This is a genomic window from Nocardiopsis sp. LDBS1602 (assembly GCF_035818715.1).
GTDB lineage: Bacteria > Actinomycetota > Actinomycetes > Streptosporangiales > Streptosporangiaceae > Nocardiopsis > Nocardiopsis alba.
Map to the genome: position 1 here is coordinate 342,519 of NZ_JAYLVW010000004.1, position 54,838 is coordinate 397,356.

Here is a 54,838-nt window from a genome sequence, read left to right on the forward strand (position 1 = left end):
TCGAGCGACTGATCGCCCTCGACCTGGAGAGCTGGTCCCGGGTCGACGAGGACTCCGTCGCGCTGGTGCGAAGCCTGTCCGACGCCGGCGTCCCGCTGGGGTTGCTGTCGAACATCCCCACCGAACTCGCAGCCCGCTTCGAGGAACGGCACCGGCGCGTGCTGGACCTGTTCCCGGTGCTGGGGCTGTCGTGCCGGATCAGCCACGCCAAACCCGAGGCCGACGCCTTCCACTGGTGCCTGGAACGACTCGGAACCTCCCCGGAGGAGGTCCTGTTCGTGGACGACAACACCGCCAACGTCGCGGCCGCGCGCGAACTCGGTCTCCACGGACACGTGTTCACGTCCGTGCCCGAACTGCGTCGGGTCCTGAAGGAGGGCGGTCTCACCGCGGAGTGAGGACGGCGATCCCGTCGCGTCCGGTCTCCACCGGACGCGCGGGTCGATCCGCCGACTCAGGCGTCGAACTCGCGGAGGAGCTCGGCGACCTTCTCCGGCTGCTCGTGCAGGGCCAGGTGTCCGGCGCCCTCGATGGTGCGGACCTCGGCGTCGAGGAACCTCCGCGCCGGGCCGTGCAGCCGCGCCGGTGAGAAGAACCGGTCGTGGGAGCCGGTGGCCACCGTGATCGGGGTCGTGGACCAGGCCCGGAAGGCCTCCGCGTTGAGCGGGGTCGGGGTGGTGTTGGTCCGGCAGTGGCGGGCCACCAGGGTCAGCCACTCCCTCTCGGAGCTGTACTCCTCACAGGCGGTCTCGGACGGCCCACTGAGGAATTCGATCAGACGATTGCTGGTCTGCTCGTTGGGGTGGATCATCCACGGCAGGGTGGCGCGCATCGACTCCGAGCTGACACCGGCCGCGGTCAACCCGGCGGGGTTGAGCAGCAGCAACCCGGCGACCAGCGGGTTCGGGGTCGAGGCCAGTGCGATGGCCGCGCCCCGGGAATGCCCCAGGACGATGACCGGACGGTCGGTGATCATCGGCAGGAGTTCGTCGAGCCACGCACCGTAGGCCTCGGTCCGGGCACCGGCGGTGCGCTGACTACAGCTCAGCCCCGGCTGCCCCGGAAGGTCGACCAGGAGTACCGGCCGATCCGCGGCGAGCGCGCGGGCGGCGGGAACCGTGGTGGCGGCGTTGAGGTTGGTCCCCGACAGGACCAGAACCGGGGTACCGCTCCCGCCCGAGGCCCGGAAGGCCTGTGTGGGGCCCATACGGGTCTCCACGAGCGGTAGGGGGCCGAGTTCGGGCCACTGACTCAGGGCTTTGTGACACCAGGCGTGCACGGAGCGCTCGGAGTTCTCCGAGCGGTAGACACGCGCGGCGCGAAGAGGGACGACGGTCATGGATCTGGTTTCGCGTAGAGAGAGAAAGGTGTTCGCCGCCCTGACTTCTCGGCGCACCAAGAGAGGACTGTACGCCTCTGTTCGGCCCCTCGCCACTCAGGGGCGCGAACCCCGTCGTGGCGGTGTCGAACGGCCGCCTCCGAGAGCCGCCCACCCCTAGCGAAGTGTCCCGTGTTGGGAGCGTTCGCCCTGGTACGGGTGGGATTGTCCCGACCGAAAGCGGCCATGCGGTCGCACCGACGTCCAGTCAGGATACGACCGCTCCACGGCGGGCGGATCCGGACGATCGATAGGCCCGGTCATCGGATGAGAGGGGCGCCGCTCCGCCCCCTCCGAAGGGTCGAACGGGGCGGGGTCCCGCGCGCCGGAGGGCACGCGGGACCCCGCGAAGAAGTGAGGCGGAACACGCCCCGCCCGACTAGTTGAACTCGTCGGGGTCCGGGCCGATCCGGCCGTCGCCGTCCAGGGAGGCGACCCGCTCCATCTCCTCGGCGGAGAGCTCGAAGTCGAACACCTCGAAGTTCTCCCGGATCCGCGCGGGGGTCACGGACTTGGGGATCACCACGTTGCCCAGCTGGAGGTGCCAGCGCAGCACCACCTGGGCGGCCGACTTGCCGTGGGCGGCGCCGATCTCGACGAGGACCGGGTCCTCCAGCAGCCCCTTGCCCTGACCCAGCGGACTCCAGGCCTCGGTGAGCAGACCCTTCTCCGCGTTGAGGGCGCGCATCCGCCCCTGCGAGAAGTAGGGATGCAGCTCGATCTGGTTGATCGCCGGGGTCACCTCGGCCTCACCGAGCAGACGCTCGAGCGTGGTGGGGGTGAAGTTGGACACGCCGATGGCCTTGGCGCGGCCCTCGGCGAGGATCCGCTCCAGCGCCTTCCAGGTGTCGACGTAGGTGTCGTGGGCGGGCGTCGGCCAGTGGATCAGGTACAGGTCGACGTAGTCGGTGCCCAGACGCTTCAGGCTCGCGTCGAACGCCGCCAGGGCCTTGTCGTAGCCCTGGTCGTCGTTCCACAGCTTCGTGGTGAGGAAGATGTCCTCACGGGCCACGCCGGAGTCGGCGATGGCGCGGCCGGTGCCCTCCTCGTTGTTGTAGATCCGCGCGGTGTCGATGCTGCGGTAGCCGACCTCGATGGCGGTCTTGACCGAGGCGTAGGCCTCATCGTCGGGAACCTGCCAGACGCCGAAACCCAACTGGGGCATGGTGAGGCCGTTGTTCAGCGTGACGTACTGCAAGGGTGTCGTGCCTTTCGATGGGGATGGGGCGTGCGCCACGGCGAGGACCGCCGTGGCGCGATGGGGATGGTGGTGTGGTGGTTCAGGACAGACGCACGAGCATCTTCCCGGTGTTGGCCCCGCGCATCATGCCGAGGAACGCGTCGACCGCGTGGTCGATCCCGTCGACCACGGTCTCCTCCGCGTACAGACCGCCCTCGGCGAGCCAGCGGGCGGCCCGCTCGCGGTACTCGCCCGCGAGGTCCCCGTGGTCGCCGACCAGGAAGCCCTGGAGCCGGATCCTCTTGCCGACGAGCAGGGCGAGGTTGTCCGGCCCGGGGACGGGCTCGGTGGCGTTGTAGACGGAGATGGCCCCGCACAGGGCCGCCCGACCGTGGACGCGCATCGCCTGGACGGCGGCGCGCAGATGGTCGCCTCCGACATTGTCGAAGTAGACGTCGATCCCATCGGGGGCGGCCTCGGCGAGCTGCCCCTCCAGGTCTCCGTTCCGGTAGTCGATGGCCGCGTCGTAGCCGAAGTCCTCCAACAGGCGACGCCCCTTCTCGGGGCCGCCCGCGGAGCCGATCACCTTGGACGCGCCCAGCCGCTTCGCGATCTGTCCCGCGAGGCTGCCGACCGCCCCGGCGGCGCCGGAGACGAACACGACGTCGCCCTCCCGGAGGCCGGCGACGGCGGTGAGCCCGGCGTAGGCGGTCAGGCCCACCATGCCGAGCACGCCGAGATAGGCCTGGGCGGGCGCGACCTCGGTATCGACGACGGTGGCGTGGGCGCCGTCCACGAGCGCGTACTCGCGCCAACCCTGGAAGTGCAGCACCGTGGCGCCCACCGGCACCTCGGGGCTCTCGGAGGCGACGACGGTGCCGACCGCGCCGCCCTCCATGGCCTGATCGAGACGGAACGGCGGGACGTAGGACTTCACGTCGTTCATGCGACCGCGCATGTAGGGGTCGACCGACATCCAGTCGTTGCGGACCAGGACCTGGCCCGGACCGGGGTCGGCGACGGTCGTCTCCACCAGGGCGAAGTCCGCGGGGGTCGGTTCTCCGACGGGACGGGCGACGAGGTGGACTTCCTTGGAGACGGGCATGGTGTTCCCCCTGAGTGCGAGGTGGTGGGGCGTGCGGGCTCGGCCGCGCCCTCGAGCGTAGCCCCGGACCGCGAACGTTGACCAACGGGCGTCTCGGCCCGTTTCCCGAACCGTCCGGGGGCGTGTCCTCCCCCGATACCCGTCATGGGCCGTCCGCTCACCCGATGTTCCGATGTTCACATCGGAACCACGTGCCCCGTGCCCGCGTCCCACTCCGGTATCGATCCCCCGATCCCCTGGGAGAAGCGCATGCCGCCGTTCCGTCCGAGACGTTCCGACGCCCCGCCCCACGGGGTCCGGCCCCGGAACAAGTGGGTGAGCGGCCTGGTGGTCGCGGTCGCCGTGGGTCTTCTCCTGTTCTCCGGCCTCCGGCTGGTCGGGTTGGAGCGCGGTTTCCCGTTGGTGCCGTTGATGGCCTACGCGCCGCTGGTCCTCTTCACGATCCCCGTCCTCGTGGTGGCCTTCCTCCTGATGAGGCGGTTCGCGGCGGCCGGTGCGGCCATGGTCGCGTTCGCGCTGTTGGCGGTCCCCATCCTGCCCCGACTCATCGACGAGGGGCCGATCCCTCCCGAGGTTCCGGGTCCCGAGCTGAGGGTGCTCACCCTGAACACGCACTTCGGCTCGGTCGCCCCCGAGACCATCGTCGACCTGGCGCGCGAGCACGAGATGGACGTCCTCACCCTTCAGGAGGTCACCCCCGAGCTGTACGCGGGGCTGGAGGAGGCCGGCCTGGCCGAGGTGCTGCCGTACTCGATGGACCACTCCGCGCCGGCGGCGGCCGGCGGGACCGTGCACTCGGTGTATCCGCTCACCCCCGTGGGCGACCCGGGGCGCGAGATCGATTCCCTCTCCATGCCCCACGCGTCCCTGGAGGTCCCCGGCACCGCACGCCCGGTGGAGGTGGTGTCGGTCCATCCGATGTCGCCGCGCCGACCCTCCAGCATGGAGGCCTGGGAGTGGGGCCTGCTCATGCTCCCTCCCGCGGCGGAGGACGCGACGCGGATCCTCGCCGGCGACTTCAACGCCACCCTCGACCACGCGGCGATGCGCCACGTCGTGTTCGAGGGGTACGTCGACGCGGCCGACGTGACCGGGCAGGGGCTGACCGGGACCTGGCCGGTGGGCAAGCCGGTCCCCAAGGTGGCCCTCGACCACGTGCTGGTGGACCACCGGGCGGCCGTGGACGGTCTGGACCTCCTGGACGTGGAGGGCACCACCCACCGGGCCCTCGTCGCCGACCTGACCCTTCCCGGAGAGTAGCCCCGCCCGGCCTTGACCCTCACACCGATGGCAGGGGTTACCGTCGCCGCATGAGCGAGCCGACCCCGTCCACGAGCGGAACCCGTCTCCAGGTGGTCCTGCCCGACGAGTCCCCGGACATGCCCGTATCGACCCTGGTCGACCTGGGTGTACGGGCCGAGGAACTCGGAGCACGGGCCCTCTGGCTGCCCGATCACCTGCTTCCGCCCCGCCCCTACGGCCGGACCTTCGGCGGGGTGTACGAGCCCCTGGTGACCCTCGGGTACCTGGCCGCCCGTACACGGAGGGTGCGGCTGGGCACGTCGGTGCTGGTGCTGCCGATGCGGGACCCCTTCACCGTCGCCAAGCAGGTCGCCACCCTGGACCGGCTGTCCGGAGGCCGGTTCACGCTCGGGGTGGGCGTGGGCTGGTCGCGCGAGGAGTTCGCGGCGGTGGGGTCGGACTTCTCGACCCGGGGCGCCCGGACCGATGAGGCGTTGGCCCTGCTGCGGCACCTGTTCGAAGGTGAAGGGGCCTTCGATGGTCGGTTCCACTCCTATGGGCGAGGGGTGTTCGAACCACGCCCGAGCGGGCGGATCCGGGTGATGGTGGGCGGTGGCTCGGACGCCGCCCTGCGCCGGGCCGCCGCGTGGGCCGACGAGTGGCAGGGGCTCGACCCGGATCCGGAGGCGTTCGGGAAGGCGCGGAAACGGCTGCTCGCCGCCGCGGGACGTCCGATGGAGACCGGGGCGCGGATGGCCTGGAGCGGTGAGGAGGAGGGCCTGGAGGAGGCCGTGGCGCGTTTCCGCTCTCTCGTGGAGGTGGGAGCGGACGCGGTCGCGGTGTGGTTCGGCGACGCCGAGGGGTTCGGAGAGCGTATGGAGCGTTTCACCGGAGCCCTGCGCCGAGCCGAGGGGGCCTGAGGGGGCTCCCCGACCCCCGCGTAGATTCGGGACCATGCCCACCATCGAACGTGCTCGTGTCGAAGACGTCCCCTCGATCGTCGCCCTGTTGGCCGACGACCCGTTGGGGGCCGGACGGGAGACACCCGACGACCTCGATCCCTACCTGAGGGCGTTCGCCGTCATCGACGCCGACCCCCACCAACATCTGGTGGTGGCCCGCCGGGACGGCCGCGTGGTGGGAACCCTCCAGCTGACCGTGCTCCCGGGTCTCTCGCGTACGGCCACCACCCGTGCCCAGGTCGAGGCGGTCCGGGTGGGTCGCGACGAGCGCGGGCACGGCCTGGGGCGGGAGTTGCTGGAGTGGGCCGAACGGGAGGCGCGGGAGCGCGGTTGCGCGCTGCTCCAGCTGACCACCGACGCCTCCCGAGAGGACGCCCACCGCTTCTACGAGCGCCTGGGCTACGTGGGGAGCCACCTCGGTTTCAAGAAGCCCCTGACCTGAGCACCGTGCCGAGCGGGGTCAGGGGATGACGATGTTGAAGGTGGGGTCGGGCTCGTCCAGCAGCCCCATCAGACGGTCCACCAACCCCTCGTCCCCCGAGAACACCATGCCCTCGGTCCCCTTTCCCGCGAGCAGGCGCAGCAGCCGGAACTTGTTCAGGGTCACGGTCAGGTCCGGCTCGCCCCGGCGCGGCTTCTCCCTGCTGGTGAGAGCCCCGTTGGAGAGCGTGGTGCGGTGGATGGTGTCCAGGTCGGTGAACACCCAGTCGATCACGAAGTACTCGTTCCAGGCACGGGGGCCGTTGACGCGGATCGCGAGCGAGGCGAAGAGCTGATCCACCGACAGGGCCGAGGTCAACCCGGTGACCTGTGGTATCGACGCCCCCTGGCCTCCCTCTCTCAGCTCGGCGGCGCCTTGGAGGTAGAAGTTGCGCCAGGTGCCGTTCTCCGCCCCGAACCCCAGCCGCTCGTACACGTCGGCCAGGGCGAGACGGGCCTCCTCGTCGTCGGGGCGGGAGAAGACCGCGTGGTCCAACAGGGTCGCGGCGAAGCGCAGGTCGCCCCGGTCACGGTACTCGCCGGCCTTGCGGACCACCTCGGCCACGCCTCCCATGCACTCCACGTAGCGAACGGCCGCGGCCTCGGGAGGGTGCGGCCACAGGTGGGCGGGGTTGCCGTCGAACCAGCCCATGTAGCGCTGATAGATCGCCTTGACGTTGTGGTTGACCGAACCGTAGTAGCCCCGTGTGTGCCAGGACCGTTCCAGACCGGGCGGCATGCGGAGGGTTTCGGCGATCTCCGACCCCACCAGTCCCTGGTTCATCATCCGCACGGTCTGGTCGTGCAGATAGGCGTAGAGGTCGCGTTGCAGGCTCAGGAAGGAGACCAGGCGTTCGGTCCCCCAGGTGGGCCAGTGGTGCGAGGCGAACAGGACGTCGGAGTCGTACGCGAAGAGTTCGATGGACTCGTCGAGATAACCGGACCAGGCGCGGGCGTCGCGCACCAGGGCCCCGCGCAGGGTCAACAGGTTGTGCAGGTTGTGGGTGGCGTTCTCGGCCATGCACAGGGCCCGGTGTTCGGGGAAGTAGAAGTTCATCTCGGCCGGGGCCTCGGTGCCGGGCGTCATCTGGAAGACGATGCGCACCCCGTCGACGACCTCCTCCTGGCCGGTACGGGTGATGGCCCGGTTGGGCGCGATGAGGGTGACCGTGCCGGTGGAACCGGCCTGCCCCAGCCCCACGCCGATCTGGCCGCGCGGCCCGGGCGGGATGCGCGCGCCGGTGTGGAACAGGCCCCGGCGGGCCATGGCCGGTCCCACGTAGACGTTCTCGGAGACCGCGTTCTCCATGAAGTCCTTGGGGGCCAGGATGGGCACGTTGCCCTCGGTGACCCCGCCGACCCCGCCGAAGTGGTCGACGTGGGAGTGCGAGTAGATCACCCCGCTGACCGGACGGTCACCGCGTCGGGACCGGTAGAGATCCAGGCCGGCCCGGGCCGTCTCCGCCGAGATGAGCGGATCGATGACCAGGACTCCCTGGTCCCCCTCGACCAGGGTCATATTGGACAGGTCGAGGCCGCGCACCTGGTAGATGCCCTCGGTGACCTTGTACAGACCTTGCTTGGCGCACAGTCGGGACTGGCGCCACAGACTGGGGTTGGCGGTGTCCGGGCACTCCTCCTCCAGGAAGGCGTAGGCGCCGGTGTCCCACACCACCCGCCCCCGGTCGTCCTTGACGACCCCCGGCTCCAGACGGGCGACGAGGCCGCGATCGGCGTCGGCGAAGTCGTCGGTGACGGGGTCCGCGGGCTCGGAGCCGACGGGGTCGTCGGGGTCCGTGTACTCGTTTCCGTTACCGGTCATCACTTCTCCTCGTCGGGCCGAGGCCGAACGGCGGTGGCGGGTCCGGGCGCACGACCATGATCACGGAGGGGCGTTCAGTGGAGTGCAACGCCCGACCCAGTTGTCGGCCAAGGCGTTCGCGCCGAGGCGGGCGGGCGCCGCCGGCCCGAGTGGCTCGTGCCGGCGGCGTGGACGGACTCTCGGGGCCCGGACCCTCAGGAGCGGAGCGCTTCGACGAGCTCCTGTTCGGTGTCCCTGGACAGGTTGGTCTGGATGACGGTGGGGTCCAGCGGCCGGAAGGCCTCGACGACACGGTCGATGGTGGCGTCGGAGGAGAGCAGGAACACCGCGGCCCGGCCTTGTCGGAGCTCCGAGCCGATCTCCCTGATCATGTCGTCGTCGATGCCGATGTCGGTGAGCCTGCCCGCGACGGCTCCGGCGCCCGCGCCGACGGCCAGCCCCAGGAGCGGGTTGAGGAACAGCAGTCCGATGAGGGTGCCCCACAGGGCCCCGCCGGCGGCTCCGTATCCGGTCAGGTTCACCGTCTGATGGATCCGGGGGCGCCCCTTGTGGTCCTTGTAGGCGTAGGCCGCGTCCTCGAGTTGGAGGAGTTCCCGTCTGTTCAGGTCGGAGGCGATGTCGAGCGCCTGCTCGGCCGTGTCGCGATCGGCCACCCCGAGTACGATCAGTTGCGCCATGGGTGTGCGTTCCCCTGTCGTCGCCGGTCGTCGGCCCGTGGACCACGGACCCCGTCCGGAGAAGCCTTTCCGAGGACGGCTCTGGCCAACGTCACCGGCGGGGACGTATCACGCAAAACCTCACCGACCGTCGGTCGCTCCACGGTCGCGGCGGGCCAGGACCAGACGGGTGACGTAGGGCATCAGGACCCGACCGTCGGGGAAGTTCCGTTCCACGATGGCCTCGAGTTCGGAACGGACGCGCTCCTCACCGACCGCGCGTACGGCGGCCGCCACCCTGCTGGAGGACATCGCCATGCCGAGGTAGCCCTCGGGGGTGAGTTCCCTGACCCAGGACCGGGTGTGCTCGACCACCGACGTCAGCCCCGGGACCGCCGAGAACTCGCCGACCAGGTCGTAGGAGCGATAGTGGCGGTCGTAACCGGGGCTGTGGCGTTCGAGCAGACTCTCGTGGTCGTCGATGAACGGGGAGTCCAGGTCACGGTCGTTGGCGAGCGCCGCGAGACTCCCGCCCCTCTCCAGAAGGCGGGCGGCCTCGGCGTAGAAGGCGGGGCGGTCGAACCAGTGCAGGGCCTGCGCGGTCAGGACCAGGGAGGCCGAGGCGTCCGGAAGCGGGATCTCCTCGGCCCGGGCGTTCAGGTATTCGACCTCGCCGCCCTCGGCCGCGGCGGCGGCGCGCATGTCGTCCCCCGGTTCCACTCCGATCACCCTGGGACCGGTCCCGAAGAGGGAGCGAAGGGCGCGGGTGGAGATCCCGGTGCCGGATCCGACGTCGACCAGGAGCCGGACGCCGTCCGGCCCGACCCCGTCGAGCACGTGGTCGCGCAGCGTCGTCAGGATCTCGTCCGGGTAGCCCGGCCGGTGGGCCCGGTAGTTCTCGGCGAGGCCTGCGAAGGCCTGGGTCCGGTCGCTCATGCGCGCTCTCCTCAGGAGACGGGTCCACTGACCCGCATCCTACGGAGGGCCCCGCGGAATCGGAGGAATCGCCCTCTTCGAATTTCCTACTGATTCGGTTGACTTCAACCGTATCGGAACCCTACCGTCGAGACACTCCCCGCGAACGGGCCGCGACCGGACGCGTGAGGTGACCTCCGCGCACCCCCGCACGAACGGAGCACCACCGTGACCACCACGACCACGACCGTCCGTCGACTCACCGGGCGCGTCGGCGCCGAGATCACCGGTGTGGCGCTCGGCCCCGACCTGGACGGGGACACGCTCGCACGGGTCCGCGAGGCCCTCCTCGCCCACAAGGTGATCTTCTTCCGCGACCAGCACCACCTCACGGACGAGACCCAGGCCGGCTTCGCCTCCCTCCTCGGCCCCCTCACCACCCCGCACCCCACCACCGGAGCGACCTTCGGGCGAGAGCATCACGTCCTTCCCATCGACTCCGAGAAGGGCCGGGCCGACAGCTGGCACACCGACGTGACCTTCGTCGACCGCCCCCCTCAGGCGAGTGTGCTGCGAGCGGTCCACCTGCCCCCGCACGGCGGCGACACGGCCTGGGCCAACACGGTCACCGCCTACCGGGACCTGCCCGAACCGTTGAGGGTTCTCGCCGACGGGCTGCGCGCCGTCCACGGCAACGACTACGACTACGCCGCCGTCACCCCCGAACGGGCACCGACCGGCGACCTGAAGAGATACCGCGACGCGTTCGTCTCCACCGTGTACAAGACCGAGCACCCCGTGGTGCGCGTGCACCCCGAGACCGGGGAGCGGGCCCTGTTCCTCGGCCACTTCGCCCAGCGCTTCCCCGGCCTGAGCACCAAGGACTTCCAGTACCTGTTCGAACTGTTCCAGCAGCGGGTGACCCGACCGGAGAACACCGTGCGCTGGACCTGGCGCGAGGGCGACGTGGCCGTGTGGGACAACCGCGCCACCCAGCACTACGCGGTGGCCGACTACGGCGACCACCCTCGTCTCATGCACCGGATCACCGTCGCGGGCGACCTCCCCCGAGGGGTGGACGGAAGCACGAGCCGTTCCCTGGTCGGAGACTCCTCCGGATACACCCCCGACCTCTGATACCAGAGCCTCGCCTCGGCGGGCCGGCGCCCCGGCCCGCCGCCCTCCTTCGATCGACGGTCAGGCCGCGCGGTCCCTTCGGTACTCTGAGGGGCTGACCCCGCGGTGGGCCTTGAAGGCCGCGCTGAACGCGAACGCGCTTCCGTACCCCACCCGCGCGGCCACCGATTCGAGCCCCAGCGCGGGTTCGGCGACGAGCAGGTCGCAGGCCAGGGCCAGCCGCCAAGAGCGCAGATAGGTCATGGGAGGGTCACCGACCGCGCGTTGAAAGCGGGCGGACAGAGTGGTCCGCGAGACCGCGCACTCGGCGGCCAGCGCCTCCAGTCCCCAAGGGTGTTCGGGGCGTTCGTGCATCAGGTCCAGGGCCCGGGCCACGATCGGATCGTGTCGCGCGCCGAGCCGGTTCGGGCCGGTGTCCGGGTGCGTCTCGAGCCAGGCCCGGACCGCCATGATGAGCAGACAGTCGAGCAGCCGGTCGTTGAGCGCGCCCCGGGCGACCCGTTCTGTGGTCACCTCCCGGGACAGCAGGTCGACCAGGGACGGCTCGACGGCACCGGACGGCAGGAGGGTCAGCGGCGGCAGGGCGGCCAGGGCCAGACGGCCGACCTCTCCCGCGTCCTCGTAGACGCCGATCACCATCGAGTCCTCACCGTCGGGATCGTTCCCCCAGGTCCCGACACCGTGGCCCATCGTGAGGTGGACCTCCTCACCTCCGGCGGCCACACAGCGCTGCCCGGGCTCGATGGTGATGTCGGGGCGACGCCCGAGGCGGTCGGACACCACGTAGGGCTCCGGACCTCGGACGAGGACGACGTCGCCGCGCCCCGCCTCGATCCGTTCGGCGCCCGTGGCCAACCACAGACGCCCCGAGGTCACCACGATCAGGTCGAGGGCGGCTCCGGCACGGATATCGATGGCCCAGGGGGGACTCATGACGGCGCGCAGGGTGAAGGCGCCGCGGGCCCGGGGGCCGTCCAGCAGATGCACGAGAGGGTCCATGCACTCAGAGTAGATCCGGACTTTCTCTTATGGAATCCGGTTCATAGACCATGGATCGTACGAGTCTTCTCCGCTGTAGTGGAGACATGACAACGAACCACAGCACCGCACGCGTCCTCGTCACCGGCGGCACCGGCATGACCGGAGGCCGTGTCGCCCGCCTTCTGTCCGAGCGCGGCGTCGACCATCGGATCGCCTCCCGGTCCGGGCACGCCGAGACCGGCACCCCTCCCTTCGACTGGCACGCCCCCGACACCTGGGACGCCGTCCTGGAGGGGGTCGACGCCGTCTACCTCTGCTACTCGCCCGACCTGGCGCTTCCCGGGGCCGCCGAGACCGTGTCCGCGTTCGCCGCGCGCGCCGTCTCGCGCGGCGTACGACGGGCGGTCCTGCTGTCCGGCCGCGGGGAGCCCCTGGCCCGACGCGCCGAGGAGGAGGTACGCGCGGTCCTTCCCGAGCTGACCGTGGTGCGCTGTGCCTTCTTCGCCCAGAACCTCTCCGAGGGCTTCTTCCTGGGCTCGGTCCACTCCGGGGTCCTGGCCCTGCCCGTGGCGGACGTGCCCGAACCCTTCGTCGACCTGGACGACGTCGCCGAAGCCGCGGCGCGGGCCCTGACCGAGGAGGGGCACAGCGGACGACTGTACGAGATGACCGGACCACGGGCCCTGACCTTCACCGAGGCCGCCGAGGTCGTGGGTACGGCGGCGGGTCGCGAGGTGGTCTGTGTGAGCGTTCCCCCGGAGGCGTTCGTCGCCGGGGCCGTCGCCGAAGGGGTTCCGGAGGAGGCCGCGGCCGGCCTGGCCGCCCTGTTCGGGGAGGTCCTCGACGGGCGCAACACGGGGATCGCCGACGGTGTGGAGCGGGCCCTGGGACGCCCCGCCGGGAGCTTCGAGGCCTATGTCTCCCGCACGGTCGGCACCGGCGTCTGGTCGGCCCGGTGATCTCCGGGGCCCGGCCTCGCCCACCGGGCCCCGCCGCACCAAGGCGGGTCCGAGAGCCCGCAAAGAAAGCTTCGAGTGTCTGGCGTCACAATTCGACCAAGTGGTAGGTTCGTGGCCGGCCGCCGGCCGACACCGGCGGGGCCGCCACGCACGACCCGCGAGGAGTGCCGTGACCGATACCGAGAGCCCACGACACGAGCCCAAGGGCGAACGCACGCGGCGGCGGATCCTCGACTCCGCCACCGAACTCTTCTCCCGGTCCGGCTACCGGGCGGTCTCCCTCCGCGACATCGCCGCGCACGCGGGCCTCACCCATTCGGGGGTGCTCCACCACTTCCCGAACAAGGAGTCCACCCTCATCCATGTGCTGAGCCGACGCGACGAGATCGACGCCCCGCTCGTACTGGACCCGGACCTGGGCCCCGCCGAACTCATCGACAACCTCGTCCGGATCGTCGAACGCAACACCCGCACCCCCTGGCTGGTCTCGCTCTACGTCAACCTGTCGGCCGAGGCCACCGACCCCGCCCACCCGGCGCACACCTACTTCTACGGTCGCTACCGGATCCTGCGGGAACACCTCGTCCCGGCGTTCGCCTCCCTGCTCGAAGACCGCGCGGGCCCCTCCCCCGAGCTGGCCGCCCGCCAGTTCATCGCCCTCCAGGACGGGCTCCAGGTCCAGTGGCTCCTCGACCCCGGCGCCGTCGACATGCGTGCCGCGGTCGTCTCCTTCCTACGCACCCTCGGTATCACCCCGCCGAGAGCCCCGTCCACCGACGAAAGGCACGTATGAGCAGTGACGCCCCTCCCCCCGACCTGATCGCGAAGGCCTCCGTCACCTCCGGTTCCGGTGTCTGGCACACCACCCCGCTCCCGGGGGTCCTGCGCCGTCTGCACCTGACCGACGGACCGCACGGGATCCGACAGCAGACCGAGGAGGGAGACCATCTCGGCATCGCCGGCAGCGCGCCCGCCACCTGCTTCCCTCCGGCCGTCGCCCTCGGCTCCACCTGGAACCCCGAGCTGGTACGAAGGGTCGGCGCCGCCCTGGGCGCCGAGGCGAGCGCCATGGGCGTGGACGTGGTGCTGGGACCGGGCATGAACATCAAGCGCTCCCCCCTGTGCGGGCGCAACTTCGAGTACGTCTCCGAGGACCCGCACGTCACCGCGCGGATCGCCGCCGCCCTGGTGGAGGGGATCCAGTCCGAGGGCGTGGGCGCGTGCGTGAAGCACTTCGCCGCCAACAACCAGGAGACCGACCGCATGCGGTCCAGCTCCGACGTGGACGAGCGCACGCTGCGCGAGATCTACCTCTCGGCCTTCGAGGAGGTCGTGCGCACCACCGCTCCGGCGATGGTGATGTGCTCCTACAACCGCCTCAACGGGGTGTACACGAGCCAGGACCCGTGGCTGCTCACCACCGTGCTGCGCGAGGAGTGGGGCTTCGACGGGGTGGTCGTCTCGGACTGGGGCGCCGTGGTCGACCGGGTCGAGGCGGTGCGCGCAGGCCTCGATCTGGAGATGCCGCCGAGCGGGACCGACCGGCGGATCGTCGACGCCGTCGTCGAGGGGCGGCTGGAGGAATCGGTCCTGGACACCGTCGTGGAACGGCTGCGCGGGCTCCAGGAACGGGTGTCCTCCGACACCTCACGGCCCCCCGAACACGAGGCGCACCGGGAACTGGCCCGCGAGGCCGCCCGAGAGGCGCTGGTCCTGCTGAGGAACGAGAACGGGGCCCTCCCCCTGGAGCCGGGACTCTCGATCGCGGTCGTGGGCGAGTTCGCCCGCACCCCCCGTTATCAGGGCGGCGGCTCCTCCCACGTGGTGCCGACCCGGGTGACCGACGCCCTCGCCGCGTTCCGTGAGGCGTTGCCGGAGGGGGCGGCGCGGTTCGCTCCCGGGTTCACCCTGGACGGGACGGACGCCCCCGGTCTCGCCGACGAGGCGGTCGCCCTCGCGGAGGAGACCGACGTCGCCGTGCTGTTCCTGGGGCTCCCCGAATCCCTGGAGTCCGAGGGTTTCGACCGCACCGACATCGACCTGCCCGCCGAACAGCTCGCGCTGCTCGCCCGGGTGCGTCGGGTGAGCGAGCGGGTCGTGGTGGTCCTGGCCAACGGCGGTGTGGTGTCGGTGGCCGACTGGCGGGACGACGCCGACGCCGTCCTGGAGGGATGGCTGCCCGGGCAGGAGGGCGGCGCGGCCGTCGTGGACGTACTGACCGGGGCGGCGTCGCCGTCCGGACGGCTCACCGAGACCGTCCCGCTGCGCCTGTCCGACCACCCGTCCTACCTGAACTTCCCCGGAGAGCACGGACACGTGCGCTATGGCGAGGGGGTGTTCGTGGGCTACCGGTACTTCGACACCCTCGACCGACCGGTGGCCCACCCCTTCGGTCACGGGCTCACCTACACCACGTTCGCCTACTCCGACCTGGAGGTGACGGAGACCGGAGGGGACGCGTGGACGGTGGCGTTCACCGTCGCCAACACCGGTGGACGGGCCGGACAGGAGGTCGCCCAGATGTACGTCGGCCTGCCCCAGAGCCACCCGACCCGCCCGGTCCGGGAACTGCGCGGCTTCGCGAAGACGGCGTTGGAACCCGGCGAGAGCGCCCGGGTGGAACTGCCGCTGACCGGACGCGACCTGTCCACCTGGGACCCCGAGCACGGACGGTGGTCCCTGGCCGCGGGCACGTACACGGTGTCGGTGGGCGCCTCCTCGCGGGACATACGACTGACCGGTGAGGCGGTGACCTCCGGCGACCGGTTCGCGCCGGCGCTGACCCGACGTTCCACCCTGAAGGAGTGGAGCTCGCACCCGATCGGCGGCCCGGTCCTGGCCGAGATCCGCGCGGGCATGGAGGGGCTGGACGCGGTGCCCGAAGAACTGATGCGCATGGCCGACTCGCTGCCGATCGTCGCCCTGGCCACCTTCGGGGAGGGCGTGACCGAGGAGATGGTCGACCTGCTCGTCGCCGACGTGGAGACCCGACGACTGGCGGCGATCGAGCGCGGCGAGATCACCGGCTGAGCCCCGGGGCGGGTCCTCGGGCCCGCCCCTCTCCGCGCCCTTCGACGATCAGACGCGGACCAGCCGGGACAGGGAGTCGCGGTTCCGTTCGAGCTCGTCGATGCGCGCGTCGAGCGCGGCCACCTCCCGGCGGATGGTGGCGAGCAGGTCCGGGCACATCTCCAGGTCGATCGGCTCCTCCGAGCCCTCCCGTACACACGGCAGGACCGAGGCGATGGTGCGGGTGGTCAACCCCATGTCCAGCAGGGCCCGGATGCGCAGGACCACGCGCGGGGCGCGTTCCTCGTAGACCCGGTATCCGTTGAGCGAACGCGTGGACTCCAACAGCCCCTGTTCCTCGTAGTAGCGCAGAAGTCTGCGGCTGACGCCCGTACGCTCGGACAGCTCACCGATCCGCATGCCGTGGCCCACCTCACCTTGACCCTCACACCGGTGTGACGATCTAGCTTCACACCCATGAACGAACAGTACTCGTACACGATCGAGGGCTCCGGACCAGGCCTTCTCCTCGCCCACGGGGCCGGTGGCGGCATCGAGGCGAACTTCGGTCCGCTCATGGCCGACCTGCGCGGCACGCACACCGTGGTCGGCCCCGACCTGCCCGGGGCGGGCGCCACACCGCGTTCCGCCTCCCCTCTCGACCTCGACACGGTCGCCGACACCCTCGTCGCCACCGCCGTGGGCGCCGGGGTGGAACGCTTCACCGTCCTCGGCTACTCCCTGGGGACCGCGGTGGCGGTACGCGCGGCCACCCGGCATCCGGACCGGGTGGAGGGGCTGGTCTTGACGGCGGGGTTCGCCCGCCCCGACCATCGGACCCGACTGGCCCTGGGCCTGTGGCGGGAGCTGCTGGACGGCGACCGTGCGCTCTTGGCCCGCTTCGCCACCCTGGTCGCGGCCGGGGCCCCGACCCTGGAGGCGCTCTCCGCCGAGGAACTGACGGCTCGGCTGCGCGCCGCCGAGGGCTTCGTACCTGAAGGGAGCCCCGAACAGGTGGACCTGGCCGCCTCGGTGGACACCCGCGACGACCTGCCCCGGATCACCGTGCCCACCCTGGTCGTGGCCACCACCCTGGACCGTCTGGTCCCCCCGGAGGCCTCGCGCGAACTCGCCGAGGGCATCCCCGGGGCCGAGTACGCCGAGGTGGGGTCCGGCCACCTGATCGCCGACGAGGCCCCCGACGCCTGGCTGTCCCTGGTGCGCGACTTCCTGGACCGCCACGACCGCGCCCGCGTGTGAGGAGGACGGAACGGGTGACGGGGAGACGGACCGGACCCGGGGTCAGTCGACCCGGATGACGCCGCGCCGCAGAGCCGTGGTGATCGCGGCGGTCCGGTTGTCCACGCCGAGCTTGTCGAACACGTGCACCAGGTGGGTCTTGACCGTGGCCTCGCTGATGAACAGCTCCCGGGAGATGGCCCGATTGGACAGCCCTCGGGCCAGCAACCGGAGGATCTCCAGCTCCCGCCCGCTCAGGGACGGACGCGGCGAACGCAGCCGGTCCATGAGTCGGTCGGCGACGTCGGGGGCCAGTGCGGTCCGTCCTCGAGCGGCGGTGCGCACCGCCTCGCGGAGCTGGTCCGGCGGCGCGTCCTTGAGCATGTAACCGGTGGCCCCCGCCTCGACCGCGGCGAGGATGTCGGCGTCGGTGTCGTAGGTGGTCAGGACCAGGACCTGCGGCGGGTCGGGGAGGTCGTTGACGTTCCGGATGGCGGTGACCCCGTCCATCCCCTCGCCCATCCGCAGATCCATCAGCACGATGTCCACCTCGGTCCCGGAGCGGAGTACGGCGAGGGCGGACTCCCCGTCCGCGGCCTCGGCGACCACGCCCATGTCCGGGATCTCGGCGAACATGGCCTTGAGTCCATGGCGTACGACCGGATGGTCGTCCACCAACAGAATGCGCAGGGGGCGTTCGGTCACGTGCTCTCCTCCATGGTCAACGGCAGGCGGACGGCGACGGCGGTGCCCTCCCCCGGGGCCGACTCGACCTCCAGGGCTCCGCCCAGGGCGGCCACGCGTTCGCGCAGGGCGGCGATCCCGTAACCGGTCCCGTCCGGCCGGGGCCCCTGTTCCTCGGGCACGAACCCCACACCGTCGTCGTACACGTCCAGGGTGACCTCCTCGTCCAGGTACCCGAGGGTGACCACCACGGTGGTGGCGTGGGCGTGCGCGGCCACGTTGGCGAGCCCGGCCTGCGCGGCCCGCAACAGGGCCACCTCGTAGCCCGGGGGCAGTTCGACGGGGGCGCCGTCCAGCCGGAAACGGTGCTCGACCCCGTCGGCACGGGTCGCCACGGCGCAGAGTCGGCGCAGCGCCTCGGGCAGGTTCGCCCCGGTCAGCGAGGGCGGGGCGAGGTCCCGAACGAACCCGCGCGCCTCGGCCAGGTTGTCGGAGGCGCTCTCCCTGGCCTCGGCGATCCTGGTGACGGCCAGATCGGGATCGTCCGGAAGGGCGTTCTCCGCCGATCTCAACAACAGGACGATGCCGGACAGCCCCTGCGCGAGGGTGTCGTGGATCTCCCGGGACAGCCGTTCGCGCTCGTCCAGGACCCCGGCGCGGCGCTGGGACGCGGCGAGTTCGTCGCGGGTCCTGGTGAGGGTGTCGATGAGCTCCCGGCGCCGTTCGCTCTCCCGGTACAGGGCCGTGTACCCGGCGGCGATGGCCAGCGCGAACATCGCGCCGAGCACCGGTCCCAGCACCATCCCGGCGGTGAGGTCCCCCTGGTGCAACGCCTGCCCCAGGACCACCGTCCCGGTGATGACCACGACCGCGACCACCGAGTGCGCTCCGCGCAGCAGATGCAGGTGCAGGAAGTACAGCGGGAAGGCCAGCCAGACGAAATCCGGATCCGCCCAGGCCAGGAGGGCCCACAGCGCGGTGACGGCGGCCAGCCACACCAGGGAGAGGACGCGGTGCGCGCCGTGCCGGACGGCCAGGGCGCCGAGGCAGTAGACCAGGCCCAGCAGGATCGCCCCGCAGAGCACCGACCACCGGATCCACGCCGGGTGGGCCCCGCCCCCTTCGAGCGGACCCGCCGCGTAGCGGACGGTCGCCCACCCGAGCAGGAAGAGGAAGCAGGCGTGCAACAGCAGTCGTAGCGCCCTGAGCACCGCCGTCACCCCGGGCGGCTCGGCCCGTCCCTCCGTGCTGTACCGCATCACCGCAGCGTACGACGGGGGCCGCCGTTCCGGCATCAACCGTTCGATGGAGTTCGCGCTCCACCTCTCCCCGTCCGAGAACGCTCCGTTCGCCCGATGACGACGGCTCCCCCGATGACCAGGCTGGAAACACGTCCACCGCGGTGCCCGAGCACCGCCCGTGTCTTCGAAAGGAGGGCCGCCGTGTTCGTCGCACTTCGTGACATCCGATTCGCCAAAGGGCGATTCGCACTGATGGGCTCCGTCGTCGCTCTGATCACCCTGCTCATCGTCCTGTTGTCGGGGCTGACCGCCGGCCTGGCCGACCAGTCCACCTCGGCGATCAAGGGACTTCCGGCGAGCCACATCGTGTTCGGCACCTCCGGCGAGGAGGCCCCCGAGGAGTCCTACGCCGACAGCACCGTCACCCGGGCCCAGGTCGACGCCTGGGCCCGGACCGACGGGGTGGAGTGGGCGGAGCCGCTCGGCGTCACCCAGAGTCGGCTCGAACTCTCGAACGGGGACGGTGCCGCCGTGGCCCTGTTCGGCGCCCCTTCCGGAGGGCGGCTCGCGTCCGTCCCGGGAACGACGGCGCACGGGCTGGTGGTGGGCGAGGAGCTCGCCGAGGAGTACGGGATCGCCTCGGGGGACACCGTCACCGTGGGAGGCACGGAGCTGACCGTGGACGCCGTCGCGCCCACCGGCTCCTACAGCCACACCCCGGCGGTGTGGGCCGACATCGAGACCTGGCGGGAGATCGATCCGCGGCTACGGCACGCCGAGGGCGCGGACTCCCCCGTCGCGAACGTCGTCGCCCTCGGCCTCGCCTCGGGAACGGACACCGCGCCGACCGACGAGGTGGCCGGGACCGTCACCGTGCCTCTGGCGGACAGTCTGGACGCGATCGGGTCCTTCTCCTCCGAGAACGGTTCGCTGGTCACCATGCAGGCCTTCCTGTACGCGATCTCCGCCCTGGTGATCGGAGCGTTCCTCACCGTCTGGACGATCCAGCGCGCCGGGGACATCGCGATCCTCAAGGCACTGGGCGGGTCCACCCGCTACCTGCTGCGCGACGCCCTGGCCCAGGCGTTGATCGTCCTGCTCGCGGGCGCCGCCGCCGGTGGCGCCGTCGGGGTGGGACTGGGCGCTCTGGCCGGCTCCGTTCTCCCCTTCTCCTCGACCGTGGCCACCACGGTCGGCCCGGTGGCCGCCATGGTCGTGCTGGGCATGCTCGGCGCGGCGCTGGCCGTCCGCCGCATCACCTCCGTCGACCCGTTGACCGCCCTGGGAGGCGTCCGATGAGCCTGGAACTGAACGACGTGACCCTGACCTACCCCGACGGGGACGGGGTGGTGACCGCCCTGGACCGGGTGTCGGTCCGGGTGGCCCCCGGTGAGCTGGCCGCGGTGATCGGCCCCTCCGGTTCGGGGAAGTCGAGCCTGTTGGCGGTGGCCGCGACCCTGATCCGCCCCGACTCGGGACGTGTGACCGTGGGCGACGTGGACACCCTGGGGCTGCGGCCCCGGGAACTGGCGGCGCTCCGGCTGTCGAAGGTCGGGATCGTCTTCCAACAGCCGAACCTGATCCCTTCGTTGACCGTGGTGGATCAGCTCCTGGTCACCGAGCACATGCGGGCCCGATCGGTACGCGAGGCCCGGGCGTCGGCGATGGAGACGTTGGCCGCGGTGGGTCTGGCGGGCAAGGAGCACCGTCACCCGCACCGGCTGTCCGGTGGAGAACGCCAGCGGGTGAACATCGCACGGGCCCTGGTCGGACGTCCGAGCGCTCTGCTGGTCGACGAGCCGACCGCCGCTCTGGACCACGACCGTGGGGCGCGGATCATGGAGCTGATCGAGGAGGCGACCCGGACCTTCGAGGTGGCGACGTTGCTGGTCACCCACGACACCGAACACCTGGGGACGGTCGCGCGGATCCTGGAGATGCGCGACGGACGTCTGCGCGCCCTGGACCCCGCCTGAGTCGCCCGGGGCCGGCTCCGGCTCCGGCTCCGGGCCCGGGTTCCGGTTCAGGGCACCTGGTACTCGGAATCGCGGACATCGGTGATGGCCATGTGGCCCGGGGCGTGGCCGATGGCGAACTCGGGGGCCGAGGCCATGACGGCGGCCTGCGGGGTGACACCGCAGGCCCAGAAGACCGGGATCTCGCCCTCACGGATCTCCACCGGGTCGCCGTAGTCGGGCTCGGCCAGGTCTCCGATGCCCAGGGCCGCGGGGTCGCCGACGTGCACCGGAGCGCCGTGAACCGCCGGATAGCGGGAGGTGATCCGCACCGCGTCGGCGACCCGGTCGGCGGGGATCGGTCGCATCGACACCACGAGCGGCCCGGAGAAGCGGCCGGCGGGCCGGCAGGGGCGGTCGGTCCTGTACATGGCGACGTTGGTACCCGCCTCGATGTGCCGGACCGGGACCCCCGCCTCCAGGAGAGGTGTCTCGAAGGTGAAGCTGCACCCGATGAGGAAGGAGACCAGGTCCTCGCGCCACAGGTCGACCACCTCGGAGCGCTCCTCGACGTACTCGCCGTTCCGGTAGACCCGGTAGGCGGGCAGGTCGGTGCGCAGATCGCCGTCGAACACCGAGGCGGAGACCTCACCCGGTTCGGTGACGTCCAGGACCGGGCAGGACTTCGGGTTGCGCTGGGCGAACAGCAGGAAGTCGAAGGCCAGATCGCGCGGTAGGCAGAGCAGGTTGGCCTGGGCGTGGCCGGGACTGTAACCGGAGGTGGGTACGCGCAGACCGGCGCGGAACAGTTCCCGGGCCTGCGCGGGCGACAGGGCGGCCGGGTCACGGGGCGGTGCGGGGCTCATGGCTCTACCTCCACGGGACGAAACGGATACGGGTGCCGGGGCGGGCCTGGGCGGCGTCGGGCAGGTCGTCCGAACACACGACGGCGATCACCGGATAGCCGCCGGTGACCGGATGGTCGGCGAGGAACAGGACGGGTTCGCCGTCGGGCGGGATCTGAAGGGAGCCGGGGACCATGCCCTCGCTGGGCAGCTCCCCCTCGCGCGCCCGTTCCAGGGCGGGGCCCGAGAGGCGGGCGCCGACCCGGTCGCTGCGGGAGGTCACCTCGTAGGGGGACGAGAGCAGGGCCCGATGGGCGTCCTCGGTGAACCAGTCGTCGCGCGGGCCGAAACGGACCCGCAGCGTCACCTCGTCGGCCCCGACCGGGGCGGTGGGGGCGTGGTCCAGGTTCGGGAGGGCCGCCGGCGCGGGACCGACCGGGAGCAGGTCGCCGGGACCGGGGACGGCGGGGCCCAGGCCGGCGAGCACGTCGGTGCTGCGCGACCTCAGGACCGGCGGTACGTCCACCCCTCCGCGTACGGCCAGGTAGGTGCGCAGCCCTCGGGCGGGGGTGCCCAACGAGAGTTCGGCCCCGTCGGCCAGGTGCAGGACCTCGTCGAGGGCGGCGCCGCGCCCGTCCACCCGCACCGGGGTCGGGGCACCGGTGACCGCGACCGTCACCGGGCCGCGGGCCCGGACGCGGAGCCCGCCGAGGGTAACCTCCAGAGTGGCGGCTCCGACGGGGTTGGCGACCAGCCGGTTGGCCAGGGCGTGGGAACGGGGGTCGGCGGCGCCGGAGCGCCCCACACCGAGGGCTGCGTGACCACGGCGACCGATGTCCTGCACCGTGGTCATGGGGCCGGTGGCCAGGATCTCCAGGCGGCTCACACGACCTCCTCGAAGCGCACCCGTACCCCGGGACGCAGCAGCCCGGGCGGGTCCCGTTCCAGGTCCCAGGTGACGAGGTCGGTACGGCCCAACAACTGCCACCCTCCCGGGGAGACACGCGGGTAGACACCGGTGAACTCCCCGGCCAGCGCCACGGCGCCCTTGGGGACCCTGGTCCTGGCCTCGCCCCGTCGTGGGACGTTCAGGCGAGGGTCGTCGCCGACCATGTAGCCGAAGCCGGGCGCGAACCCGCAGAAGGCGACGGTCCACGTGGCCGAGGTGTGGGCCCGCACGACCTCGCGCGGACTCATCCCGGTGAGCGCGGCGATGTCGTCGAGATCCTCTCCGTCGTAGCGCACCGGGACGGTGACGGTCTCCCCGCTCCCCCGGACGACGTCGGTGTCCAGGGTGAGCTCGGAGACGGCGGAGGCGACGGCGTCGGGGTCGGTGCCGGGCTCCAGCCTCAGCAGGACGGTACGAGCGGCGGGCACGACGTCGGACACGCCGGGCGGGGGCGCCGTCTCCAGCGCGGCACCGAGGGCGATGACCTGGTCGAGATCGGCGACCTCGACCAGGACCCCGGTGTCCGCGCAGTTCAGGATGCGCAAGGACTGCTCCAGTTCCGGTGGGGCGGGCGCGCGGGCCCGCCCCGTGGTGGTCGGTCGTCGGCGGTGCGCCGACGCGGCGGTCGGTCAGGCCCCGGTGAAGGGGACGATGTCGACCCCTTCGGCGCGCAGCCTCTCGGCCACGGCCCGGGCGATGTCGACGGCGCCGGGGCTGTCGCCGTGCACGCACAGGGAGTCGGCCTCGACCAGGATCTCGGTGCCGTCGATCGCGGTGATCGGCTCTCCCCGGGCGATGCGCAGGCAGCGGGCGGCGATGGCCTCGGGGTCGTGCAGGACGGAGCCGGGTTCGCGCCGGGAGACCAGGGTGCCCTCGGGCGTGTAGGCGCGGTCGGCGAAGGCCTCGCGGTAGGTGGTCAGCCCCGCCGCCTCGGCCTTCTCCAGGAACCGGGATCCGGGCAGGCCGAGCACGGGCAGCTCCGGGTCGAAGGCGCGGACCGCCTCCACGACCGCGGCGGCCTGCGCCTCGTGGTGGACGATCGCGTTGTAGAGGGCCCCGTGCGGCTTGACGTAGCGGATGCGCTCCCCGGTCAGCGCGGTGAACGCCGCCAGGGCCCCGAGCTGGTAGAGGACCTCGTCGGTGAGCTCGGCCGGCGGCACGTCGACGAAGCGACGGCCGAACCCGGCCAGGTCCCGATAGGCGACGTGGCCGCCGACGGCCACCCCGCGCGCGGCCGCCTCGGCGGTGGTGCGCCGCAGGGTCGACGGGTCGCCGGCGTGGAATCCGCAGGCGACGTTGGCGCTGGTGACGATGGACAGCAGGGTCCGGTCGTTGCCCAGTTCCCAGCGTCCGAAGCTCTCTCCGAGGTCGGAGTTGAGGTCGATGCGCATCGTGATGCTCCTCTTTTCGGGGGTCTAGGGAGTGTTCTTTGGATGCTTTCGTTCGGCATCGGCGGAGCCGATCCTCGGCGAGCGGCCGCCGGACGATCTCTCGCCAGACGACGAGCGAAGGTCAGCCCGGGTTCGGCTGTCCGAGCGACGTCGGCGCCGCGAGAGGAAGCCCGGCCACGCGAGCACGGAATGATCCACAGAACACGACCTACCCCGGATCGATGGGGTCCGTCACTGCCAGAGTTCGGCGATCCCGCCCAGCGACCTGACCGCCATGTAGACGGTGAGCGCCCAGGCCAGGACACCGACGACGAGCAGCCAACGCGGGTAGCGGTAGCCGCCGAGCAGGGTCGCCGAGTGCCGGTAGGCCACCCACAACAGCAGACCGAGGCCGACCGGCAGGATGACGCCGTTGAGCGCTCCGGCCATGACCAGCAGGGTGCCCGGGGCCTGTCCGGAGATCAGGAAGATCCCCAGCGAGATCCCGATGAAGGCGGTGACCAGCTTGCCCTTGTGCCGCTCCAGCCACGGCGAGAACGTGGTGACGAAGGAGATCGAGGTGTAGGAGGCGCCGATCACGGAGCTGACCGCGGCCGCCCACAGGATGACGCCGAACAGGCGCAGGCCCACCTCTCCGGCGGCCTGATAGAAGGCCTCGGCCGAGGGGTTGGGCGCGTCCATCAGGGAGACCCCGCCGACGACGACCCCGAGGATCGCGAGGAAGAGCACCACACGCATGATCCCGGTGACGATGATGCCGGTGACGGAGACCCTCGTGATGGCCGAGACGTTCTCCGGGCCGCCCCGCCCCTGCTCGATGAGCCGATGGGCGCCCGCGTAGGTGATGTACCCGCCGACGGTGCCGCCGATGATCGTGATGGTGGCCAGGAAGAGGTCGCTCGCGGCCGCTTCGGGCAGCACGGCCTGGCGCAGCGCCTCGCCCACCGGAGGCCGGGAGACGACGGCCACGTACAGGGTGAGGGCGATCATCAGCAGACCGAGGACCACCAGGACACGGTCCAGGGCCGCGCCCAACCGCTTCACCGCGAGGATGACGATGGCGACGAGGGCCGAGAGGATCGCGCCGACACGTGTGTCGAGGCCGATCATCGCGTCCAGGCCCAGGCCGGTGCCGGCGATGTTACCGACGTTGAAGATGAGGCCGCCGAAGACGATGAGGGCCGCCAGCAGGTAGCCGGCTCCGGGGAGGACCTTGTTGGCCAGGTCCTGGGCCCGCATGTTCGAGACGCCGATGACCCGCCACACGTTCAGCTGGACGGCGATGTCGACCAGGATCGAGATGAGGATGGCGAAGGCGAACGCGGCACCGAGCTGGGCGGTGAAGGTGGTCGTCTGGGTGATGAAGCCGGGGCCGATGGCGCTGGTGGCCATCAGGAACATGGCGCCGAGCAGGCCACTGCTCAGGGCCACACGACCGAAACGTGGACGCACCGGGGTCGGGGACGACCCCGAGGTCTGGTCGCTCATGCGGTTCTCCAGGTACTCCGGGAGGGGTGGGATGTGGCCAACCTCATTGTTGGATCGTTGAACAATACTGCAATCCGACGATCCCTGATAAGGGTCGGGCCGGTAAAAACATCCCGACTCCGCTGCGTAACATTGAGGGACGACCACGCCCCGCACGGGCGACCGAGCAGCCGAGGGAGCTCACGTGACGGCGACCGACGACCACATCGACCGGTTGCCCGCACCCGCGCTGACCAGGCCCACCAGCCAGGCCGAACGTGTCGCCGACATGCTCCGCACCTTCATCATCGAAGGCGAGCTGGCCCCCGGGGTGCGCCTGTCCGAGGAAAGACTCAGCCGCAAGTACCAGGTCTCCCGCAACACCCTGCGCGAGGCCTTCCGCCTGCTGAGCCGTGAGCGTCTGCTGGTGCACCGTATGCACCGGGGCGTGTTCGTCGCCCGCCCGACCGGCGAGGACGTCCGCGACCTCTTCAGAGCCAGACGCGCCCTGGAACTGCCCGCCGTGCGCGAGGCGGACCGGGCCCCGAGGGAGTTGGTCGAGGCGGTCGGAGCCGCGGTCACCGAAGGAGAGGCCGCCCGCGCCGAAGAGGACTGGTGGCGGATGGGAAGCGCGAACATGCGCTTCCACGAGGCCCTGGCCGGGCTGGCCAGGAGCGCCCGGGTCGACGAGTTCATGCGTCAGGTCCTGGCCGAGACCCGCCTCGTCTTCCACGTGATGGCCGCGCCCAAGGAGTTCCACGACCCCTATCTGCCGTGGAACCGCCGTATCCACCTGGCGCTGGTCGCCGAGGACACCGAGGACGCCGTCGCGGAGCTGACGGAGTACCTGGCGACCTCCGAGGAGCAATTGATCAGGGCCTTCGACGCGATGGACCCCGCCGCGGAGACCTGAGCGAGGCGTGGGACGGCGCTCCGATCCCACCCGTGACACCACACGGGCCCCACCGTCACCACGGATCTTGGTCCCAAGTTCCTCCGCCAGAGGTCCCGAAGTGCCAGAATGGGACACGTAATGGAACTGAACGGACGCCCCGTCAGCACGGGAGAACTCGCCGGCCTCGCCCTCCAGGGCTACGGACACTTCACGACCATGCTGGTCACGGATCTACGCGTACGAGGTCTGCGTCTGCACACCGAACGCCTGGCCCGGGACTGCGCGACCCTCTTCGGCACCGAACTCGACATCCCCCGCGTACGCGAACTCGCCCGACGCGCGGCCCGCGCGCACCCTTCGCCCTCCGTCGTCCGGGTCACCGTCTACGACCCCTCCCTGGACCTGGCCCACCCCGCCGCACGCCCCCTCCCCCAGATCCTCATCTCCACCCGCCCCGCCCCCACGCCCTCCTCCGAACCGATCCGACTCGGCACCCGCCCGTACGCCCGGGACGCCCCCACCATCAAGAGCACCGGCCTGTTCGGCGAGATCCGTCAACGCCGCGCCGCCCAGTCCGACGGTTTCGACGACGCCCTCTTCATGGGGGTGGACGGCCGGATCTCCGAAGGCCCCACCTGGAACATCGGCTTCCTCGACGACTCCGGGCTCGTCTGGCCCCAGGCCCCCTGTCTGCCCGGCGTCACCATGCGCCTCGTCGAACAGGCCGCCGAGACGCTCGGCATCCCCGCCTCCACCCGCCCGCTCACCGCCGTCACCGCCACCCGCATGTCGGGCGCCTTCATCACCAACGCCGCCTCCGGGGTCCGCCCGGTCACCGCCATCGACGGCGTACAGCTGCCCCGGGCCGGATACCTCGACGCCCTCGTCAAGGCCTACGAGGAGATTCGGGGAGAGCTGTTGTAGGGCTGTGTTCGCTTTGCGCCTCCGCCGGCGCTTCGGGATCTCCGGAGTCGAGGCGGGAGGGCGGGTGGCCGTCACCACAGGGGGTTGGTGTGGGAGATCGCGTGACGGTCACACCCTCTGGTGAGAGGGACGGTCTTGTTCTCCGGCGCGGCCGGGCCACCAGAGGCGGGGGCCCACGTCCAGGGCCAGCGCGGGGATGAGCAGGGTGCGCACGAGCAGGGCGTCCACGAGCACCCCGAAGGCGACCAGGAAGGCCAACTGGAGCAGGAACAACAACGGGATCACCGCGAGCGCCGCGAAGGTCGCCGCCAGGACCACACCGGCGGAGGTGATCACCCCTCCGGTGACGGTGAGGGCGCGCAGTACACCCTCCCGATGACCGTGGACCAGGGTCTCCTCGCGGGCCCGCGACATCAGGAAGATGCTGTAGTCGATACCGAGCGCCACCAGGAACACGAACGCGAACAGCGGCACCACGGGGTCGGCGCCCGGCAGATCCAGGACGTGATCGAACACCAGCGTGCCCACCCCGAGGGCGGTGGCGAACGAGAGCACGTTGACGGCCATGAGCAGGAGCGGCGCCACCAGCGAACGCAGCAGCGGGATCAGCACCAGGAACACCACCACGAGCACGAGCGGCACCACGACGGCGAAGTCCCGCCGGGCGGTCTCGCGCGTGTCGAGGTCGGTGGCGTCGACCCCGCCGACGAGGGCTTCGGCCCCCGCCACCGCGTGCACGCTCTCACGTAGATCGCGCACGGTGTCGACGGCGGCGGTGGTCTCGGACGCGGCGGCCAGGTCGACCTCGACCAGCGACCGCCCGTCCTCCACCAGTACGGCGCCCTCCGCACCGGGAGGCCCGGGCTCGCTCACGGGGGTCGCGGCCTCCACACCGGGGGTGTCCTCGGCGGCGGCCACGATCTCGTCGACCCGATCGGCGTCGGTGACCACCAACGCCGGGGCCGCCCCGGAGTCGGGGCCGAAGCCGCGTTCCAGGGTCTCCTGGCCGTCGACCGCCTCGACCTCGGTGCGGAACACGTCGGCCTGACCGGTGCCCTCGGCCGTGAAGAGGGGCGCGAAGACGGCCGCGGCCAGCAACAGCGCGGTGGTGGACAGCCAGATCAGGCGCGGACGGCGACCGACGAGACGGGCGATCCCGCCCCAGAGACGGTGGCGTTCCAGGATCCGGTCGGTGCTCTGTTCCTCGACCCGTCCGAGACGGTGCGGGGAGACGGGCCAGAAGGCGGCGCGGCCGCACAGGGCCAGGGCGGCGGGGAGGAACGTCATCGCGGCGAGCATGGCGGCGACGACACCGATGGCGACCACCGGACCGAGGCTGCTCGTGGAGTTGAGTTCGGCCGCCAACAGGCAGAGCAGGCCGAGGATGACGGTGCCGCCGGAGGCCAGGACCGGTCCGGTGACGCCTCGGACGGCGGCGAGCACGGCGTCCGTGACGCTCTCCCTCGCCGCGAGTTCCTCCCGGTACCGGGCCACGAGTAGGAGGGCGTAGTCGGTGCAGGCCCCCACGACGAGGATGAACAGGATGCCCTGGCTCTGACCGTTGAGGCTGATCAGGCCGCTGTCGGCGGCGGCGTAGACGAGGGCTCCGGACAGTCCGAGCGCCAGGAGTGAGGCGACGATGACCAGGATCGGTAGAAGCGGCGAGCGGTAGACGGCGATGAGAATGACCAGCACGGCGACGACCGCGACCATCAGGAGGGTGGAGTCGATGCCTCCGAAGGCGGCGGAGAGGTCGGCCGCGTAGCCGGCGGGGCCGGTGACCTGGGCTCGGAGGCCGTCGACGGGTTCGTCGGCGAGGAGGGCGCGCAGTTCGGTCACGGAGTCGCCGGTGTCGTGGCGGTCGTCGATGGAGACGATGATCCGGGCGACGGAGGGGTCCTCGGTACCGGGGATCGGCCCGATGACCGGGCCGGTCGTCCAGGGCTGTTCGCCGATCCGCTCCGCGAGGGTCTCGGCCTCGGCGAGTCGGTCACCGGTGATGGCCTCGTCTCCGGAGAGCACGATGAAGGCGGGGACCCCGTCGGCGCGGTCGAAGTCCTGGGCGATCCGGTCGGCCTCGGTGGATTCGGCGCCGTCGGGGAGGAAGGCGGCGGGATCGTTGGTCTGGACCTCGCCGAGTCTGCCGAGGAAGGCTCCGAGGGGGCCGGCGCCGAGGAGCCACACGATCGTGACCAGGAGCGCGGCCCCGGCCCACCATCGTGATCGTCGAGGCGGGTTCTGGCTTGGTGTGCTCACCGAGGGGTCCTTCCTCATGCGCTCTACAGATATCTAGAAAAACAAGCTTCTCGGAAATCTAGCTAATTTCGGGTACACGCTACCCCCGTTCGCGCGTTCCGCGCGAACGGGGGCGGCTCAGGCCTCGCCGGTGCCCACCGGTGTGGACCCTCGTTCCTCCGCCGTACGTTCGGCGCGGTCCGCGATATTGGCCGCCATCGACCCGAAGACCACCCCGTGGAAGGGGGTGACCGCCTTCCAGTACAGGTGTCCGGGCAGTCCACGCGGGTGGAACAGGGCCCTCTGGTGGTAGACGGTGCGTCCGTCCACCTCGCTCACGCCCAACTCCAGCCAGGCGAGTCCGGGCAGACGCATCTCGGCCCGCAGGCGCAACAACCGCCCCGGGACGATCTCCTCCACCCGCCAGAAGTCCAGGGAGTCCCCCACACGGAGACGTTCGGGATCACGGCGCCCGCGGCGCGGCCCCACACCGCCGACGGCCAAATCGATCCAGCCGCGCGCGGCCCAGGCCTGCGGCCACGAGTACCAGCCCCGTCTCCCCCCGATCCCCTCGATCACCCGCCACACGACCTCGGGAGGAGCGTCCACGACACGGGCGCGACGATCGGAGTACAGGCTGCCACCGGCCCAGTCCGGGTCGGTGGGCAGAGGATCCGAGGGCGCGGTGGGCCAGGACGCCGACGACCAGCGGGTGTCCACCCTGTCCTCGTCGATCCGGCGCAGCGCCAACGCCACCGCCCGGTCGAAACCGATCCGCTCATGGTCGTCCAGCAGGTCGGACAGGTCGTCCTCCCCCATCACCGCGTCGTGACGGAGCGACTCCACCAGGGGCCGGGCCATCGACGGCGGTATCGGCGTCACGAGCCCCACCCACAGACTCGACAGCCCCGGGGACAGGACGGGAACCCGGATGACGAGTCTGCGGGCGAGCCCGGCCTCGGCGGCGAACCGCTGGATCATCTCCACGTAGGTGAGGGTCTCGGGGCCGCCGATGTCGAAGGCCCGATCGGTGTCGGCGGGCAGGGTGTCGGCCTCCACCAGCAGGCGCAGGACGTCGCGCACGGCGATCGGCTGTACCCGGCTGAGGACCCACTTGGGCGTGGTCATGGCGGGCAGACGCTCGGTCAGGTGGCGCAGCATCTCGAAGGACGCCGACCCCGAGCCGATGATGACCGCCGCGCGCAGCACGACCGTGGGCACCGGCCCGGCCAGCAGGAGGTCGGCGACCTCCTTCCGGGAGGCCATGTGCGGCGACAGCGGCACCCCTTCCGGGGCGAGTCCGCCCAGGTAGACCACACGGCCGGCCCGCGCCTCGCCCGCCGCCCTCGCGAAGGTGCGGGCGCCCTCGGCGTCGGCGCTGCCGAAGTCGCCGCCCCCGCTCATGGAGTGCACCAGGTAGTAGGCGACGTCCACGTCGGCCAGGGCCTCGGGAAGCCCCTCCCCCGAGACCACGTCGCCGCGGACCACCTCGACCCGATCGCGCCACGGGTGGTCGCGGAGCTTGTCCGGTGACCGGGCCAGGCATCGGACGCGATAGCCGGCGTCGAGCAGTTCCGGGACCAGTCGGCCCCCGATGTAACCGGTGGCCCCGGTGACCAGGGCGAGGCGCCCGCGCCCCTGTCGGCGGGCGTCTCCCCCTCCCCCGGGGTCCGCGGCCGTCATGAGCGCCGTCCGTCGGCCGTACCGTTCGCGCGACGGTGGTCGCCCGTGTCACCGTTCTCACCGGCCCGCCCGGACTCGTATCCCGCCCGGTAGGCGTCGTCGTCCGAGGTCTCCCCGTGTTCGTGTCGGCCGCCCGCCTCGGGAGCGGTCGCGCCCGAGTCCTCGGTGCGCGGCGCGGGGACCGCGTCGTGGTGCCTGGCCTCCCGCTGTCGGCGGTAGGGGTTGTCCTCGCCCAACCCTCCGCTGAACCGGCCGTACATGCCGAAGGTCATCACCACCAGCCCCACGCCGAAGCTGAAGATCACGTTGGGCATGGAGAAGGCGAGGATGTTCGGTCCCATGCTCATCAGGTAGAGGTTGACCAGGCCGCTGACGACGAAGGCCACCCCGACCACGACGCACACGGTGGACGCGAACGTTCCGCCCAACACCATCGCGCCCACCAGCAGCGAACCGATCGCGACCGACAGGAAGCTCAACGCCCCGTTGGTGGACAGTCCCGCGATCACCTCGCCCTGGGTGTCGAACAACGGCAGCCGTACGAGCAGCCCGGCGATACCGAAGCCGATGAGGAACAGTCCCGTGAGCCCGGCACCGACCCGGTAGACGATGTCGAGCCTTCGATCCGTTCGACGCCTGGTGTCCAGTTTCATGGTGTGGCCCCTTTCGGTGCTCTCCCGACTAGAGTCGGAGGTCGGCGACGTGTGTCACAAGTCGCACCGCTTTCGCAACGTGTCGAGGTGCCATGAACGACGCGCTCACCCCCGGTGCCGCGGCCCGGCTGCTCGGGGTCGCGCCGACCACGCTGCGCAGCTGGGACCGGCGGTACGGGATCGGTCCGGGCGAACGCAGCCCCGGTGGTCACCGCCGGTACTCGCCGGCCGACATGGACCGGCTGCGGGAGCTGTGCCGCCTGGTCGGCGAGGGCTTTCCGCCCGCCTCGGCGGCACGGCGGGTCCTGGAACAGGACGCCCCGACGTACCGGTCCACGTCCGCCGACGTGTCATCCGAGGATTCCCCGGATGAGGTACACCGAACCGGACACGAGGCCACATACGCCCCATCAGGTGGCTCTCTCGCCCCTTCGGACCACGGGTCCGGCCGGCCCTCACGAAGTCGTTCCGGCGGGGACACACTCCCCCTGGGCCCCGCGCCGCCGCTCCTCCAGGGGATCGCCCGCGCCGCCATGCGCATGGACTGCGAGCTCGTGGAACGGCTGTTGTGGTCGGCGCTGGAGGAGCACGGAACCGTGGCGACCTGGGAGAACCTGGCCATGCCCCTGCTGTACGGAATGGGGCGCAAGTGGGAGGACACCCGACGCTACGTGGAGGTCGAGCACCTGCTGTCGTGGTCGGTCTCCTCGGTCCTGCGACGGGTCACCGGCCCGGTCCCCTCCACCGCGAGGCCGGTGGTCCTGGCGTGCCTCCCGCACGAGATGCACGGACTGCCCTTGGAGGCCTTGGCGGCGGCACTGCGCGAGAGGGGTCGGCCACAACGGGTGCTGGGCCCGTGCACCCCGGCCGAGGCGACCGTGCGCACCATCGCGCGGACCGCGCCGAGCGCCGTGGTGCTCTGGTGCCACGCCAAGGGCGATCAGGGGGTCGCGACCCTGAGGGCCGTCGCCCGGGCGACCGGCGCGGGTCGCCTCCGCACGGCCTTGTACACGGCGGGGCCCGGCTGGCGGGAGGCGGGGCCCCTCACCCGGATCACGGACGGCCACCTCTCCTCCCTCACCGAGGCCATGACCCACCTGCTCCGTTGAGGCCGCGACCGGGCCGACCGACCCGGGAACGCAGGACGTACCACAGATGGTCCAGGGTGCTGTGGGACATGGCCGCGACCGGGGTGGTCAGCCCCATCGCCAACTCCCGGCGCACGGATGAGGCACCGTCGAGGAACGCCAGGACGTCACCGAGCCGGTTCCCCGCGAAGAGCCGGGCGAAGAAGTCGGAGCCGCGCACCCGACCGGTGTCCAGGGCGCGCAGCATGACGGCGTCCATGGCCAGGTGCCGGGCCCGGTACGGCACCGGCGGGATCGGGGTCCGCCCCTCGGCCAGGGCCTCGGCCACCGCGGCCGCCTGGCGTGAGGCGCCTCCGAAGGTGTAGCCGGTGGAGGGGCGGGTCGCCCCGCCCGCGGCGCCGATCCGGAACAGCCGTCGCCCCACCCGGGTCGGAAAGGGCGCGTCGGTCATGGGGATCACCCCCTGCTCGGAGGAGACCACCTCGAAGTCCTCCAACCCGATGGTGGCGCCGTAGGCGTCCAGGGCCGCCTCGTACTCGGCGGTGCTCAGAACGGAACGGCCGAACTCGGTGTACTCCACCAGGGCTTCGCGGGAGGACAGCGGAAGCACGTAGCCGAAGGCCACGCCGGTGGACGGCTGTGGCGGTCGAAGGTCCATGAGCACGGCGCTCTCGGGGTCGAAGGCCTCCTTCGGGGTCCGGACGAACCATCCCCGGAAGTGTTGGAGCAGGGTGGTGCGCCCGCCGCTCCGAGCGGCCGGCGGGCGGGAGTCGAAGACCCAGCGCGCGGTGAGTCGGACGTCGGCCCCTCGCGGATCGGTGGCGTGGACCGTGGCGTGTTCGGGGCCGTCGCTCAGAGCGGTCACGAACAGTTCCCGCTGGTCGAGGTACTCGTCGGCCCGGCCGCGCACGAACGCGACCACGTCGTCGGAGCGCAGCATCTTGTACCGGTAGGGGTCGGCCGCGGAGCGGTGGCGCGCCCCATCGGCGCCCACCACGGTCAGGTCGCGCCATCGGGCCGCCAGAAGGGGCTCCCAGAGACCGTCCCCCTCCTCCCAGAAACACCAGGTACGCGGGGGCGGGGTGTGCGGTCCGGGCGGAGGCTCCAGCAGGGCCGTGCGCAGGGGTCGTCCGCGTCGTTCGTTGACCTCGCCGATGTGATGGGCCAGGGTGAGCCCTGCGGCGCCCCCTCCGATGATCACCACGTCATAGTCGGCCATACCACCAGCATGCCGGTGACCTCGGGTGAACGGCGATCGGACACGGGAGGATCATGACCACCGACGCGGAACGAGCGAGGGCCGGCGCGGTCACCGAGGGGTTCGACCACGCGGCGGGCTCCTATGACCGGCTGGTCGGGGCCAACCCGGGCTACCACCGTGACCTGCGAACCTCCGTACGGCGTCTGCGCCTTCCCGGGGACGGCGAGGGGCTGCGCCTCCTCGACCTGGGGTGCGGGACCGGGGCCTCCACGGCGGCCCTGGTCGAAGCCGCCCCCCGGGCACGGATCCTCGCGGTGGACGCCTCTCAGGGCATGCTCGACGTGGCGCGGACCAAACCCTGGCCCGGCGGCGTCGAGTTCCATCGGGCGCGGGCCGAGTCCCTCGATCCGGCATGGGCGGCCGAACGACTGGGCGGCCCCGCGGACGCGGTGTTCGCCGCCTACCTGATCCGCAACGTCCCCGATCCCGATGCCCTCCTGGCGACGATCGGGGCGATCCTGCGCCCCGGCGGACGCGTGGCCCTGCACGAGTACTCCGTGGCGGACTCGATCGGGGCCCGTATGGTCTGGACGGCCGTGTGCCGAGGGGTGATCGTCCCGGCGGGCCGGCTCCTGACCGGCCGGGCGGACCTGTTCCGCTACCTGTGGCGCAGCGTCTTGGAGTTCGACGGGGCGGAGACCCTCTCGGAGCGGATGCGCGCGGCCGGTCTGGAGTCGGTGGCCCGGGCCTCGTTCCCGGGGTGGCGGTACGGGATCACCCACACGTTCCTCGGCTCCCGTCCCGGCGGGTCCTGGTGAACGCGCGCGTACGCGACCGACTCGCGGAGAGGATCCCCGCGCCCGAACCGGTGGCCCCCGCGCCGACGCGCACGCCCAGGGTGGCCGTGGTGGGCGCCGGCATCGCCGGTCTGTCGGCCGCGCGTGCCCTGACCGAACGCGGGGTGGAGGTGGAGGTCCTCGAACGCGAGGAGGGTTGGGGAGGCCGCCTGCGCGGTTGGGAGACCCGCCTGGCCGACGGCTCCACCGTGACGATGAGCCGGGGGTTCCACGCCTTCTTCCGGCAGTACTACAACCTGCGCGACCTGCTGGCCCACGCCGATCCGGACCTGTCCGGGCTGGCCCCCCTGACCGACTATCCGCTGGCCCACGCCTCGGGCGCGGCCGACCGGTTCTCCGGCCTGCCCCGGACGCCTCCGTGGAACGCCTTCGCGCTGGCGGCCACGAGCCGGAGCTTCGCCCTCCGGGCGTTGGCGGACGTGAACGTGCCCGCCGCTCTCCGACTGTTGGACGTGGAGGTACCGGACGTGTACCGGCGTCTGGACCATCTGAGCGCGCGGGACCTGTTGGAGACCGTCCGTTTCCCGCCCGACGCCCGTCATCTGGCCTTCGAGGTGTTCGGCCGGAGCTTCTTCGCCGCTCCGGAGGACCTGTCGGCGGCGGAGATGGCCGTGATGTTCCACATCTACTTCCTCGGCTCCTCGGAGGGGTTGGTCTTCGACGTGCCGCGTTCACCCTTTCCTCAGGCCCTGTGGGACCCCCTGGTCGAACGTCTGAGCGGGGCCGGAGCGCGATTCCGACGGAAGGCCCGGGTGGAACGGATCGTTCCGTCGGCGGAGGCCGAGGGGGCCACCGTGCACTGGACGGGGCCCGAGGGCGACCGGAGCGCCCGGTTCGACGGGGTGGTGCTGGCCACCGAACCGGGAGGGCTGCGCCGCCTGGTGGCCGACTCTCCCGCCCTCGGCGACGAGGAGTGGCGTTCCCGCGCGTCGGCGTCCCCTTCGGCTCCTCCGTTCCTGGTCTCGCGCTACTGGCTGGATCGCCCGGTCCGTCCGCACCGCCAGGCCTTCCTGGGCACCGCCGGGCATCCCACCCTGGACAACGTCAGCGTGCTGGAGCGCTACGAGGACGAGTCCGCGGCGTGGTCGCGGCGCACCGGTGGTTCGGTGGTGGAGCTGCACGCCTACGCGCTGCCCCAGGGCTGCGATCTCGCCACCGAGCGGGCCTCACTGTGGAAACAGGCGCTATCGGTCTATCCGGAGTTGCGTTCGGCCCGGATCGTGGACGCGCGGCACGAGCTGCGCGAGGACTGTTCGCTGTTCCCGCCGGGCGGTTTCGAGCGCCGGTGCGCGGTCACCACCCCCGACCCGTGGCTGGTCGTGGCCGGAGACCACGTGCGGGTGGACCTGCCGGTGGCGTTGATGGAGCGCGCGGCCACCACCGGCGTCCTGGCGGCCAACGCCCTGCTCACCCAGTGGGGGCGGCGGGGCCACGCGGTGTGGAGCGTGCCCCGCCGCGGCCGCTTCGCCCCCTTGCGCGCGCTCTCCGGCCTGCTGAGCGGCTAGGGAAGGTCTTTCTTGGAACGCAGCAGGTAGCGCCGTTCCGCGTAGGCCAGGTCGTCGCGCCACAGTCGACGGGCCGCGATCCGCATCATCGGTCGGATCGCGCCCGCGACCCCGCGCGCCAACGCGAAGCCGCCGCGCTCGGAGACGGCGATCGTCGCCTCGATGACGGCGGTGCGTGGGACGCCCCGTCCGTCCACACCGAGCGGGGTGGCGTGCGTCTCCACCACACTGCCCTCCCCCTCGCCCTCGATGATGGTCATGACCACGGTCCTGGGATCGGGACAGGAGAAGGCGGCGCGCACGGGCACGCCCCATCGACCGGCCACCCGGAAACCGACGTCCACCACCATCCGGTCCGGGTCGGGGTCGGGGCCCTCCGGCACCTCGGTGACCCGCAGCCCGACGAACGAGTAGGGGTGGAACCAGGATCCGTGCCAGGGGTCGAGGCGGTTGGCGACCACGTCCTCGGGTTCGCAGCGGCCCGCCAGGCTCTCGACGGCGGCGAGGTGCCGGGAGGCGTCGGGGCGTTCCGGGAGGACGGGCCGGTCCAGGGGCTCCTCTCCGCCCACGTGATCCAACCGCACCCACACGAGCACGCCGTCGTCGTGGGCCGGGTAGGGGCTCCATCCGGGAAAGCCCTCGGCGCCGAGGGAGAGACCGTGCCAGCGGCACACCAGACGCCCTCGGTCGACGGCTCCCCGGCACAGGGGCGCTCCGAGGTGGGGGCAGGCGCCGGGCCCTACGCGCACGATGCCCTCTCCGTCACGCCAGGCGACCAGCTCCACGCCCGCCACCACCCGGCCGAAGGGGCCGCCGGCCCGTACCTCGTCGGAGGCGGCGAGGACGTACCAGTTCCCGGAGGGGCGGGCCAGCGCCCGTTCGAGGGCGGCGTCGATCACCCTGGGGGTCGCCTCCCTCCAGGTGGGGTCCTGGCGTGCCCAGGTGTCCTTCGGAAGCCGGCGCAGGGGGATCCGTCGCGGAGCGGGATCGGGCAGGGGCATGTGCGCTCTCTCCTCAGGGGGTCGGTCTCCGTGGTCGTGGGACGGCCCTGGCCCACAGGGAGCGGGCCAGCGCCGGCATGGCCGCCACCGCCTTGCGGGTCCCGGAGACCCGGTGCCGGACGCTCCACACGTCGAAGTCCGCGGCGACGATCTCGTCCAGGATGGCCCGGTAGAGCCGCAGGGCGGTGGAGACACACGGTCGGGAGACCGGTTCGAGCATCGCCACCCCGGGTTCGGCGAGGCGGTAGAGGTCCCGGTTGACCTCGACGAGTTCGGCGAGGGCCCGACGCGCCGGCGGGTCCGGCGCCCGTCTGCGGGCGCAGTCCGCGAGCCGTTCACGATCGACACCGTGGCCGGCGAGGACGTCCGCGGGCAGGTAGACGCGTCCACGCGCGAGGTCCTCGGACACGTCGCGCAGGAAGTTGGTCAGTTGGAAGGCCTCGCCCAGGGCGGCCGCGTGCGGCGCGGCCTCCTCCCGTCGCGCGACCGTGCCCAGGACCGGCAGGACCTGGAGTCCGATGACCGCGGCCGAGCCGTACATGTACTCGCGCAGGTGGTCGAGGTCTCGGTACTCGGTGGTCGTCAGGTCCATGCGCATGGAGGCCATGAAGGCCGTGAAGTACCCCGGGTCCAGTTCGTGGTGGTCGACGGTGTGCGCCAAGGCCCGCAGCACCGGTTCGTCCGGTTCCCGCCCGGACAGGGCCCGCTCCAGGTCGGCGTCGATGGCGTCCAGTCGGGCCGCCTGGTCGTCGACGGTCGTCCCGGGGCCGGGTTCGTCGACGATGTCGTCCACCCAGCGGGCGAAACCGTAGAGGGCGTGGATGTGGGGCCTCCGCGCCGACGGCAGGACACGCGTGGCCGTGTAGTAGGTACGGCCGTGGTGGGCGTGCAGCCCTCGGCAGCGCAGGTAGTCCTCGCGCAGGACCCGCGCGGTGATCCCGGCCGCGTCCAGTTCGGCGGTGGCGGAGCTCATCGGCGCCCCCTCCGGGACGAGGCGGCCAGGATCCGCTCGGCGGCCAGCCTCCCCGAGAGGAGCACGGTGGGCAGCCCGACGCCGGGATGGGTGCCGCATCCGGCGAGGACCGCGTTGGCGATCCCGGGCACCACGGGCCGCGGACGGAAGGGGCCCGTCTGGGCGAAGGTGTGCGCCAACGAGAAGGGCGTCCCCCGGGCCAGTCCGAGGCGGGCCCAGTCGACGGGGGTGACGAGCCGTTCGGCGCGTATGGAGGCGTCCAGGCCGTTCATCCCCCTTTTCTCCAGGGTCCGGACGATCTCGTCGCGGTAGCGGGGGCCCTCACGGTCCCAGTCGATGTCGCCCGCGGCGAGGTTGGGCGCGGGCGCCAGGACGTAGAACAGGTGGTGCCCCTCCGGGGCCAGCCCGGGGTCGGTGCGGGTGGGCTGGGTGATCAGCAGGGACGGGTCGCTCATCGTGCGGCCCTGGTCGATGATCTCGGTGAAGGTGCTCTCCCAGGCGTCTCCGAAGGAGATCGTGTGGTGGGACAGCTGTTCCCAGGTGCGGTCGGTCCCCAGGTGCAGGACCACCGCCGAGGGCGAGAACCGGTGCGGGACGAGCCGGCGTGAACGGTGGTCCAGCAGGCGGTGGGCGACCGGCAGGTCGGTGGTCAGGACGACGTGGTCGCAGCGCGTCCGTTCGCCGCCCTCGGTGACCACGGCCGTGACCCGGTCGCCGGACCGTTCCACGCGGGTGACGTTCTCTCCGTAGCGCAGCCGTCCGCCCGCGCCGGTGACGGCCTCCGCCATCGCGTCGGCGATGGCCCGCATCCCGCCCTTGGGGAAGTACACGCCCGCGACGGTGTCCATGTAGGCGATGACGGCGTAGGCGGCCAAAGCCTTGCGGGGCGACACCCCCGCGTACAGCGACTGGAAGGAGAAGATCCTGCGCAGGCGCTCGTCCCGCAGGTGGCGTCCGATGGCGGGGGCCAGACGGCCGAAGCCGCCGGACGCGGCCAGCCTCGCCAGGTCGGGGCGGAGCAGGTCCAGGGGCGAGTCGAACCGGGCGTCGATGAAGGAGCGCATCTCCACCTCGTACAGGCGGGTGAGCCACTCGCGCAGCCGAAGGTAGCCGACGGCCTCACGGACCCCGGCCACGCGCGCCACCTCGGCGGTCATGCGTCGACGATCGGTGTGCACGTCGACGGTGGACCCGTCGGCGAAGGCCGCGCGGTAGGCCGGTGCCAGCGGGAGGAGCTCCAGCCGGTCCGTCATGTCCTCGCCGACCGCCGCGAAGGCCTCGCCCAGGATCTCGGGCATGGTCAGGACGGTGGGGCCGGTGTCGACGCGGAAGCCGTCCATGTCCAGACGTCCCGCCCGGCCTCCCGGGTGTTCCTCGCGTTCGATGATCGTCACGTCGCGTCCGGCGCCGAGGAGGTGCAGGGCGCACGCCAGGCCGGACAGGCCGGCGCCGACGATCACCACCGGGCCGCGGTCCGACGGGGCCGGGCCGGCCGTTCGACGGGGTTTCGGATCAGGGGTCAAGGGATCCCTTCCGCTCGTGGACCGGGAGTGTCAGATGCGCGCCGCGCTCTCGGCGAAGTCGAGGAGTCCGTCGCGGACGCCCGGATCGATGTCGAGGCCGGCGATCCGGGAGGCCCCCCGGTCCGCCAGGGAGCGGCAGTGGTCGACGACCAGGTCCCTGGCGCCCAGCCGTTCGAGGGTCTCGGCGGCCTCCGCCGGGTCCACGGGAACGGTTCCGACCCCTTCCAGCAGGGCCAGGGCGGCGGTGTCGCCGCTCCGCCGGGCCAGGTCGATCCCCGACGCCAGGAGCATGGTGTTCTTGCCCTCTCTCAGGTCCTCCCCCGGTTCCCTCCCGGTCCGGGCCGGGTCGCCGTAGAGGTCCAAGAGGTCGTCTCTGAGCTGGTAGGCCACCCCCACGTCGCGTCCGTAGCCGCGCAGCGCCTCCTCCACCGGTGCCGGCGCGCCCGCCAGGGCCGCCCCCAGTCGGAGGGGTCGTTCGACGGTGTAGGACGCGGTCTTGAGCCGGTCGATCCTCAGGGCCCGTCCCACGGAGCGTTCGGTGCGCGCTTGGGAGCGCAGGTCGAGGTACTGGCCGACCATCACCTCGGTCCGCATGTCGCGCCATATCCGCAGCGCCCGCGGCCGGCCGGCCGCAGCCTCGTACAGCAGGTCGTCCGCCCAGGCCAGGGCCAGGTCTCCGGTCAGTATCGCCATCGAGTCGCCGTACCGTTCGGGATCGCCCGCGTAGGAGCGCGAACGGTGGCGGGCCGCGTGGAGGACGTGGATCGAGGGCTCGCCTCTCCGCTCCGGAGCCGAATCCATGACGTCGTCGTGGATCAGCGCGAACGTCTGGAAGAGTTCGATCGCCGCTCCGGCCGATAGAGCGATCCGGGCCCCGGTACCCCGGTCCTCTCCGCCGCCGGCGAGCCGGCCCCACCAGACCAGGGTCGACCTGATCCGTTTGCCGCCCAGGGCGAAGGAGGTGACGCGGTCGGCCAGTTCACGACCGCATTCGGCGTCGAGGGCGCCGACCTCGCGGACCCGTTCCGTCAGATACCGACGCAAGGTCTCGCCGACGGCCTCTCGGATGTCCTCGACGCCCGTGAGCAGGGCATGCCCGGTCACAGAGGCTCCCCCTCCCGGCGCTGGTGGTGACGGCCTCGTGGCGAGGTCCGGGACCCGTACGGGCCCGATGCTCGCCGTTCTCGTCATCCGCACTGTTTCACATGGTCACTTTCCAGGCCGCGCGACACTTCGAGGCGCCCGTAAACTCGTCCCCAGTGGCCGGAGGGGCCGATCGTCGTGACGTTGGGAGACCCATGGACACCGTGTCCGGAACGGCCGAACCGCACGGGCCCGACGGGGGCGGCCCGCGCCCGCGGTCGGAGCTGTACACGGAGCTCCAGAACGACGGTCAGCGGCTCGCGGTGGGGTTGGTCCGGCTGCTGCACCGGATGTCGGAGCGTTCGGGCATGAACCCGACGGACTTCCAGTGCTACACGCTGCTCCGGGTCTCGGGGTCCATGACGCCCGGGGAGATCGCCGACAGCCTCCGTCTGTCCACCGGTTCGGTGACCGGGGTGATCGACCGGATGGAGGCGCGCGGTCTCGTCGAACGCGCCCCGCACCCGCTGGACCGGCGCAAGATCGCGGTTCGTCTCGTGGAGGGTGCCGAGCGTCTCGCCGCGCGGACCGCTCCGGGGATGCGCGAGGTCATGACCGCCATGCACGAGGATTATCCGGCGGAGGACCTGGAGGTGATCGTGGGCTGGTTGAACCAGGTCAACGCCGTTCTGGACGAGCTCGTCGCCCAGAGACCTCCCCACGGGACCGGCTGACCTCCGGAAGGCGCACACGACGCGCACCACCCACCGAATCCGACATCACACTCTTTGTCGGAGCTGTCCGTGTAGTGACGGTCGCTTTACTACCTGGTAGTAAGCCCCTACCATCCCACGGTACCCATCCGCAGCCGGTAGCAGGAACCGGTATCTCCACCCCCGTACGCGCCTGTCCGGCGGGGATGGGAAGGAGTCGACATCTCAGCCCTGCGCAACTACATACGCCAACACACGAATCCGCCCGTCTTCATCGTCTCCAGTCTGGTGATCATCGCCTTCGTCGTTCTCGGCGTGGCCTACACCGAACCCCTACTGGACGGGGCGACCAAGGTCCGAGACTGGATCGGAACCGACCTGGGCTGGTTCTACGTCCTGGCGACCACCTTCTTCCTCGGCGCGGCCATCTTCCTGATGCTGAGCCGCTTCGGAAGCATCAAACTCGGCCCGGACGACTCCAGGCCCGAGTTCGGCACCGTCGCCTGGTTCGCGATGCTCTTCACCACGGGTATGGGCATCGGTCTCGTCTTCTGGGGCGTCGCCGAACCCGTGACCCATCTGCACGCTCCCCGCAGCGAGGAGCTCGCCGAGACCGCGCCCTCCCCCGCCGGGGTCGGCGAGGCCCTGGGCCTGAGCTTCTTCCACTGGAGCTTCCACCCCTGGGCCATCTACATCGCCCTCGGCCTGTCCCTGGGCTACTTCGCCTTCCGCAAGGGCCTCCCACTCCGTCCCGCGTCGGCGCTCTACCCGCTACTGGGCGACCGCGCGTTCGGCTGGCCGGGCCACATCGTGGACATCCTGGCCGTCTTCGGCACCATCTTCGGTCTGGCGACCTCGCTCGGTCTGGGCACGCTCCAGATCAACAGCGGCCTGACCCAGGTCACCGGGATGCCCAACAACTCGCTGACCCAGTCGATCATCATCATCGTGATCACCGGTATCGCCCTGTACAGCGTGATGGCCGGTATCGACAAGGGCATCCGGCGGCTCTCGGTGATCAACCTGTGGCTGGCCTTCATCCTGCTGGCGTTCATCTTCGCCGTGGGACCCAAGCTGTGGATCGTCAGCTCCATGCTCACCGGCGCCGGCGAATACCTCGGCAACCTGGTGCAGTGGAGCCTGTCCTTCCCGAGCCCGCTCGCCGACGAGACCGCCGCGACCTTCACCACCGGCTGGAGCATCTTCTACTGGGGCTGGTGGATCTCCTGGTCGCCCTTCGTCGGTATCTTCCTGGCCCGCATCTCGTACGGCCGCACGATCCGCGAGTTCATCATCGGCGCCCTGTTCGCCCCGGTCGTGGTCTCCATCCTCTGGTTCGGCGTCTTCGGCGGCTCGGGCCTGTACTACGAGCTGTTCGGTGAGGGCGGCTTCCAGGACGGCGACGAGGCCTCGGCCGCGTTCCACCTACTGGACGCCCTGCCGCTGACCCCGATCGTCGCGACGATCGCCTCCGTGCTGCTGATCGTCGTGGTGGCGGTCTTCTTCGTCACCTCCTCCGACTCGGGCTCGCTGGTGGTGGACACCCTCACCAACGGGGGCGACACCAAGCCGGTCAAGCTCCAGCGCGCGTTCTGGGCCATCAGCGAGGGCGGCGTGACGCTCATCCTGCTGGTCCTGGGCGGCGCGAACGCGCTCGGCGCCCTTCAGGCGGCCTCGGTCGTCACGGGGCTTCCCTTCGCGGTCATCCTCGTGTTCATGTTGTGGGGACTGTTCAAGGGGCTCGCGAAGGAACCGAAACCCGGTGTGGCCCTGAAGAAGAACGGGGACTCCTCCCGTTCGAAGGTCGACGCCGGACGGACGGCCCGTCAGGGCGGTGACAACGCTCCGAAGGAGGAAGACGGCACATGACGCCCAAGAAGTTCGGCAACCCCTTCTACGGGGTGGTGGACATGATCACGGAGATGAACCGTATCTCCGACACCATGACCTCCATCGAGAACGGTCAGGCCGGTGACCGCCAGCGCGGCTTCGCCGACGCCTGGAGCCCGCCCACCGACATCCTCGCCAGGGGCAACGACCTGGTGATCCGATGCGAGGTGTCGGGGGTGCTCGAAGAGGACGTGACGGTCAGCCTCGTCCACGGGGTCCTGACCATCAGCGGTGAACGACGTCGCGACGGAGACGATGTCGTCTACTACTCCTCGGAGCGGTTCATGGGCACCTTCCGACGGGAGATCAGCCTCCCCGACGGGGTGACCGAGAGCGACATCGAGGCCGGCTACGGCGAGGGTCTCCTGGAGGTGACCGTGCACGGGGCCGCGAACGCGTCGGCCCCCAGGCGCATCGCCATCAAGCGCCGTAAGAAGCCCGGAAAGTAGACACCCCGCCGCAAGCGTGAGGGGCCGTGTGTTCGCGAGAACACACGGCCCCTTCGTCGTTCCTCGAACGGTCAGAAGACCCGGTCGGCCTCGTAAGGGCCGATCACGGCCAGCGCGCGCGGCCGGGTGAGGATGTCGGCGGCGACCTCGGAGACGTCGTTCAGGGTGACGGCGTCGAAGCGGGCCAGGTCCTCGTCGATCGAGAAGTGACGCGGCTGCACCAGCTCGTGCGAGAGCAGGCGCCCCATCCTCGCGTTGGTGCCCTCGCTGCCCATGACCATGGCCCCCTGGATCTGGCCCTTGGCCCGGACGAGCTCCTCCTCGGTGATACCGGAGGCCGCGACCTTGGCGAGCTCCTCACGGCACACGCCGATGACCTCGTCGGCCTTCTCCGGAAGGCAGCCCGCGTAGATCTGGAAGGTGCCCGTGTCCGCGTAGGCGGTGTGGTAGGCGTGCACGGCATAGGCCAGCCCGCGCTTCTCCCGAACCTCCTGGAACAGGCGGGAGGACATGCCCCCGCCCAGAGCGGCGCCCAGAAGACGCAGCGCGTGCCAGCGCGGGTCGGTGCGGACGATGCCCTCCGACCCCAGGATGATGTGCGCCTGTTCGGTCTCACGGGGCTGCACGATGGTCCCGTCGAAGGTGCGCACGGGCTCGCCCGGGCCGCGAGGACCGGAGGGACGGGCGTCCCCGGCCGCCGCCGACTGCTCGGCGAAGATCGCGGCCACCCGGTCCACGACCTCGGCGTGATCGAGACTGCCCGCGGCCGTCACGATGAGCTCGGAGGGGACGTAGGCGTCACGGTACTGCTCGGCGATCCGCTCGCGCGGCAGGGCCTTGATCGTGTCGGTGGTGCCCAGGATGGGTCGGCCCAGCGGGGTGTCCCCGAAGAAGTGCTCGGCGAAGACGTCGTCCACCAGGTCGGCGGGCTCGTCCTCGTACATGGCGATCTCCTCCAGGATCACGCCGCGCTCGGTCTCCACCTCTCCCTCGTCCAGGACCGAGTGGGCGACCATGTCGCCGACCACGTCCACGGCCAGCGGCAGATCACGGTCGAGCACCTTCGCGTAGTAGCAGGTGTGCTCCTTGGTGGTGTAGGCGTTGTGGTCGGCGCCCACCCCGTCCAGCAGCGCGGAGATCTCCAACGCCGAACGGGTCCGGGTCCCCTTGAAGAGCAGGTGCTCCAGGAAGTGAGCGGAGCCCGCGTGCGCGGAGTCCTCGTCACGGGAGCCGGTGGTCGCGGAGATCCCGAAGGCGGCCGAACGCACGCCGGGGATGTTCTCGGTGACCACGCGCAGGCCGCCGGGAAGCACCGTCCGACGTACCAGACCGGAACCGCCGTCGGGCTCCAGCAGCGTCACGGTGGTGCCCGGCTCCTGCTCGGCGGCGGTGGGGACAGAACTCATGAATCCTTCTTCTTCGCGTCGGAACATCCAGCAGAGCATATGCGGCGTACGCCGACGGGGCGGCCGCATCGTCGAAGACGCGACCGCCCCGTACAGGGTCAGTCAGGATCAGGTGTTCTCGGAACGCCCGCCCGAGCTGCGACGACGACGGCGACGCGGGGCGCCCTCGCCCTTGGCGTCGTCGCCCTTGTCCTCGCCCTTGGCGGCGGACTCGGAGGACTCCCCGCCCTCGTTCTTGGCGGCCTCGGCCTCGACGACCTCGACCGGGACCAGGGAGAGCTTGCCCCGGTCGTCGATCTCGCGGATCTCGACCTGGATCTTCTCGCCGATGCTGATCACGTCGTCGAGGTTCTCGATCCGCTGACCGCCGTGCAGCTTACGGATCTGCGAGATGTGCAGCAGACCGTCCTTGCCGGGCAGCAGCGAGACGAACGCGCCGAAGGTGGTCGTCTTGACGACGGTACCCAGGTAGCGGTCGCCGACCTCGGGCATGGTCGGGTTGGCGATCTGGTTGATCGTGTCCCGGGCCGCCTCGGCGGAGGGGCCGTCGGTGGCACCGATGTAGATGGTGCCGTCGTCCTCGATCGTGATGTCGGCGCCGGTGTCGTCCTGGATCGAGTTGATCATCTTGCCCTTGGGGCCGATGACCTCGCCGATCTTCTCCACCGGGACCTTGACGGTCAGGATGCGCGGAGCGTTCGGGCTCATCTCGGCCGGACGCTCGATGGCCTCCTGCATGACGTCCAGGATGGCCAGACGGGCGCCGCGGGCCTGCTGGAGCGCCAGGGCCAGCTGCTCGGCGGGGATGCCGTCGAGCTTGGTGTCGAGCTGGAGGGCCGTGATCAGGTCACGGGTACCGGCGACCTTGAAGTCCATGTCGCCGAAGGCGTCCTCGGCACCGAGGATGTCGGTCAGCGTGACGAACTCGTCGCCCTCGCTGATCAGACCCATGGCGATACCGGAGACCATCTCCTTGAGGGGCACACCGGCCGCCATCAGGGACATGGTGGAGGCGCAGACCGAACCCATCGAGGTGGAGCCGTTGGAGCCGAGGGCCTCGGAGACCTGACGGATCGCGTACGGGAACTCCTCGCGGGAGGGCAGCACCGGCAGCAGGGCCCGCTCGGCCAGGGCGCCGTGCCCGATCTCGCGCCGCTTGGGCGAGCCCACCCGACCGGTCTCACCGGTGGAGTAGGGCGGGAAGTTGTAGTTGTGCATGTAGCGCTTGGTCTTCTCAGGGTTGAGAGTGTCGACCGTCTGCTCCATGCGCAGCATGTTCAGCGTGGTGACGCCCATGATCTGGGTCTCACCGCGCTCGAAGAGAGCCGAGCCGTGCACGCGGGGCAGGATGCCCACCTCGGCACTGAGCTGGCGGATGTCCTTGGGGCCACGACCGTCGATGCGGACCTGGTCGCGCAGCACGCGCTCGCGCATGAGCTGCTTGCTCAGGCTGCGGAAGGCGGCGCCGACCTCCTTCTCGCGACCCTCGAAGTCCGCGGCCAGACGCTCGCCGGCCTCGGCCTTGATCTTGTCGAGCTCGGCCTCGCGGTCCTGCTTGTCCGCGATGGTGAGCGCCTTGGCCAGGTCCTCGCGGACCGCGCCCTCGACGGCGGCGTAGGCGTCGTCCTCGTAGTCGAGGAAGATCGGGAACTCGCCCTCTTCACGACCGGTCTGCTCGGCGACGGCCTGCTGGGCCTTGCAGAGCACCTTGATGAAGGGCTTGGCGGCCTCCAGGCCCTCGGCCACGGTCTGCTCGTTGGGGCCGACGGCGCCCTCGGCGACCAGCTTCAGCGTGCGCGTGGTGGACTCGGCCTCGACCATCATGATCGCGACGTCGCCGTCCTCCAGGACGCGGCCGGCCACGACCATGTCGAAGGTGGCGTTCTCCAGCTCGGCGTGGGTGGGGAAGCCGACCCACTGGCCGTCGATCAGAGCGACGCGCACGCCGCCGATCGGGCCGGAGAAGGGCAACCCGGCGATCTGGGTGGACATCGAGGCCGCGTTGATGGCGACGACGTCGTACAGGTGCTCGGGGTGCAGGGCCAGGACCGTCTCGACGATCTGGATCTCGTTGCGCAGGCCCTTCTTGAAGGACGGACGCAGCGGCCGGTCGATGAGACGGCAGGTGAGGATGGCGTCCTCGGAGGGACGGCCCTCACGACGGAAGAACGAGCCGGGGATACGGCCGGCGGCGTACATCCGCTCCTCGACGTCCACCGTCAGCGGGAAGAAGTCGAGGTTGTCCTTGGGACGCTTCGAGGCGGTGGTGGCCGACAGGACGACGGTCTCGTCGTCCAGGTAGACCGTGGCCGAACCGGCGGCCTGACGGGCCAGACGGCCGGTCTCGAAGCGGATGGTGCGGGTGCCGAACCCACCGTTGTCGATGACGGCTTCGGCAGAGAAAACGCCCTCCATGGGCGACCTCCTGTTACACATCGGGTCACGTCGCGTCCGATGTTCCGGCATGCGCGACAGTCTTCTGTCTTCCCGCGTCGTGCCCCGGAGGTGATGACGGCCGGTCATCGATCGAAGCCCACGGAACCTCCCCCGAAAGGGCGGTGTCCGGAGACCACTACCGAGGACCGACCCCTGTTGACCGGGGGAACGGCACGGGTGCGGTTCGTCGGGTGGAGCCCGTGGCGGGCACCACTCCGATCACACCTTACTAACAAAGAGGGAGCGGCCGAAGCCACTCCCTCCGGTTTCACCTTAGCGGCGCAGACCCAGGCGCTCGATCAGCGAGCGGTAGCGGGTGATGTCCTGCTTGGCGATGTACTTGAGGAGACGGCGGCGACGGCCGACCATCAGGAGCAGGCCACGACGGCTGTGGTGGTCGTGCTTGTGGTCCTTGAGGTGCTCGGTGAGCTCGGTGATGCGGTGCGTGAGCAGCGCGACCTGGACCTCGGGGGAGCCGGTGTCGCCTTCCTTCGTGGCGTACTCGGCGATGATCTTTTCCTTGGTGGCGGTGTCGATCGACACGACGCTCCTTCTTCCGGAATCGGTACGCAGGGCGAGCCCCGGTACATGAGGACAGGGGTTCAGACGCGGTGACCGCGCGTACGAACAGTCACCGTCGTGTGCGGTGCGCGCGGCCCGCCGCCGATGGCGTGGGTGCGCCGCGCTCCCGTCGACCCCGCCCGAACGGGCGTGACCGAACGTGGACACACGTGAACGTGACCCACCCTACCCCAGGTGACGAGGTGGAACGCCCGCGCTTTCGGTGATACCGCACTCCTCAGACGGTGTCGCCGGTCTCCGGGGCGAGCACGTCGCGGCAACGGTCGACGTCGCGGCGCATCGCGACGATGAGATCGTCCAGATCCTCGAACCGCTCCTGACCGCGGATACGCGCGACGAAGTCCACCGTCATGTCCACCCCGTACAGTTCGAGGTCGTCGCGGTCCAACGCGTACGCCTCGACGGTGCGTTCGGTGCCGTCGAAGGTCGGGTTGGTGCCGACCGAGATCGCCGCGGGCCAGCGCGACTCGTGCCCGGGCCCGGCCTCCCGACGTCCGAGCCACCCGGCGTAGACCCCGTCTCCGGGAACGGCGGTGTCCGGGTCCAGGTCCAGGTTGGCGGTGGGGAATCCGAGGAGTTCCCGGCCCCGGGCCGCCCCGTGGACGATCTCCCCGCCCACCTGATGTGGCCGCCCCAGAAGCTCGGCGGCCGTGCTCACGTCTCCCCGCTCCAGCAGGGCGCGGATCCGGGTGGAGGTGATGGTCTCCCCTTCCGCGACGAGGCGGACCCCGTCCACCACGAAGTCGAACCGCTCGCCCAGCTCGGCGAGGACGGCGACATCGCCCGCCGCGCGGTGACCGAAGCGGAAGTCCTCCCCCACCACCACGGCGGCCGCGCCCAGGCGGTCGATCAGCACCCGCTGGACGAAGTCCTCGGGGCTCAGCGAAGAGAGCTCCTTGGTGAAGGGCAGGACGCACACGGCGTCGGCCCCGAGGTCGTCCAGGAGCCCGACCCGTCGATCGATCGAGGTCAGCACCGGCGGGGTGTGCCCGCGCAGGACCCGCTCCGGGTGGGGGTCGAAGGTGACCACGACGACCGGGAGTCCCAGACGGCGTCCGTGCTCGACGGCGGTGGCCAGGAGGGCCCGATGGCCTCGGTGCACACCGTCGAAGACACCGATGGCCACCACGGAGCGTCCCTGATCGGTGGGAATGTCCCCCAGCCCGTCCCATCTCCGCACGTTCGGTTCCCCTTGTCCGTCATGGTGAAGTCGTTCCGAGTCCAGCGTGCCACGTCGCGGAGGCGACTTCCGACAGCCGACCGGTGCCGCCCACCACGCAGGACGTCCGTTCCGCCCTCGGCAAAGGGGACTTGGCCCGGGGCGGACACTCGGTTTACCGTTCCGGGATGGCGATGATCAGCACCGATAAGACTCGTCTGTCCTATGACGAGGCCGGCGACGGTCCAGCGGTCGTGTTCGCGCACGCGGGGATCGCCGATCGGCGTATGTGGGACCACCAGTTCACGAACCTGTCGAGGACCCACCGGGTGATCCGCTACGACCAGCGGGGATACGGGGGTTCGGCCGACCACGAGGGCCCGGTCCCCCACCATGAGGACCTGTTGGACCTGATGGACGCCCTGGAGATCGGGTCGGCGACCCTGGTGGGGGCGTCGTTCGGGGGCGCCTACGCGGTCGACGCCGCCTTGGCCGCCCCGGAGCGGGTGGAGGCGCTGGCACTGGTCTGCCCGGGGATGTCCGGTCACAGATGGACCGGCGAGTTCCTGCGGGAATCGCGCGAGGCGATCCTGGCCGCCGTGCCCCCGGACCGGTTGGCGACCTATCGCGCGGGCGACGCCGTGGTACTGCCGGAGGACGTCGCAGCGATGGCCGAGGCCCAGGCCCGGTTCATGGTGCTGGGGCCGGACCGCTCCCCCGAGGACCTACCGCTGGAGGCCTGGGACCTGTCCCTGTTGATGCTGCGGGAACTCTTCGCCCGCCGCTGGTCGAGTCCGGCCAACGAACCGGCCTGGCCCGAACGTCCGGCCGTGGACCGGCTGGGCGAGATCACCGTACCGACCCTGGTCGTGAAGGGTCTGTCCGAGGTCGCCGCCGTCCAAGAGGTCGCCGACCTCTACATGGAGGGGATCCCGGGCGCCCGTTCGCTGACGATGCCCGACACCGGACACCTGCCCTCGGTCGAGCGTCCGGGCGAGCTCACCGCCGCCCTCGCCGAGTTCCTGGACGAGGAGGTCTCCCCCTCCTCGACCACCCTCGGAAGGGACACGTCCCGACGGTAGGCCGGGAGGACGGCGGAACGGTGTCAGGCGGGGTCGAAGACGACCACCGGCTTCATGTGGCCGGGCCGGTTCTCGCCCAGGGCCACCACCGTGCCGTCGGGGGCGAAGAGTCCGATCGGCCCCTCCCCCAGAGAGCTCTCACCGATGCGGTTGCCGTGACGGATGGCGCGGGTCTCGGCCTCGTCCATGGTGCGCACCGGGAACGCCGCGGCCACCGCCTGGGCCAGCGGCACCTGCGTGAACTCCTTGGCGAGCTGGTCCAGGGTCCGGGCCTGGGACAGGTCGTAGGGCCCCACCCGGGTACGGCGCAGGGCGGTCAGGTGACCGCCCACCCCGAGATCGACGCCCATGTCCCGGGCGAGCGAACGGATGTAGGTCCCACTGGAACAGGTGATCACCGCGTCCACGTCCACGAGGACACCGTCGGCGTCGCTCTCACGACGGATGTCGGTGACCTCGAACCGTTCGATCGTGACCGTACGGGCCTTGAGCTCGACCTCCCGACCGGCGCGAGCCGCCTTGTAGGCGCGCTCACCGTTCACCTTGATCGCGCTGACCTGCGGCGGGATCTGCTGGATGGGACCGGTCAGCTTCGCCACCGCCGCGTGTACGTCCTCATCGGACACGGCGGAGGCGTCGACCCTGGCCCCGGGCTCGCCCTCGGCGTCGTCGGTGTTGGTCACCAGGCCAAGTCGGATCGTGGCCTCGTAGGTCTTCTCCGTCAGGGTCAGGTGACCGAGCAGTTTGGTGCCCTTCTCGATCCCCAGGACCAGCACACCGGTGGCCATCGGGTCCAGGGTCCCCGCGTGCCCCACGCGGCGGGTACGCGCCAGGCCTCTGGTCTTGGCGACCACGTCGTGCGAGGTCCAGTCGGCGGGCTTGTCGACGACCACGACGCCACTGTCGGCCATGGCACTCCTCAGTGCAGAAGGGAGAAAGGGAAGGGTGAGGACGGCGGCACCACTCGTACCGCCGTCCTCGGGGGACGGATCTACTCGTCCTCGGCCTCGTCGTCCTCACGCGGGGCCTTGTAGGGGTCGGCCTCGCCCGCGTGCTCGGCGCCGGTGGCCTTCTTGGCCACCTCCTCGTCGGACCTGCGCGCCTCGACCAGCAGCTTCTCGATGTGCTGGGCGTTCTCCTGGACCTCGTCGATGACGAAGGTCAGGCTCGGGGTGTGCCGAATGCCGGTCTGGCGACCGACCTCACTACGGATCAGGCCCTTGGCGCTCTCCAGAGCGGCGGAGCTCGCCGCCTTCTCCTCGGCGCTGCCGAACACCGTGTAGTACACCGTCGCGTCACGCAGGTCGGCGGTGATACGGGCGTCGGTCACGGTGACGAATCCCAGGCGCGGGTCCTTGATCCGCCGGTCCAGCATCTCGGCGACGATCCGCTGGATCCTGTCGGCGATCTTCCGCGCGCGTGCGGCGTCAACCATCGTCAGTCTTCCTCTTCGTTGAAGAGCCGCTGCCTGGCGGACAGCAGCTCCAGTTCGGGACGGCCCGCGACGAAACGCTCGCAGGTGTCCATCTGGTCCCTGGCGTGGGCGGCCGTGGGCGCGACCACCGCGACACCGATCTTCGCCCGACGGTAGAGGTCGTGTTCGCCCACCTCCGAGACCGACACCGAGAACTTTCGGCGCAGATCGGAGACGACCGGTCGGACCACCGAGCGTTTCTGCTTGAGCGACTGGACGTCTCCGAGGAGCACGTCCAGGGTCAACGCCCCGACGTACAAGTGATCACCCGTGGTGTTGTTGTGCGGGCCGGCAAAGGCGGGGCCCCGGACACGAACGGTCCGGGGCCCCAGGTGGATGGCTCCACGACTAGTCGCGGGGCTTCTCCTGCATCTCGTAGGTCTCGATGACGTCCTCGACCCGAAGATCGTTGTAGCCGACACCGATACCGCACTCGAAGCCCTCGCGGACCTCGGTGGCGTCGTCCTTGAAGCGACGCAGCGACTCGACGTTGAGGTTGTCGGAGATGACGACCCCGTCGCGGATGAGCCGCGCCTTGCTGTTACGGCGGATGAGGCCGTTGCGGACGATGGAACCGGCGATGTTGCCGATCTTCGGCACCTTGAAGACCTCGCGGATCTCGGCGCTGCCGAGCTGGACCTCCTCGTAGACCGGCTTGAGGAGACCCTTCACGGCGGCCTCGACCTCGTCGATGGCCTGGTAGATGACCGAGTAGTACCGGATGTCGACACCCATACGGTCCGCCAGCTCGCTGTTCTTGCCCTCGGGCCGAACGTTGAAGCCGACGATGATGGCGTCTGCGGAGGACGCCAGGTTGATGTCGTTCTGGGTGATCGCACCGACACCGCGACCGATGATCCGGATGCCGACCTCGTCGCCACCGGCGTCGATCTTGAGCAGCGACTCCTCGAGCGCCTCGACCGAACCGGACATGTCGCCCTTGATGAGGAGGAGCAGCTCGGAGCGCTCGCCCTCCTTGATGGCGGACTGCCAGTTGTCGAGGGTGACCCGACGGGCCGAACGCGCCTGCTGGGCGAAGCGCTCGCGCGCCTCACGCTGCTGGGCGATCTGCCGCGCCACCCGGTCGTCCTTGACGACCAGGAAGTTGTCACCGGCGCTGGGCACGTTGGTCAGACCCAGGACCTGGACCGGACGGGACGGCTCGGCCGACTGCACGTTCTGACCGTGCTCGTCGAGCATGGCGCGAACGCGACCGTAGGCGTCGCCACAGACGATGGAGTCACCGACGTTGAGCGTGCCTCGCTGGACCAGGACCGTGGCCATGGAACCGCGTCCGCGGTCGAGGTAGGCCTCGATCGCCAGACCCTGGGCGTCCATGTCCGGGTTGGCCTGGAGTTCCAGAGCGGCGTCCGAGGTCAGGACGACCGACTCCAGCAGGGTGTCGATGTTGTCGCCCTTGAGCGCGGAGATGTCCACGAACTGGACGTCGCCGCCGTACTCCTCGGCCACCAGGCCGTACTCGGTGAGCTGCGCGCGGACACGCTGCGGGTCGGCGCCCTCGACGTCGATCTTGTTGACCGCGACGACGATCGGGACCTCGGCCGCCTTGGCGTGGTCGATGGCCTCGGCCGTCTGCGGCTTGACGCCGTCGTCGGCCGCCACGACCAGCACCGCGATGTCGGTGACCTTCGCACCACGGGCACGCATGGCGGTGAACGCCTCGTGACCCGGGGTGTCGATGAAGGTGAGCTTGCGCTCCTCGCCGTCCACCTCGGTGGAGACCTGGTAGGCACCGATGTGCTGGGTGATACCGCCGGCCTCGCCGCTGACGACGTTGGTCTTGCGGATGGTGTCCAGCAGTCGGGTCTTACCGTGGTCGACGTGACCCATGACGGTGACCACCGGCGGGCGCGGACGCAGCTCGGCGGTGCCGCCCTCGTCCTCGCCGAACTCGATGGAGAAGGACTCCAGGAGCTCGCGGTCCTCGTCCTCGGGGCTGACGACCTCGACCTGGTAGCTGAGTTCCTCACCGAGGAGCTGAAGCGTCTCGTCGGGCAGCGACTGGGTCGCGGTGACCATCTCGCCCAGGTGCATCATGACCTGGACCAGCGACGCCGGGTTGACGTCGATCTTGTCGCCGAAGTCCGACAGGGAGGCGCCACGGGACAGACGGATGGTCTGGCCGTTGCCGCTCGGGATCTTCACGCCGCCGAAGGACGGGGCCTGAAGATCGTTGAACTCTTGACGCCGCTGCTTCTTGGACTTGCGGGCACGTCCGGGACGACCGCCCGGACGACCGAACGCGCCGGCCGTGCCGCCACCGCGGCCACGACCGCCGGGACGACCACCGAAACCGCCGGGACGACCGCCGCCGCCACCGCCGGGACGCGGACCGGCACCGGCCGGAGCGCCGCCTCGACCGCGGCCACCGCCGCCACCGGGACGACCGCCACCGCGACCGCCGCCCG

At 71.0% G+C, this 54,838-nt stretch carries 51 protein-coding genes (1 of these 51 running past the window's edge); 20 read left to right on the top strand and 31 right to left on the bottom strand.

The window, feature by feature from the left end:
- On the top strand, positions 1–398 hold the 3' portion of the coding sequence (locus tag U9J66_RS16715; RefSeq protein ID WP_326338116.1) for an HAD family hydrolase. It extends 217 nt beyond the left edge of the window; 398 of the gene's 615 nt are visible here — the last part of the coding sequence; its start codon lies beyond the left edge, outside the window; it ends in the stop codon at positions 396–398.
- Positions 399–454: 56 nt separating this feature from the next.
- On the opposite strand, the gene U9J66_RS16720 is transcribed toward U9J66_RS16715, so the two are convergent.
- From U9J66_RS16720 to U9J66_RS16730, 3 genes are all read right to left on the bottom strand, one after another.
- Entirely contained in the window at positions 455–1,339 is an 885-nt protein-coding gene (locus U9J66_RS16720) for an alpha/beta fold hydrolase (RefSeq protein ID WP_014909523.1), read from the bottom strand.
- Between the two features lie 418 nt (positions 1,340–1,757).
- Positions 1,758–2,576 (bottom strand): aldo/keto reductase, encoded by an 819-nt coding sequence (locus U9J66_RS16725; protein WP_017533673.1) that lies wholly within the window; start codon positions 2,574–2,576, stop codon positions 1,758–1,760.
- Positions 2,577–2,658: 82 nt separating this feature from the next.
- Complete coding sequence (locus tag U9J66_RS16730; RefSeq protein ID WP_161110453.1) at positions 2,659–3,663, bottom strand: NADP-dependent oxidoreductase; 1,005 nt, start codon at positions 3,661–3,663, stop codon at positions 2,659–2,661.
- 198 nt (positions 3,664–3,861) lie between these two features.
- Between U9J66_RS16730 and U9J66_RS16735 the strand changes: the two genes are divergently transcribed.
- Genes U9J66_RS16735 through U9J66_RS16745 form a run of 3 tightly spaced genes read left to right on the top strand, consistent with a single transcriptional unit; the run spans position 3,862 to position 6,309 of the window.
- Positions 3,862–4,923: an endonuclease/exonuclease/phosphatase family protein gene (locus U9J66_RS16735; protein WP_326338117.1), complete on the top strand. Its 1,062-nt coding sequence runs from the start codon at positions 3,862–3,864 to the stop codon at positions 4,921–4,923.
- A 50-nt stretch (positions 4,924–4,973) separates the two neighbouring features.
- The gene (locus U9J66_RS16740) at positions 4,974–5,825 is read left to right on the top strand and encodes a TIGR03619 family F420-dependent LLM class oxidoreductase (RefSeq protein WP_017533670.1); all 852 of its coding nucleotides are present in this window, start codon (positions 4,974–4,976) and stop codon (positions 5,823–5,825) included.
- A gap of 34 nt (positions 5,826–5,859) precedes the next feature.
- Positions 5,860–6,309 carry a GNAT family N-acetyltransferase gene (locus U9J66_RS16745; protein WP_014909769.1) on the top strand — a complete coding sequence of 150 codons (450 nt, stop codon included), beginning with the start codon at positions 5,860–5,862 and terminating at the stop codon, positions 6,307–6,309.
- 18 nt (positions 6,310–6,327) lie between these two features.
- Here the strand turns inward: U9J66_RS16745 and U9J66_RS16750 are convergent, their stop codons facing one another.
- The 3 genes from U9J66_RS16750 to U9J66_RS16760 form a co-directional block, all read right to left on the bottom strand.
- Positions 6,328–8,169, bottom strand: coding sequence for an alkyl/aryl-sulfatase (locus tag U9J66_RS16750; RefSeq protein WP_326338118.1), 1,842 nt, complete (start codon positions 8,167–8,169; stop codon positions 6,328–6,330).
- Between the two features lie 194 nt (positions 8,170–8,363).
- A complete protein-coding gene (locus tag U9J66_RS16755; RefSeq protein ID WP_014910241.1) occupies positions 8,364–8,846 on the bottom strand; it encodes a DUF1269 domain-containing protein in 483 nt (160 codons plus the stop codon).
- A 120-nt stretch (positions 8,847–8,966) separates the two neighbouring features.
- Positions 8,967–9,761, bottom strand: a complete 795-nt coding sequence (locus U9J66_RS16760) for a class I SAM-dependent methyltransferase (protein ID WP_326338119.1) — start codon at positions 9,759–9,761, stop codon at positions 8,967–8,969.
- Between the two features lie 207 nt (positions 9,762–9,968).
- Here U9J66_RS16760 and U9J66_RS16765 point away from each other — a divergent pair, with 207 nt between their 5' ends.
- Positions 9,969–10,877 (top strand): TauD/TfdA dioxygenase family protein, encoded by a 909-nt coding sequence (locus U9J66_RS16765; RefSeq protein ID WP_326338120.1) that lies wholly within the window; start codon positions 9,969–9,971, stop codon positions 10,875–10,877.
- Between the two features lie 60 nt (positions 10,878–10,937).
- Here the strand turns inward: U9J66_RS16765 and U9J66_RS16770 are convergent, their stop codons facing one another.
- A complete protein-coding gene (locus U9J66_RS16770; protein ID WP_161110457.1) occupies positions 10,938–11,876 on the bottom strand; it encodes an AraC family transcriptional regulator in 939 nt (312 codons plus the stop codon).
- 86 nt (positions 11,877–11,962) lie between these two features.
- Here U9J66_RS16770 and U9J66_RS16775 point away from each other — a divergent pair, with 86 nt between their 5' ends.
- From U9J66_RS16775 to U9J66_RS16785, 3 genes are all read left to right on the top strand, one after another.
- Entirely contained in the window at positions 11,963–12,817 is an 855-nt protein-coding gene (locus U9J66_RS16775) for an NAD-dependent epimerase/dehydratase family protein (protein ID WP_326338121.1), read from the top strand.
- Positions 12,818–12,986: 169 nt separating this feature from the next.
- Entirely contained in the window at positions 12,987–13,610 is a 624-nt protein-coding gene (locus U9J66_RS16780; RefSeq protein ID WP_326338122.1) for a TetR/AcrR family transcriptional regulator, read from the top strand.
- Positions 13,607–15,847 carry a glycoside hydrolase family 3 C-terminal domain-containing protein gene (locus tag U9J66_RS16785; protein WP_326338123.1) on the top strand — a complete coding sequence of 747 codons (2,241 nt, stop codon included), beginning with the start codon at positions 13,607–13,609 and terminating at the stop codon, positions 15,845–15,847. Before U9J66_RS16780 ends, U9J66_RS16785 begins: the two co-directional genes overlap by 4 nt.
- Before the next feature lie 48 nt (positions 15,848–15,895).
- Here the strand turns inward: U9J66_RS16785 and U9J66_RS16790 are convergent, their stop codons facing one another.
- On the bottom strand, positions 15,896–16,246 hold the full coding sequence (locus U9J66_RS16790; protein ID WP_017533662.1) for a MerR family transcriptional regulator: 351 nt from the start codon (positions 16,244–16,246) through the stop codon (positions 15,896–15,898).
- 57 nt (positions 16,247–16,303) lie between these two features.
- Here U9J66_RS16790 and U9J66_RS16795 point away from each other — a divergent pair, with 57 nt between their 5' ends.
- Entirely contained in the window at positions 16,304–17,086 is a 783-nt protein-coding gene (locus tag U9J66_RS16795) for an alpha/beta fold hydrolase (protein WP_326338124.1), read from the top strand.
- A 42-nt stretch (positions 17,087–17,128) separates the two neighbouring features.
- On the opposite strand, the gene U9J66_RS16800 is transcribed toward U9J66_RS16795, so the two are convergent.
- Positions 17,129–17,770 (bottom strand): response regulator, encoded by a 642-nt coding sequence (locus U9J66_RS16800; protein ID WP_014913445.1) that lies wholly within the window; start codon positions 17,768–17,770, stop codon positions 17,129–17,131.
- On the bottom strand, positions 17,767–19,008 hold the full coding sequence (locus tag U9J66_RS16805; protein ID WP_017533660.1) for a sensor histidine kinase: 1,242 nt from the start codon (positions 19,006–19,008) through the stop codon (positions 17,767–17,769). The genes U9J66_RS16800 and U9J66_RS16805 overlap by 4 nt, the downstream gene beginning before the upstream one ends.
- Before the next feature lie 183 nt (positions 19,009–19,191).
- Between U9J66_RS16805 and U9J66_RS16810 the strand changes: the two genes are divergently transcribed.
- Together U9J66_RS16810 and U9J66_RS16815 are read left to right on the top strand one after the other, a co-directional pair.
- A complete protein-coding gene (locus U9J66_RS16810) occupies positions 19,192–20,289 on the top strand; it encodes an ABC transporter permease (RefSeq protein ID WP_326338125.1) in 1,098 nt (365 codons plus the stop codon).
- A complete protein-coding gene (locus U9J66_RS16815; protein ID WP_017533658.1) occupies positions 20,286–20,966 on the top strand; it encodes an ABC transporter ATP-binding protein in 681 nt (226 codons plus the stop codon). The genes U9J66_RS16810 and U9J66_RS16815 overlap by 4 nt, the downstream gene beginning before the upstream one ends.
- A gap of 47 nt (positions 20,967–21,013) precedes the next feature.
- Here the strand turns inward: U9J66_RS16815 and U9J66_RS16820 are convergent, their stop codons facing one another.
- The 5 genes from U9J66_RS16820 to U9J66_RS16840 all read right to left on the bottom strand — a co-directional run bounded on the left by U9J66_RS16820 (position 21,014) and on the right by U9J66_RS16840 (position 25,618).
- Positions 21,014–21,811, bottom strand: coding sequence for a putative hydro-lyase (locus U9J66_RS16820; protein ID WP_014910442.1), 798 nt, complete (start codon positions 21,809–21,811; stop codon positions 21,014–21,016).
- A gap of 4 nt (positions 21,812–21,815) precedes the next feature.
- Positions 21,816–22,676 carry a biotin-dependent carboxyltransferase family protein gene (locus tag U9J66_RS16825; protein ID WP_326338126.1) on the bottom strand — a complete coding sequence of 287 codons (861 nt, stop codon included), beginning with the start codon at positions 22,674–22,676 and terminating at the stop codon, positions 21,816–21,818.
- Complete coding sequence (locus tag U9J66_RS16830; RefSeq protein ID WP_017533656.1) at positions 22,673–23,284, bottom strand: 5-oxoprolinase subunit B family protein; 612 nt, start codon at positions 23,282–23,284, stop codon at positions 22,673–22,675. The genes U9J66_RS16825 and U9J66_RS16830 overlap by 4 nt, the downstream gene beginning before the upstream one ends.
- A gap of 84 nt (positions 23,285–23,368) precedes the next feature.
- The gene (locus U9J66_RS16835) at positions 23,369–24,130 is read right to left on the bottom strand and encodes a LamB/YcsF family protein (protein WP_326338127.1); all 762 of its coding nucleotides are present in this window, start codon (positions 24,128–24,130) and stop codon (positions 23,369–23,371) included.
- 231 nt (positions 24,131–24,361) lie between these two features.
- Positions 24,362–25,618, bottom strand: coding sequence for an NRAMP family divalent metal transporter (locus U9J66_RS16840; RefSeq protein WP_017533654.1), 1,257 nt, complete (start codon positions 25,616–25,618; stop codon positions 24,362–24,364).
- Between the two features lie 184 nt (positions 25,619–25,802).
- On the opposite strand from U9J66_RS16840, the gene U9J66_RS16845 reads away from it, so the two are divergent.
- Both U9J66_RS16845 and U9J66_RS16850 read left to right on the top strand, forming a co-directional pair.
- Positions 25,803–26,510 carry a GntR family transcriptional regulator gene (locus tag U9J66_RS16845; RefSeq protein ID WP_326338128.1) on the top strand — a complete coding sequence of 236 codons (708 nt, stop codon included), beginning with the start codon at positions 25,803–25,805 and terminating at the stop codon, positions 26,508–26,510.
- Positions 26,511–26,630: 120 nt separating this feature from the next.
- On the top strand, positions 26,631–27,416 hold the full coding sequence (locus tag U9J66_RS16850) for an aminotransferase class IV family protein (RefSeq protein WP_042285069.1): 786 nt from the start codon (positions 26,631–26,633) through the stop codon (positions 27,414–27,416).
- A gap of 108 nt (positions 27,417–27,524) precedes the next feature.
- Here the strand turns inward: U9J66_RS16850 and U9J66_RS16855 are convergent, their stop codons facing one another.
- From U9J66_RS16855 to U9J66_RS16865, 3 genes are all read right to left on the bottom strand, one after another.
- Positions 27,525–29,690: an MMPL family transporter gene (locus U9J66_RS16855; protein ID WP_326338129.1), complete on the bottom strand. Its 2,166-nt coding sequence runs from the start codon at positions 29,688–29,690 to the stop codon at positions 27,525–27,527.
- Positions 29,691–29,789: 99 nt separating this feature from the next.
- Positions 29,790–31,334: an SDR family oxidoreductase gene (locus U9J66_RS16860; RefSeq protein ID WP_326338130.1), complete on the bottom strand. Its 1,545-nt coding sequence runs from the start codon at positions 31,332–31,334 to the stop codon at positions 29,790–29,792.
- Positions 31,331–31,987, bottom strand: coding sequence for a DUF4383 domain-containing protein (locus U9J66_RS16865; protein ID WP_014908319.1), 657 nt, complete (start codon positions 31,985–31,987; stop codon positions 31,331–31,333). Before U9J66_RS16865 ends, U9J66_RS16860 begins: the two co-directional genes overlap by 4 nt.
- A gap of 92 nt (positions 31,988–32,079) precedes the next feature.
- On the opposite strand from U9J66_RS16865, the gene U9J66_RS16870 reads away from it, so the two are divergent.
- Positions 32,080–33,096, top strand: coding sequence for a MerR family transcriptional regulator (locus tag U9J66_RS16870; RefSeq protein ID WP_326338131.1), 1,017 nt, complete (start codon positions 32,080–32,082; stop codon positions 33,094–33,096).
- Here the strand turns inward: U9J66_RS16870 and U9J66_RS16875 are convergent.
- Positions 33,065–34,294, bottom strand: a complete 1,230-nt coding sequence (locus tag U9J66_RS16875; RefSeq protein ID WP_161110467.1) for a lycopene cyclase family protein — start codon at positions 34,292–34,294, stop codon at positions 33,065–33,067. The two genes, U9J66_RS16870 and U9J66_RS16875, sit on opposite strands and share 32 nt — an antisense overlap.
- A 53-nt stretch (positions 34,295–34,347) precedes the next feature.
- Between U9J66_RS16875 and U9J66_RS16880 the strand changes: the two genes are divergently transcribed.
- Positions 34,348–35,094: a class I SAM-dependent methyltransferase gene (locus U9J66_RS16880; protein ID WP_042285060.1), complete on the top strand. Its 747-nt coding sequence runs from the start codon at positions 34,348–34,350 to the stop codon at positions 35,092–35,094.
- Positions 35,091–36,638, top strand: a complete 1,548-nt coding sequence (locus tag U9J66_RS16885; RefSeq protein WP_442789857.1) for an FAD-dependent oxidoreductase — start codon at positions 35,091–35,093, stop codon at positions 36,636–36,638. Before U9J66_RS16880 ends, U9J66_RS16885 begins: the two co-directional genes overlap by 4 nt.
- Here the strand turns inward: U9J66_RS16885 and U9J66_RS16890 are convergent.
- From U9J66_RS16890 to U9J66_RS16905, 4 genes are all read right to left on the bottom strand, one after another.
- Entirely contained in the window at positions 36,635–37,639 is a 1,005-nt protein-coding gene (locus tag U9J66_RS16890) for a DUF5914 domain-containing protein (protein ID WP_017533644.1), read from the bottom strand. The genes U9J66_RS16885 and U9J66_RS16890 overlap by 4 nt on opposite strands.
- Before the next feature lie 13 nt (positions 37,640–37,652).
- Positions 37,653–38,612: a phytoene/squalene synthase family protein gene (locus tag U9J66_RS16895; protein WP_326338132.1), complete on the bottom strand. Its 960-nt coding sequence runs from the start codon at positions 38,610–38,612 to the stop codon at positions 37,653–37,655.
- Positions 38,609–40,075 (bottom strand): phytoene desaturase family protein, encoded by a 1,467-nt coding sequence (gene crtI, locus U9J66_RS16900; RefSeq protein WP_161110468.1) that lies wholly within the window; start codon positions 40,073–40,075, stop codon positions 38,609–38,611. The genes U9J66_RS16895 and crtI overlap by 4 nt, the downstream gene beginning before the upstream one ends.
- A gap of 90 nt (positions 40,076–40,165) precedes the next feature.
- Positions 40,166–41,239: a polyprenyl synthetase family protein gene (locus U9J66_RS16905; protein WP_161110469.1), complete on the bottom strand. Its 1,074-nt coding sequence runs from the start codon at positions 41,237–41,239 to the stop codon at positions 40,166–40,168.
- Positions 41,240–41,433: 194 nt separating this feature from the next.
- On the opposite strand from U9J66_RS16905, the gene U9J66_RS16910 reads away from it, so the two are divergent.
- From U9J66_RS16910 to U9J66_RS16920, 3 genes are all read left to right on the top strand, one after another.
- Positions 41,434–41,952: a MarR family winged helix-turn-helix transcriptional regulator gene (locus U9J66_RS16910; RefSeq protein WP_014909384.1), complete on the top strand. Its 519-nt coding sequence runs from the start codon at positions 41,434–41,436 to the stop codon at positions 41,950–41,952.
- A 267-nt stretch (positions 41,953–42,219) separates the two neighbouring features.
- Entirely contained in the window at positions 42,220–43,800 is a 1,581-nt protein-coding gene (locus U9J66_RS16915; RefSeq protein WP_378626149.1) for a BCCT family transporter, read from the top strand.
- On the top strand, positions 43,797–44,270 hold the full coding sequence (locus U9J66_RS16920; RefSeq protein WP_014909037.1) for an Hsp20/alpha crystallin family protein: 474 nt from the start codon (positions 43,797–43,799) through the stop codon (positions 44,268–44,270). Before U9J66_RS16915 ends, U9J66_RS16920 begins: the two co-directional genes overlap by 4 nt.
- Before the next feature lie 71 nt (positions 44,271–44,341).
- Here the strand turns inward: U9J66_RS16920 and U9J66_RS16925 are convergent, their stop codons facing one another.
- From U9J66_RS16925 to U9J66_RS16940, 4 genes are all read right to left on the bottom strand, one after another.
- Positions 44,342–45,676, bottom strand: coding sequence for a M16 family metallopeptidase (locus tag U9J66_RS16925; protein ID WP_026124844.1), 1,335 nt, complete (start codon positions 45,674–45,676; stop codon positions 44,342–44,344).
- Between the two features lie 108 nt (positions 45,677–45,784).
- The gene (locus tag U9J66_RS16930) at positions 45,785–48,091 is read right to left on the bottom strand and encodes a polyribonucleotide nucleotidyltransferase (RefSeq protein WP_017533639.1); all 2,307 of its coding nucleotides are present in this window, start codon (positions 48,089–48,091) and stop codon (positions 45,785–45,787) included.
- Positions 48,092–48,385: 294 nt separating this feature from the next.
- On the bottom strand, positions 48,386–48,655 hold the full coding sequence (gene rpsO / locus U9J66_RS16935; RefSeq protein WP_014913440.1) for a 30S ribosomal protein S15: 270 nt from the start codon (positions 48,653–48,655) through the stop codon (positions 48,386–48,388).
- 256 nt (positions 48,656–48,911) lie between these two features.
- The gene (locus U9J66_RS16940) at positions 48,912–49,874 is read right to left on the bottom strand and encodes a bifunctional riboflavin kinase/FAD synthetase (RefSeq protein WP_017533638.1); all 963 of its coding nucleotides are present in this window, start codon (positions 49,872–49,874) and stop codon (positions 48,912–48,914) included.
- 167 nt (positions 49,875–50,041) lie between these two features.
- Here U9J66_RS16940 and U9J66_RS16945 point away from each other — a divergent pair, with 167 nt between their 5' ends.
- Positions 50,042–50,935 carry an alpha/beta fold hydrolase gene (locus U9J66_RS16945; protein WP_193789592.1) on the top strand — a complete coding sequence of 298 codons (894 nt, stop codon included), beginning with the start codon at positions 50,042–50,044 and terminating at the stop codon, positions 50,933–50,935.
- Positions 50,936–50,958: 23 nt separating this feature from the next.
- Here U9J66_RS16945 and truB read toward each other — a convergent pair whose 3' ends face one another.
- The 4 genes from truB to infB all read right to left on the bottom strand — a co-directional run.
- The gene (gene truB / locus U9J66_RS16950; RefSeq protein ID WP_017533636.1) at positions 50,959–51,846 is read right to left on the bottom strand and encodes a tRNA pseudouridine(55) synthase TruB; all 888 of its coding nucleotides are present in this window, start codon (positions 51,844–51,846) and stop codon (positions 50,959–50,961) included.
- Positions 51,847–51,926: 80 nt separating this feature from the next.
- Positions 51,927–52,370: a 30S ribosome-binding factor RbfA gene (gene rbfA, locus U9J66_RS16955; protein ID WP_014908642.1), complete on the bottom strand. Its 444-nt coding sequence runs from the start codon at positions 52,368–52,370 to the stop codon at positions 51,927–51,929.
- 2 nt (positions 52,371–52,372) lie between these two features.
- A complete protein-coding gene (locus tag U9J66_RS16960; RefSeq protein ID WP_014912439.1) occupies positions 52,373–52,669 on the bottom strand; it encodes a DUF503 domain-containing protein in 297 nt (98 codons plus the stop codon).
- Between the two features lie 88 nt (positions 52,670–52,757).
- Positions 52,758–54,838: translation initiation factor IF-2 (gene infB, locus U9J66_RS16965; RefSeq protein WP_326338133.1), on the bottom strand; the 2,081-nt coding region annotated here is incomplete at its 5' end.

Bases quoted from the DNA above. Each gene is read 5' to 3' on its own strand.
- U9J66_RS16720 (WP_014909523.1), bottom strand. From the start codon at position 1,339: ATGACCGTCGTCCCTCTTCGCGCCGCGCGTGTCTACCGCTCGGAGAAC.
- U9J66_RS16730 (WP_161110453.1), bottom strand. From the start codon at position 3,663: ATGCCCGTCTCCAAGGAAGTCCACCTCGTCGCCCGTCCCGTCGGAGAA.
- U9J66_RS16740 (WP_017533670.1), top strand. From the start codon at position 4,974: ATGAGCGAGCCGACCCCGTCCACGAGCGGAACCCGTCTCCAGGTGGTC.
- U9J66_RS16745 (WP_014909769.1), top strand. From the start codon at position 5,860: ATGCCCACCATCGAACGTGCTCGTGTCGAAGACGTCCCCTCGATCGTC.
- U9J66_RS16750 (WP_326338118.1), bottom strand. From the start codon at position 8,169: ATGACCGGTAACGGAAACGAGTACACGGACCCCGACGACCCCGTCGGC.
- U9J66_RS16755 (WP_014910241.1), bottom strand. From the start codon at position 8,846: ATGGCGCAACTGATCGTACTCGGGGTGGCCGATCGCGACACGGCCGAG.
- U9J66_RS16760 (WP_326338119.1), bottom strand. From the start codon at position 9,761: ATGAGCGACCGGACCCAGGCCTTCGCAGGCCTCGCCGAGAACTACCGG.
- U9J66_RS16770 (WP_161110457.1), bottom strand. From the start codon at position 11,876: ATGGACCCTCTCGTGCATCTGCTGGACGGCCCCCGGGCCCGCGGCGCC.
- U9J66_RS16775 (WP_326338121.1), top strand. From the start codon at position 11,963: ATGACAACGAACCACAGCACCGCACGCGTCCTCGTCACCGGCGGCACC.
- U9J66_RS16785 (WP_326338123.1), top strand. From the start codon at position 13,607: ATGAGCAGTGACGCCCCTCCCCCCGACCTGATCGCGAAGGCCTCCGTC.
- U9J66_RS16790 (WP_017533662.1), bottom strand. From the start codon at position 16,246: ATGCGGATCGGTGAGCTGTCCGAGCGTACGGGCGTCAGCCGCAGACTT.
- U9J66_RS16795 (WP_326338124.1), top strand. From the start codon at position 16,304: ATGAACGAACAGTACTCGTACACGATCGAGGGCTCCGGACCAGGCCTT.
- U9J66_RS16805 (WP_017533660.1), bottom strand. From the start codon at position 19,008: ATGCGGTACAGCACGGAGGGACGGGCCGAGCCGCCCGGGGTGACGGCG.
- U9J66_RS16815 (WP_017533658.1), top strand. From the start codon at position 20,286: ATGAGCCTGGAACTGAACGACGTGACCCTGACCTACCCCGACGGGGAC.
- U9J66_RS16820 (WP_014910442.1), bottom strand. From the start codon at position 21,811: ATGAGCCCCGCACCGCCCCGTGACCCGGCCGCCCTGTCGCCCGCGCAG.
- U9J66_RS16835 (WP_326338127.1), bottom strand. From the start codon at position 24,130: ATGCGCATCGACCTCAACTCCGACCTCGGAGAGAGCTTCGGACGCTGG.
- U9J66_RS16840 (WP_017533654.1), bottom strand. From the start codon at position 25,618: ATGAGCGACCAGACCTCGGGGTCGTCCCCGACCCCGGTGCGTCCACGT.
- U9J66_RS16850 (WP_042285069.1), top strand. From the start codon at position 26,631: ATGGAACTGAACGGACGCCCCGTCAGCACGGGAGAACTCGCCGGCCTC.
- U9J66_RS16855 (WP_326338129.1), bottom strand. From the start codon at position 29,690: ATGAGGAAGGACCCCTCGGTGAGCACACCAAGCCAGAACCCGCCTCGA.
- U9J66_RS16860 (WP_326338130.1), bottom strand. From the start codon at position 31,334: ATGACGGCCGCGGACCCCGGGGGAGGGGGAGACGCCCGCCGACAGGGG.
- U9J66_RS16865 (WP_014908319.1), bottom strand. From the start codon at position 31,987: ATGAAACTGGACACCAGGCGTCGAACGGATCGAAGGCTCGACATCGTC.
- U9J66_RS16870 (WP_326338131.1), top strand. From the start codon at position 32,080: ATGAACGACGCGCTCACCCCCGGTGCCGCGGCCCGGCTGCTCGGGGTC.
- U9J66_RS16875 (WP_161110467.1), bottom strand. From the start codon at position 34,294: ATGGCCGACTATGACGTGGTGATCATCGGAGGGGGCGCCGCAGGGCTC.
- U9J66_RS16880 (WP_042285060.1), top strand. From the start codon at position 34,348: ATGACCACCGACGCGGAACGAGCGAGGGCCGGCGCGGTCACCGAGGGG.
- U9J66_RS16890 (WP_017533644.1), bottom strand. From the start codon at position 37,639: ATGCCCCTGCCCGATCCCGCTCCGCGACGGATCCCCCTGCGCCGGCTT.
- U9J66_RS16895 (WP_326338132.1), bottom strand. From the start codon at position 38,612: ATGAGCTCCGCCACCGCCGAACTGGACGCGGCCGGGATCACCGCGCGG.
- U9J66_RS16910 (WP_014909384.1), top strand. From the start codon at position 41,434: ATGGACACCGTGTCCGGAACGGCCGAACCGCACGGGCCCGACGGGGGC.
- U9J66_RS16920 (WP_014909037.1), top strand. From the start codon at position 43,797: ATGACGCCCAAGAAGTTCGGCAACCCCTTCTACGGGGTGGTGGACATG.
- U9J66_RS16925 (WP_026124844.1), bottom strand. From the start codon at position 45,676: ATGAGTTCTGTCCCCACCGCCGCCGAGCAGGAGCCGGGCACCACCGTG.
- U9J66_RS16930 (WP_017533639.1), bottom strand. From the start codon at position 48,091: ATGGAGGGCGTTTTCTCTGCCGAAGCCGTCATCGACAACGGTGGGTTC.
- U9J66_RS16945 (WP_193789592.1), top strand. From the start codon at position 50,042: ATGGCGATGATCAGCACCGATAAGACTCGTCTGTCCTATGACGAGGCC.
- truB (WP_017533636.1), bottom strand. From the start codon at position 51,846: ATGGCCGACAGTGGCGTCGTGGTCGTCGACAAGCCCGCCGACTGGACC.
- rbfA (WP_014908642.1), bottom strand. From the start codon at position 52,370: ATGGTTGACGCCGCACGCGCGCGGAAGATCGCCGACAGGATCCAGCGG.